Here is a 57671-nt window from a genome sequence, read left to right as displayed (position 1 = left end):
GCCGTCCCCGACCCCGAGCTGCCCGTCCTCAGCCTCGCCGAACTCGGCGTCGTACGCGGCGTCCACCTCCTCGGACCCGGCCGCGTCGAGGTCGAACTCACCCCCACCTACACCGGCTGCCCCGCCATCGAGGCGATGTCCTCCGACATCGAACACGCCCTCCAGGCCCACGGCATACCCGAGGTCAGCGTCGTCACCGTCCTCAGCCCCGCCTGGTCGACCGACGACATCACCGAGGAAGGCCGCCGCAAACTCACCGAGTTCGGCATCGCCCCGCCCCGCCCCCAGGGCCCCGCCGGCGGCCCCGTCGCCCTCACCCTCGCGATCCGCTGCCCGAACTGCGGCTCCACCGACACCGAACTCCTCAGCCGCTTCTCCTCCACCGCGTGCAAGGCACTCCGCCGCTGCACGGCCTGCCGCGAACCGTTCGACCACTTCAAGGAGTTGTAGATGCAGTCCTCAAAGACCGGACGGGCCGGATTCCACCCGCTCCGGGTCAGCGAGGTCGAGCAGCTCACGGACGACTCGGTGGCCGTCACCTTCGCCGTCCCGCCCGAGCTGCGCGAGACCTACCGCCACACCCCCGGCCAGCACCTCGCCCTGCGCCGCACCGGCGCCCACGGCGAAGAGATCCGCCGCACGTACTCCATCTGCGCCCCGGCCGCCCCCGAGGGCGAGACCCCCGTCCTGCGCGTCGGCATCCGCCTGGTCGACGGCGGCGAGTTCTCCACCTACGCCCTCAAGGAACTCGCCGCCGGCGACACCGTCGAGGTCATGGAACCCATGGGCCGCTTCGTCCTCGACCCGCGCCCCGGACACTTCGCGGCCGTCGTCGGCGGCAGCGGCATCACCCCGGTCCTGTCGATGGCCGCCACCCTGCTCGCCCGGCAGCCCGACGCCACCTTCTGCCTCGTGCGCAGCGACCGCACCGCGGCCTCCACGATGTTCCTCGACGAGGTCGCCGACCTCAAGGACCGCTTCCCCGACCGCTTCCAGCTGGTCACCGTGCTCTCCCGCGAGGAGCAGCAGGCCGGACTTCCCTCCGGTCGGCTCGACCACGAGCGGCTCACCACCCTGCTGCCCGCGCTGCTCCCGGTCGGCGACATCGACGGCTGGTTCCTGTGCGGCCCCTTCGGCCTGGTGCGGAACACCGAACGGGCCCTGCGCGACCTCGGCGTCGACCGCACCCGCGTCCACCAGGAGATCTTCCACGTCGACGACGGCTCCGCCCCCGCCCCGCCGCCCTCGGCGGACGCCCCCGCGGACGCCACCCTGACCGCCACCCTGCACGGCCGCTCCGGCAACTGGCCCGTCCAGCAGGGCGAGACGCTCCTGGAGACCGTGCTGCGCGCCCGCGCGGACGCCCCGTACGCCTGCAAGGGCGGCGTCTGCGGCACCTGCCGCGCCTTCCTCGTCTCCGGCGAGGTCCGCATGGACCGCAACTTCGCCCTGGAGCCCGAGGAGACCGACGCCGGTTACGTGCTTGCCTGCCAGTCCCACCCGGCGACCCCGGAGGTCGAGCTCGACTTCGACCGCTGACCGGCGGAGCCCGCCCATTCCCTTCCGGTAGAACCTGTTCTATCTTGACGATCCGTCAGATCGACAGGGCCGGAAGGGACAGGGCAGTGGACTTCACCTTCACCGAAGAACAGCACGCCGCCGTCGAGGCGGCCAAAGCCGTCTTCTCCGACGTCGCACCCGACGCCGTACCCAGCCCCGCCCTCACCCCCGGCGCGGTCGCCGACGACTACGACCGCCCCCTCTGGGCGCGCCTCGCCACCGCCGACCTCCTCGGCCTCCTCCTCGACCCCGCCCACGGCGGCGCCGGACTCGACCCCGTCGCCCTCTGCCTCGTACTGCGCGAATCCGCCCGCGTCCTCGCCCGCGTCCCGCTGCTCGAAACCACCGCGGTCGCCCTCACCATCCAGCGATACGCCCCCGCCGAAACCGCCGCAGCCCTCCTCCCCCAGGTCGCCCGAGGAGAACTCGTCCTCACCGCCGCCGCCCACGGCCGCACCGGCCACGACCCGGCCCCCCTCGCCGTCACCGCACACCGCGACACCGACGGCTGGACCCTCGACGGCCACACCAGCACCGTCCCCTGGGCCCACCAGGCCGACCGCATCGCCGTCCCCGCCCACACCCCCGACGGCCGCACCGTCCTCGCGCTACTGCCCCGCACCCACCAGGGCCTCACCCTCGCCGACCAGTACGCCACCCACGGCGAACTCCTCGCCGAACTCCACCTCGACGACGTCCACCTCGACACCGCCGACGTCATCGACACCGACGGCGCCTGGGAACGGCTCCGCGACCTCCTCGCCACCGGAACCTGCGCCCTCGCCCTCGGCCTCGGCGAACAAGTCCTCGCCATGACCAGCCAGTACACCGGCAAGCGGGAACAGTTCGGCCACCCCGTGGCCACCTTCCAGGCCGTCGCCGTCCAGGCCGCCGACCGCTACATCGACCTGCGCGCCATGGAAGTCACCCTCTGGCAGGCCGCCTGGCGCCTCACCACCGACGCCGGCGGACCACTGCCCGCCGGCGGGGACATCGCCGTCGCCAAAATCTGGGCCTCCGAAGGCGTACGCCGCGTCGTCCAGACCGCCCAGCACCTCCACGGCGGCTTCGGCGCCGACACCGACTACCCCCTGCACCGCTACCACGCCTGGGCCAAACACCTGGAACTCGCCCTCGGCCCGGCGGCGGCCCACGAAGAGGAACTGGGCGACCTCCTGGCCGCCCACCCCCTCACCTGAACCACGCGCGACGCGGACCTACAGCACGTACGCGGGGCTCCCGCCGTCCGTCACCATCGGGCGCCCCGCACCCTCCCAGGCCAGCATCCCGCCGTCCACGTTCACCGCGTCGATGCCCTGCTGGACCAGATACTGCGTGACCTGCGCCGAACGGCCACCCACCCGGCACATCACGAACGCCCGCCGCCCGTCCTCCACGGCCTGCGTCACCTCACCGAACCGCGCCACGAAGTCGCTCATCGGCACATGCAGCGCGCCCTCGACATGACCGGCCGCCCACTCGTCGTTCTCACGGACGTCCAGCACCAGGGCATCGGCCGGCACGGAGGCCACGTCCACCGACGGCAGCGAGGCGAAATTCATGGGACAGGCCTTCCTTCTCACACCTTGATGACGCCCCGCGAACGCGGACGCCGAACCATCGAAACCTACTGCACCGGCCGCACCAGCACGGCGAGCTCCGTCTCCCGCTCGGCGACCTGCGCCAGCAACTGCTCCGCGATCTCCTCGAGCAGCCGGTCGGGATCGTCCGGGGCCATCCGCAGCATCGCGCCGATGGCACTCTCCTCCAGCTCCCGGGCCACCCCCGACAGCATCTCCTTACGCTGCGACAGCCATTCGAGCCGCGCGTACAACTCCTCGCTCTCGCTGAGCCGCACCTCGGGCACCGGACCGGCCGCCCACTCCTCGGACAGCTCCCGCAGCAGCGCCTCGTCACCACGGGCGTAGGCCGCGTTCACCCGCGTGATGAACTCCTCACGCCGCCGCCGCTCGCCCTCTTCCCTGGCCAGATCCGGATGCGCCTGCCGCACCAGCTCCCGGTAGAGCTTCCGCACCTCGTCGGAGGGCCGCACCCGCTTCGGCGGCCGCACCGGCCGATCGGTCAGCATCGCCGCCGCCTCGGCCGACAGCCCGTCGGAGTCGATCCAGTCGTGGAACAGCTCGTCCACCCCGGGCATCGGCATGACCGCGGCCCGCGCCTCCTGGGCCCGCCGCAGATCCTCCGGATCCCCGGTCCGCGCCGCCCGAGCCTCCGCGATCCGCGCGTCCAGCTCGTCGAGACGCGCGTACATCGGACCGAGCCGCTGGTGATGCAACCGGGAGAAGTTCTCCACCTCGACCCGGAAGGTCTCCACCGCGATCTCGAACTCGATCAGCGCCTGCTCAGCCACCCCCACAGCCCGCTCAAGCCGAGCCTCGGGCCGCTCCCCCTGAGGCTGCACGTCATCGGGCCGCTCGCCCTGAGGCCGCTCACCCTCGGACCCGCCACCCACGCCCTGGTCCACGCTCACGTCCACGCCCGTCCACGTCCTCGTTCCGGCTCGACCCATCAAGCCTACGGTCCTCCCGGGGGGGGCCTCCCCCCCCTCCCTCCCCCTCCCCCCTCCACCCCCTCGCCCTCCCACCCCCTATGAACAAGCCCCAGCCCTCACACCCCCAGCTCCGCCGCCATCCGTCCCGTGCGGATCGCCGACAGCAGGTCCTCGTGGTCCGCGGTGGTGCGGTCCGCGTAGGTGATGGCGAAGGCCGCGACGGCCTCGTCGAGCTCCTCGTTCTTGCCGCAGTAGCCGGCTATCAGCCGCGGGTCGGCGCTGTGGGCGTGGGCGCGGGCCAGCAGGGCTCCGGTCATGCGGCCGTAGTCGTCGACCTGCTCGGCGGTCAGGGCGGCCGGGTCGACGCTGCCCTTGCGGTTGCGGAACTGGCGCACCTGGTACGGCCGCCCCTCGACCGTGGTCCAGCCGAGCAGGATGTCGCTGACGACCTGCATCCGCTTCTGCCCCAGCACCACCCGCCGTCCCTCGTGCCCCACGGACGGGACCGTGAAGCCGGCCGCCGGAAGGTACGGCAGCAGCGCCGAGGGGCGGGCCTCCTTGACCTGGAGGACCAGCGGCTCGCCCCGGTGGTCGAGGAGCAGCACCACGTAGGAACGGGTGCCGACGCTGCCGGTGCCGACGACGCGGAAGGCCACGTCGTGCACCGCGTACCGCGCGAGCAGCGGCAGCCGGTCCTCGGACACGGTCCCCAGGTACTCGCCGAGGGCGGCGGCGACGGCCGCGGCCTCCTCGTCGGGCACCCGGCGCAGGACGGGCGGCGCGTCGACGAAGCGTCTGCCGCCGCCCTCCTCGTCGGTGACGGCCTCGGTCGAGCGGGCGGCGAACCGGGCGCTGGTGTTGTTGCGGGCCTTCGCCGAGACCCGCTCCAGGGTGCCTATGAGGTCGCGGGCGTCGGTGTGGGAGACGAGCTCCTCGTCCGCGATGGCGTTCCAGGCGTCGAGTGCGGGCAGCTTGGCGAGCAGCCGCATGGTGCGGCGGTAGGCGCCGACGGTGTCGAAGGCGGCGGCCCGGCACATCTCCTCGTCGGCGCCGACCTCGCGCCCGGCGAGCACGAGGGAGGTGGCGAGCCGTTTGAGGTCCCACTCCCAGGGGCCCACGACGGTCTCGTCGAAGTCGTTGAGGTCGATGACGAGCCGGCCTCGGGCGTCCCCGTACAGGCCGAAGTTGGCGGCGTGCGCGTCGCCGCACAACTGGGCGGCGATGCCCGTGACGGGGGAGCCGACGAGGTCGTGGGCCATGAGCCCGGCGGAACCGCGCAGGAAGGCGAACGGGCTCGCCGCCATCCTGCCGACCCGTATCGGCGCGAGCGCGGCGACGCGGCCCCGACTCGACTCCTCCACGGCGGCCACGGCGTCGGGCCGCCCGGCGGCGAGGACGAGGGTGCTGTGCGACGCCCGGGGGACGCCGCGCCGCAGGTCCTTGCCGCGCTGCCTGGCGGAGCCGGCGGCCGAGGCCTCGGTTCCGCCCGCCGCGCGCCGGGCGAACCCGGGCACGTGCGGCATGCGCCCGTCCCCGTACGCGTGCTCACGCTGCCCCGGAACCACTGCCCTGGTCTCGTCCATGGGACGACCTCCCCCGACTCTCGCCTGCCTGGCTACCTGCCCGCCTGCCTGCCAACATCAACTTCGTCGACTGGACATGACGGTACCGCCGGGCTCCGCAGGCCGTCTCCCCCTGTGGATAACGCCCTGTGGACAACTCCTCCCGCCCCACGAACAGCCCGGTCAGACCCCGACGGCCTCCTCCATCTCTTCCTCCATCGCTTCCTTCGCCTCCCCCTCGACAGACCCCTCGACAGACCTCTCGACGGGCCTCTCGACAGACCCCTCGATCGCCGCTCCCGCCACGGCCGCCACAGCCGCTTGCCGGGCCTCGGTCCTCCCCGCCGCGACCGTAAGGGCGACCCCGGCGAGGAGCCAGAGGCTCAGCACGAGGACGTTGCGGCCGAGGCCGTCGCCGGAGAGGTAGACGTGGCCGCGGACGCCTTCGACGAAGCCGGCGCCGTTCCAGAAGGCGTGCAGCGAGCCGAAGAAGCCGGGCTGGAGCTCGGGGCGGTAGATGCCTCCGGAGCTGGTGAAGTTGAGCATCACGAACAGGACCATCACGCCGAGGGTGGTCCAGCGCTTGAGGAACGTGTGCAGTCCGACGCCGACCAGGAGGATGCCCGCGCAGTACAGCCAGGACAGCGCCCAGACGCCGCCGAGGCCCTGGTCGACGAGGTGGAAGAGCGGGCCGGCGAAGACGGTGCCGATCAGGCTGACCACGAGGGACATGGCGGCGGCGAGGAGCGCCCTGATCCGCATGGGCAGCACGGCACCGGCGCCGCCGATGACGGCGACGGAGGCGTACGAGCCGATGCTGAGGGCGACGAGCAGGAAGAAGACGCCCTGGCCGGTGGGGTCGCCGGAGGAGACGGGTGCGACGTCGGTGACCTTGAGGGGTTGGCCCTGGGTGGCGGCGACCTGGGTGAAGACCTTCTCGGCGGCCATGGCGCTGGTGTCGGAGGAGGCGGAGGCCACAAGGAGCTCGGGCCGCCCCGCGGACGCGCCATCCGCCTGCACTCCGCCCGCCCGCGACGCTGCCCCCGGCTGCCCACCCCCGGGTATGTACGCGCCGAAGCTGGACCGGTCGCGCAGGTGCGCGGTGGCGGTGGCGCGGTCGGGGACGGTGCGGACGTCGAGGGCGCCGTCGCCCTTGTCCTGGAGGGTCTGGGCGAGGACCTGGGCCCGGGGTCCGGAGCCGACGATGTCGACGCGGAGGTCGTGGGGCTGGGGGGCGTGGAAGGCGCCCAGGTAGGCGAGGCCCATGCCGACGCACATCAGCAGGGGGGTGAGCAGATGCCCGAGGACGTGGCGCAACGCTCCCTTGGTGGTCGGTCCTGCGGACACCGCAACCTCCATGGTTGGCTTTTACAACTAAATAACCGTTGTACTATACAACCGAAGCGAGGGATCGGACCACCGGGTCCTGCCACCGGGCCCTCGGCGACAAGGAGCGCACCATGAGCGACGGCGCGCGGGAGACATCCCTCGACACCATCGAACGGGAGCTGACCGCCTTCGCCCGCCGCGCGCGGGCCGCCGCGGCCCGGCTCCACCCGGAGCTGCCGCTGGTCTCGTACACGCTGCTCGCCCACATCGACGACCAGCAGGGCTGCCGGGCCACCGACCTCGCCGCCCACTACCTCCTGGACAAGTCGACGGTCAGCCGTCAGGTCGGTGCCCTGGAGAAGCTGGGTCTTGTCGAGCGGCGGCCCGACCCGGACGACCACCGGGTCCAGGTACTGCATCCCACCGAGAAGGGCACCCTGCTGCTCGCCTCCACCCAGGCCAGCCGGCAGGCGGCCTACGGGGAGCGCCTCAAGGACTGGTCGGCCGACGACCTCGCCCACTTCGCCGCCTATCTGCTCCGCTACAACGCGGCGGGCGGCGCCGGTCTCCCCGGCGGCAAGGGCTGAGTCAGAGGCGGGCGTCCCGCGCGAGGAGGGCCGCCTGAACCCGGTTCTCGCAGCCCAGCTTGGCGAGGATGCGGCTCACGTAGGTCTTCACCGTCGCCTCGCTCATGTGCAGCCGCCGGCCGGCGTCCGCGTTGGAGAGCCCCTCGCCCAGCAGCGCCAGCACCTCGCGCTCCCGCTCGCTGAGCGCCGCCACCCGGGTCCGCGCCTCCTCCGCCCGGGCGGCCTCCCGCCCGGAGGCCAGCTGCTCGACCACGTGCCGGGTGGCGGCGGGGGAGAGATACGCGTCACCCGCCGCCGCGGCCCGTACGGCGCGGATGAGTTCGGCCGGGGCGGTGTCCTTGAGCAGGAACCCGGCGCCACCGTGCTCCAGCGCCCGCAGTACGTTCTCCCGCTCGCCGAACGTCGTCAGCACGATCACCCGCGTCGAAGGCGCCGCCCGGCGCAGCTCCGGCAGGGCGGAGAGCCCGTCGAGGACGGGCATCTGGATGTCGAGCAGCAGGACGTCGGCGGCGTGGGCGCGGGCCAGGTCGACGGCCTCCCGGCCGTTCGCCGCCTCCGCGACGACCTCGATCTCCGGGTCCGAGGTGAGGATCATCCTGATCCCGGCCCTGATCAAGGGCTCGTCATCGGCGATCACGACCCTGATGTGCTGGCGCCCTGCCACAGCCACAGCCACTCCCCAACGGCTCACGATACGAACACGGGCTCGCGTCCGAGCCCCGCCGGCGCCCGTGCCCGCACCGGCGACTTCACCGGCGCCGCACCGGCACCGGCCGCGCCTAGCGCACGACCTCGTACGACTTCTTCTCGATCAGCTTGCCGTCCTTGAAGCAGAACCGGAAAACGGGCTCGCTCTCCATGCTCTCCTCCGGCTCCGAGCTCATCAGGACCAGGCACGAGGAACCCTCGGGCTCCTTGGGGCCCTTTCCGTGCAGGCCGGTGGTGGCGATGGTGTCACCCGAAGGAAGCCGGTCACGTACTTCCTTCTCGCTCTGCCCGACCTTGACGGCGTCGTACTCGCCCGGGCCGATCATCCCCTTCTGCATCGACCCCATGAGGAAGTAGAGGCCGAAGCCGCCCGCCACGAGCAGCAGCACCAGGGCCGCGAACGCGATCCCGCACCCGATCGCTATCCCACTGCCCGTGCTCCTGCCCCTGCCCGCGCGCATGGCCATCGTCCACTCCCGTTCGGTCACCGTCCAGTCGGCCTTTCCGACCGCGGCCCGAACACCGTCGCGCGAGCGGGGCCACCGCGACTGCTGCCGGAAGTCGTCGGCCGCATCGACGAAAGGATCGACGGGAGAGCCACCCTGAGCGGCGCCGGGCGGCGCGACGCCCAGCTCGATGCCGGCCGTGAACGCGTCCGGCTCCACGTACGGAGAGGCCTCCACCGCCCCGTACGGCAGGACGCCCGCGACCCGGAAGCCGCCGCCGTCCGCCGGGCCCGCGTGCACGATGCCGCCGACCAGGCGGGCCCGCTCATGCAGTCCGGTGAGGCCCTGTCCGCCGCTGACGACACCGGTCGGCTCGACCGCCACCGGCTCGTTGAGGACCTCCACGACGAAGGCGTCCGGCTCGTAGCGCACCTCGACCGCTATGGCGGCGCCCGGCGCGTACTTGTAGGCGTTCGTCAGGCCTTCCTGGACGATCCTGTACGCGGCGTGGTCGACGGCCGGGGCGAGCGGCCGGGCCTCGCCGTGGCGGGCGAGGTCGATGGTGGTCCCGGCGGACCGGGCGGCGGCCACCAGACCCTCGATGCCGGCGGTCCCCCGCGCCGCCCTCCCCGTCTCGTCCCCGGGCCGCACGACGGGCACGCCCCCGTCGTCGGGCGCCTCCACCCCGTCCCGCAGGATGCCGACGACCTCGCGCAGCTCGTGCATGGCGTCCACGGACGCGTTCCGCAGCACGCCGACGGCCTCGCGCTGACGGTCGGTCAGGTTCGGGTCCACTTCCAGGGCGCCCGTGTGCACCGAGATCAGCGCCAGTTGGTGACCGAGGCTGTCATGCATGTCCTGCGCGATCCGCTGCCGCTCGCGCAGCCTGGCCTGCCCCGCGATCATCGCCCGCTCCCTGATCAGCTGGGCGTTGCGCTGCTGCAGCGCGTGCAGCAGGGTCCTGCGCTGGGTCCAGTAGCGGTGGGCGAGACCGGGCGCGAGGGTGGTCGCCAGGAAGTACAGCGTGGTGATGAAGGAGAGCGTGAGCAGCATGCGCTGGTCCCAGGCCTCGGCCACCGTGCCCACGACGTTCAGCACGTACGCGGCGGTGAACGCGGCCAAAGCCCGCCCGGCGCCCGCGATGTAGCGGCCGGCGGACCACCCTATGAGGATCAGCAGCACCAGGAACCCCGGCACGAAGGGCGCGAGGAACGACGTGACGATGAGCACGGTCGCGGGGAGCCGGCGGCGCAGCAGCGACAGCACGGCGGAGCCCGCGGCGACGGCGGCGAGCGCCCAGCCGTCGCCGCCGAGCAGATCCTCGGTGCCCGCGGACAACAGCGCCATGACGACGGCGAGGACCAGCTCACCGGCGGTCCTGCGCCGGGACCACTGACCGGGCACGAGGAACCAGTGCCAGGCGGCACCGGGCCACGTCCTGAACTTCGTACGAGCTTCCACGTCCGCACGATAGGCGCCGCTCCCGCCGGCCGGCCGTCCTCTTTCGTCGCGACCCGCACCAACGAACGTCGCACCCACCGACGCCCAGCAACACCCCCTACACAACGCAGAAGCCCCGCAGATCTTTCGATCTACGGGGCTTCCGTCTGGTGCGCGAGGGGGGAGTTGAACCCCCACGCCCTTTCGGGCACTGGAACCTGAATCCAGCGCGTCTGCCTATTCCGCCACCCGCGCATTGAGTGGCCTCCGAGCTTCCGGGCTTTCGGCCCGTCTGCTTGGCGACATCTGAAGATTAGCACGTCGGAGACGGTGGATTCACATCCGTTGTTTCGCCCCCGCCTCCGCTGACAAGGAGAGGGAGGAGGGACGGACAGGACGGAGCGGGACGGAGGAGGAACGAGTGACGCACGGGGCCCTCCTGCTCCGCCGCCGGGTGCGGGACACTGTCCACAGGCCACCTCTACGATCCGTGGGGAAGGTCTGCCGAAAGGTCTGCGAAAGGTTCTGCGGAAGGTCTGTGAGAGGTGACACTCGTCCACAGGGCAGAGAAGGGGAACCAGCCGATTTCCCGACGCGTGGATACGATCAGTAAGCAGTACCAGGACGACAACGACGGAGGAGGTGCCCCATGGGAGTCCTGAAGCGGTTCGAGCAGCGACTCGAAGGTCTGGTCAACGGCACCTTCGCCAAGGTCTTCAAGTCCGAGGTCCAGCCCGTCGAGATCGCCGGCGCGCTCCAGCGCGAGTGCGACAACAACGCGACGATCTGGAACCGCGAGCGGACCGTCGTCCCCAACGACTTCATCGTGGAGCTGAGCGCGCCGGACTACGAGCGCCTCAGCCCCTACTCGGGTCAGCTCGGCGACGAGCTCGCCGGTCTGGTCCGGGACTACGCCAAGCAGCAGCGGTACACCTTCATGGGCCCGATCAAGGTCCACCTGGAGAAGGCCGACGACCTCGACACCGGTCTGTACCGGGTGCGCAGCCGTACGCTCGCGTCGAGTTCGTCACAGTCGCCGCAGCCCCAGCAGAACGCTCCGGGCGGCCACCCGCAGGGACCGCAGGGTCACCAGCAGCCGGCCCGCGGCGGCTACGGCTACCCGCCCGCCGGTCCGCCGGCCGGCGCCCCGCCGATGCCGGTGTCCCCGCCGCCGGGTGCTCCGGCGATGCCCGGTCACCGTCCGACGGCTCCGGCCGCGGCCCGCCCCGGCGGTCCTGCGGCGGCGCCCGCCTCGGGCGGCCAGGTGCGCCGTTGGATCGAGATCAACGGCACCCGTCATCAGATTTCCCGCCCGACTCTGGTCCTCGGCCGCAGCACCGACGCGGACGTGAGGATCGACGATCCCGGCGTCTCCCGCCGGCACTGCGAGATCCGGACCGGAACGCCCTCGACGATCCAGGATCTCGGGTCCACCAACGGCATCGTGGTGGACGGGCAGCACACCACCCGCGCTACGCTCCGCGACGGCTCGCGGATCGTCGTGGGCAGCACCACCATCGTTTACCGGCAAGCCGAAGGGTGAAGCGGGGGCAATGTCAGAGCTGACCCTGACGGTCATGCGGTTGGGTTTCCTGGCCGTTCTGTGGCTGTTCGTGATCGTGGCCGTCCAGGTCATCCGCAGTGACCTGTTCGGCACGCGGGTCACCCAGCGCGGTTCGCGCCGCCAGGAGGCGCGTCCGCAGCAGAACGCGCGCCAGGCGGCGCCGCCGCAGCAGCGCGGCCAGCAGCAGGGCGCGGCCGGCGGCGGTGGCGGGCGGCAGCGCCGTGGCGCCCCGACCAAGCTGGTCGTCTCCGAGGGCACCCTCACCGGCACGACGGTCGCCCTTCAGGGGCAGACCATCACGCTGGGCCGGGCCCACGACTCGACGATCGTGCTGGACGACGACTACGCCTCCAGCCGGCACGCCAGGATCTACCCGGACCGGGACGGCCAGTGGATCGTCGAGGATCTCGGGTCCACGAACGGCACGTATCTGGACCGGACCCGTCTCACCACCGCGACGCCGATTCCGCTGGGCGCGCCGATCCGTATCGGCAAGACCGTCATCGAGCTTCGGAAGTAGTGCTACATCATGAATGAGCGCGAGGGCGGGTACGGGCTCCCGACCGGAGGGTGGGCAGTGTGGCTCGAGACCGACGGCACCCCGAGGCGGCGCCGACAGGGCAGGTGGGCATGAGTCTGTCTCTGCGTTTCGCCGCGGGCTCGCACAAGGGCATGATCCGCGAGGGCAACGAGGACTCCGGCTATGCCGGTCCCCGGCTGCTCGCCATCGCCGACGGCATGGGCGGCCAGGCCGCCGGTGAGGTCGCCTCGTCCGAGGTGATCTCCACGCTGGTGACGCTCGACGACGACGTCCCCGGTTCCGACATCCTCACCTCGCTCGGTACGGCGGTGCAGCGCGCCAACGACCAGCTGCGGATGATGGTCGAGGAGGACCCGCAGCTGGAGGGCATGGGCACGACGCTCACCGCCCTGCTGTGGACGGGCCAGCGCCTCGGCCTGGTGCACGTCGGCGACTCGCGCGCGTATCTGCTGCGCGACGGGGTGCTGACGCAGATCACGCAGGACCACACCTGGGTGCAGCGGCTCGTCGACGAGGGCCGGATCACCGAGGAGGAGGCGACGACGCATCCGCAGCGTTCGCTGCTGATGCGGGCGCTGGGCAGCGGCGATCACGTCGAGCCCGATCTCTCCATCCGCGAGGTGCGGGCGGGCGACCGCTATCTGGTCTGCTCCGACGGTCTGTCGGGCGTGGTCTCGCACCAGACGCTGGAGGAGACCCTCGCCAGCTACCAGGGTCCGCAGGAGACCGTGCAGGAGCTGATCCAGCTCGCGCTGCGCGGCGGCGGCCCGGACAACATCACGGTGATCGTGGCCGACGTCCTGGACGTCGACGGCGGCGACACCCTCGCCGGTCACCTCAGCGACACCCCTGTGATCGTGGGCGCGGTCGCCGAGAACCAGGCGCAGCTGAACGACGGCGGTGCGATGCACACGCCCGCGGGCCGTGCCTCCGGGCTGGGCCGGCCGGCGCCGCACCAGCAGCCGCCGGCGGGCGGTTTCGGTCCGCCCGGCAGCGGTGACGACCACGGTTACGGCGGGATGCCCCCGCAGGGTTCCTTCGGCGCGTACGTGGACGCCGACTACGACGATTTCGACAAGCCGCGGTCCGCGGGCCGCCGGTGGCTGAAGCGTTCCTTCCTGCTCGTGCTGGCGCTCGCCGTGGTCGGCGGCGCGCTGTACGGCGGGTGGCGCTGGACGCAGACGCAGTACTACGTGGGCTCGAAGGACGAGCATGTGGCGCTGTACCGGGGCATCAGCCAGGACCTGGCGTGGGTGAAGCTCTCGGAGGTCGAGAAGGACCACCCCGAGATCGAACTCAAGTACCTGCCGGAGTACCAGCGCAAGCAGGTCGAGGACACCATCGCCGGTGGCAGCCTCGGCAAGGCGCAGACGAAGATCTCCGAGCTCGCGGTGCAGGCCTCGGCCTGCAAGAAGACGGAGGAGCGCCACAAGGCGGCCGCCGCAGCCGCGGACAAGGCGAGCACGCCGTCCGCCACGGAGGGCAACGCGTCGCCGAACCCCACCAAGCCCAATACAGCCGCACCGTCCCCGGGTCCGACCCTGTCGGCGGAGGAGCAGAAGCTGGCCTCGAACTGCGGCAAGCAGTAGGCAGACCCGTAGGGGGCCTTTCACCACCATGAGCGTTGTCACCAACACGACCACGATCGGCGCCATCGAGGCGCCGAGCCGCCGGAACACCGAGCTGGCGCTGCTGGCGTTCGCCGTCGCCATCCCGGTCTTCGCGTATCTGAACGTCGGTCTGGCGATCGACGGCAAGGTGCCGCCCGGCATGCTCGGTTACGGGGCGGGCCTGACGCTGCTCGCGGGCGTCGCGCACCTGGTGGTGCGCAAGTTCGCCCCGTACGCGGATCCGCTGCTGCTGCCGCTGGGCACGCTGCTCAACGGGCTCGGCCTGGTGCTGATCTGGCGTCTCGACCAGTCCCCGCGGCTGATCCAGCGGGCGACCAACCTGTACGGCTCGTTCAGTCCGGACGCGCCGAAGCAGATGCTGTACTCGGCGATCGGCATCGCCATGTTCGTGGGCGTGCTCCTGGTCCTGAAGGACCACCGGGTGCTCCAGCGCTACACGTACATCTCGATGGTGGCGGCCCTGGTGCTGCTGCTGCTGCCGCTGGTGCCGGGGCTCGGTTCGGATGTCTTCGGCGCCAAGATCTGGATCAACGTCGCCGGTTTCTCCATCCAGCCCGGTGAGTTCGCGAAGCTGGTCCTGGCCGTGTTCTTCTCCGGCTATCTGATGGTGAAGCGGGACGCGCTGGCGCTGGCGAGCCGCCGGTTCATGGGGCTGTATCTGCCGCGTGGGCGCGACCTGGGCCCGATCGTGACGATCTGGGCGGTCAGCCTGCTCATCCTGGTCTTCGAGAACGACCTCGGTACGTCGCTGCTGTTCTTCGGCATGTTCGTGATCATGCTGTACGTGGCGACGGAGCGGACCAGCTGGATCGTCATCGGTCTGCTGATGTCGGCGGGCGGCGCGGTGGTCGTCGGCTCGACCGCGAGCCATGTGCAGTCGCGTGTGGCGGCCTGGCTCGACCCATTCGAGTGCCTGAAGACGGCCCCCCCGAACGGCAACATGGCCAACGCCTGTGACCAGATGACGCAGGTGCTGATGTCCTTCGGCTCCGGCGGCATCCTGGGCACCGGTCTCGGCCAGGGCAACTCGGACCTGATCGGCTTCGCCGCGAACTCGGACTTCATCTTCGCCACGGTCGGCGAGGAGCTGGGCCTGGCCGGCGTCATGGTCTTCCTGCTGCTGTACGGCCTGATCATCGAGCGCGGTGTGCGCACCGCCCTCGCGGCCCGCGACCCGTTCGGCAAGCTGCTCGCGATGGGCCTGTCGGGCGCGTTCGCGCTGCAGGTCTTCGTCGTCGCGGGCGGTGTGATGGGGCTCATCCCGCTGACCGGTATGACGATGCCGTTCCTCGCCTACGGTGGTTCGTCCGTGATCGCCAACTGGGCGCTGATCGGCGTCCTGATCCGGATCAGCGACACCGCGCGCCGCCCGGCGCCCTCCCCCGCCCCGAACCCCGACGCCGAGATGACGCAGGTGGTCCGTCCGTGAACAAGCCCCTGCGCCGGGTCGCGATCTTCTGCGGCCTGCTGGTCCTCGCCCTGCTGCTGCGGGACAACTGGCTCCAGTACGTCCGTGCCGACGAGCTCAACGCGCACCCGAAGAACAAGCGGGTGCAGATCGAGCGCTACTCCAACGAACGCGGCAACATCATCGTCGACGGCAAGCCGATCACCGGCTCCGTCGACTCCGGTGACAACTTCTACGCGTACAAGCGGACGTACGTCGACGGCCAGATGTGGGCGCCGGTGACGGGCTACGCCTCGCAGGCGTTCGACGCCAACCAGATCGAGAAGATCGAGGACGGCATCCTCACCGGCAACGACGACCGGCTGTTCTTCGACCGCACGCTCTCCATGTTCACCGGGGAGAAGAAGAAGGGCGGCGACGTCGTCACCACCCTGAGCGGGGCGGCGCAGAAGGCGGCCTTCAAGGGCCTCGGCAGCAAGACGGGCGCGGTCGTCGCCATCGAGCCGTCGACGGGCAAGATCCTGGCGCTGGCCTCCACCCCGTCGTACGACCCGGGTTCCTTCGCCGGCTACCACGACAAGGACGCCAAGGCGTGGCAGGCGCTGGAGAAGGACAAGAACAAGCCGAAGCTGAACCGCGCGCTGCGTGAGATCTACCCGCCCGGCTCCGTCTTCAAGGTCGTCACGGCCGCGGCGGCGCTGGAGAGCGGCAAGGTCACGGACATCAACGCGGCGACGGACACCCCCGACGGCTGGAAGATCCCGCTGTCGACGGTGCCGATGAAGAACCACGCGAGCGGCTGCACCAACGCCAGCCTGAACGAGGCGCTGCGGGTCTCCTGCAACTCGGTCTTCGCGAAACTGGGTGACGACGTCGGCCGGGACAAGATGGTCGAGATGGCGGAGAAGTTCGGCTTCAACGCCGAGCAGTTCACGCCGGTGCGTTCGGCCGCGTCCGTGTACGACAAGAAGTCCGACCGCGGTGGCAACGCGCTGTCGTCGATCGGCCAGTTCAACACGGCGACCACGCCGCTGCAGATGGCGATGGTGACGGCGGCGATCGCCAACGACGGCAAGCTGATGAAGCCGTACATGATCGACCAGCTGCGCGCGCCGAACCTGGACATCATCAAGAAGACCGAGCCGGAGGAGCTGAGCCGTCCGGTCTCGCAGCGGACCGCGCAGCAGCTCCAGGCGATGATGGAGAACGTCGTCGAGAAGGGCACCGGCGGCAACGCGGCCCTGGACATGGACGGCGTGAAGGTCGGCGGCAAGACGGGTACGGCGCAGCACGGCGAGAAGAACGCCAAGCGGCCGTACGCGTGGTTCATCTCCTACGCCAAGACCGACCAGGGTTCGCCGGTCGCCGTGGCCGTCGTCGTGGAGGACTCGGCGGGCACGGACCGTGAGGACATCTCGGGTGGCGGCCTCGCGGCGCCGATCGCCAAGGCCGTGATGAAGGCGGTACTCAAGAGCAGGAGCTGAGCCGATCCCGGGGTCCGGGGCCGTGTACCGGTCGGGTATCAGGTGGCGGCCGACGGACGAAGCGCCGCCTCGCGGCCGGTAGCGTATGCGCGAACAGCACACACCGCCGGACCACACACGGGTGCGGTCGGGACAGACGGAGAGGGCTGGAGAAGCTATGGAAGAGCCGCGTCGCCTCGGCGGCCGGTACGAGCTGGGCTCGGTGCTCGGCCGTGGTGGCATGGCCGAGGTGTACCTCGCCCACGACACCCGGCTCGGCCGCACCGTCGCCGTGAAGACGCTGCGGGCGGACCTCGCCCGTGACCCGTCCTTCCAGGCCCGGTTCCGCCGGGAGGCCCAGTCCGCCGCCTCGCTCAACCACCCGGCGATCGTCGCGGTCTACGACACCGGCGAGGACTACGTCGACGGCGTCTCCATCCCGTACATCGTGATGGAGTACGTGGACGGCTCGACCCTGCGTGAGCTGCTGCACTCCGGGCGCAAGCTGCTGCCCGAGCGCACGCTGGAGATGACCGTCGGGATCCTCCAGGCGCTGGAGTACTCGCACCGCGCCGGGATCGTGCACCGGGACATCAAGCCGGCGAACGTGATGCTGACCCGTACCGGTCAGGTCAAGGTCATGGACTTCGGCATCGCGCGCGCCATGGGCGACTCGGGCATGACGATGACGCAGACGTCCGCGGTGATCGGCACGGCCCAGTACCTCTCCCCGGAGCAGGCCAAGGGCGAGCAGGTCGACGCCCGCTCCGACCTGTACTCCACCGGCTGCCTGCTGTACGAGCTGCTGACGGTCCGGCCGCCGTTCATCGGCGACTCGCCGGTCGCCGTCGCGTACCAGCACGTGCGGGAGGAGCCGCAGCCGCCGAGCGTCTTCGACCCCGAGATCACGCCCGAGATGGACGCCATCGTCCTGAAGGCGCTGGTCAAGGACCCCGACTACCGCTACCAGTCCGCCGACGAGATGCGGGCCGACATCGAGGCCTGCCTCGACGGCCAGCCGGTCGCGGCGACCGCCGCCATGGGCGCGGTCGGGTACGGCGGGGGCTACGGCGGCTATCCGCCGGAGGACCAGCCGACGACGGCCCTGCGCCAGGCGGACCCGGCGGGCCAGACGACGATGCTGCCGCCGATGAACCCGGACGACGGCTACGGCGGCTATGACGACCGCCCGGACCGGCGCCGCCAGAAGAAGTCCAACACCTCGACGATCCTGCTGATCCTGGCGGGCCTCCTGGTGCTGGTGGGCGCGATCTTCATCGGTGTCTCGGTCTTCGACAAGAAGGACGGCCCGCAGCAGGTGCCGGTCCCGCAGTTCGTCGGCAAGACGCTGAAGGAAGCGGAAGGCCTCGCACCGAACTCGCAGGTGAAGGTCGCGCAGACCGGCACCGAGCGCTGCGACCAGCCGAAGGGCGCGATCTGCAGCCAGACTCCGGCGTACACGCCCACCGCGAAGATGAACGTCAACGAGACGATCTCCGTCGTGGTCTCCGAGGGCGCGCCGAAGGTCGAGGTGCCGGACGTCGTCGAGAAGCAGCAGGCGAGCGCCGAGGAGGTGCTGCGCGGCAAGGGCTTCCAGGTCGTCACGCAGACCGAGGAGTCCGACGAGGAGCCGGGCAAGGTCCTGAAGCAGGACCCCGAGGGCGGCGCACAGGCGGAGAAGAACTCGAAGGTCACGATCACCGTGGCCAAGAAGCAGAAGTCGCAGCTTCCGGACGTGACGAGCCGCACGTACGACGTCGCGGTCCAGCAGCTCCAGGTGCTCGGCTTCACGAACGTCTCGCGCCAGGACGTGGACAACGACCAGCCCGCGGGCACGGTCGTCGACCAGAGCCCGAAGGGCAACACGGACCAGCCCAAGGACGTGCAGATCGTCCTGAAGGTGTCCAAGGGCCCGCAGCAGCAGACGCTGCCGATCCCGTCGGTCGTCGGCATGACGATCGACCAGGCCAGGGCCACGCTGACGGCGCTCGGCTACTCGCTGGGCAACGTCGACGGCCCGGCGAGCGGCGACGCCAAGATCAAGGAGCAGGACCCGCAGCCCGGCACGCAGGGCCAGCCGAACCAGGCGGTCAACGTGAAGACGGAGAAGGACGGCAACGGCGGCGGCGGCTGGTTCGGCTAGGACCCCGCACCGCATGAGTAAGCCCCGCCATCCTGGATGCCGGGGCTTACGTCGTTCTCCGCGCGGGAGCGGTTCAGCGCAGCTCCGCCGGCGGGGTGCGCTGCGCGTCGACCTTCTCGGTGCGCTCCAGCTCGCCCCAGACGATGTAGCGGTAGTCCGAGGTGTACATCGGGGTGCAGGTCGTCAGGGTGATGTAGCGGCCGGGGCGGGTCTTGCCGGACTCCTTGGGGATGGGCTGGAGGACGTCCACGTTGTACTTCGTGGTCTCCGGGAGCGTCTTGTAGACCTTGTAGACGTACCAGGTGTCCTTCGACTCGAAGACGATCGAGTCGCCGTTCTTCATCTTGTGGATGTTGTGGAACTTGGCCCCGTGCCCGTCGCGGTGCGCGGCGAGGGTGAAGTTGCCCTGCTTGTCCTGCGGCAGCGCCGACTTGATCGGGTCGGTGTAGTAGCCGGCGACGCCGTTGTTGAGGACCTCGGTGTCGGTGCCCTTCTTCACGAGGACCTCGCCGTTGCCCATGGCCGGGACGTGCAGGAAGCCGATGCCGTCCTTGGTGTCGAGGGCGCCGGGCCCGCTGTCGGCCCAGTGGTCGCGGACCTGGTCGCCGTCCTTGTCGGCGGCGCGGTCGGCGAGGACGTTGGTCCACCACAGCGAGTAGACGACGAAGAGACCGAGCACCAGGCCGGCGGTGATGAGGAGCTCACCGAAGACGCTGATGAAACCGGCGATCCGGTTGCGCGCACGTGCTGCCACTAGGTCGTCCCGTCGAGAAGTGGGTGGGTCTCCGTGGGGTTCAGCCTACGAGCGCGGCCGGCTTCCCCTTGCTGCGCGGGCGTTCGTCGACCAGCTTTCCCCACACGATCATGCGGTACGTGCTCGTGAACTCGGGCGTGCAGGTGGTCAGGGTGATGTAGCGGCCCGGCTTGGTGAATCCGGAGCCCTTCGGCACGGGGTCGATGACGGAGACGTTCGACGGCGAGGTCTGCGGGAGGATGCTCGCCATCGCATACGTGTAGTACGCGTCCTGCGTCTCGACGACGATCGGGTCGCCCGGCTTGAGCTGGTTGATGTAGCGGAACGGCTCGCCGTGGGTGTTGCGGTGTCCGGCGACGGCGAAGTTGCCCTGCTTGTCGGCGGGCATGGCGGTCTTCAGCTTGCCCTCGCCGTAGTGGCCGACCATGCCCTTGTCGAGGACCTTGGTCTTGCTGATGCCCTCGGCGATGGGGGCGACCACGTCCAGCTTGGGGATGTACATGATGGCGAAGCCCTGCCCCGGCTCGAAGGCCTCGGGCTGGCTCGCGCCCTGCGACCAGGAGTTCTCGATCTGCGCCTTGGCCTGGTCGGTCTCCTGACCGGCGCGGACGTTCGTCCACCACAGCTGGTAGGTGACGAAGAGCAGCATGACGACGCCGAAGGTGATGAAGAGTTCGCCGACGGCCCGGCTGAGGACGACGCCGACGCTGTCCTTGGCGGCGCGGGCCGCCCGCCGTGCCTCGACCCGGGAGAGCGGGGCGGCGGGCTGCGGCGCGGCGGCGGCGGGCTCGGGGGCGCGCCCCTTGCGCCGGGCGGCACGGCGCCGCTCGGCCCGGCCGGGCCCGGGCAGCGGTGCGGTGCCCTCCTCGACGGGGCGCGGGGGCGTCGGCTCGTCGTACGCAGGCTCGTCGTAAGCCGGCGCTTCGTCGTAGGCAGGTGCTTCGTCGTAGTCCGGCGCTTCGTAGGCCGGCGCGTTGTAGCCCGCCTCATAAGACCCCGCGTAAGCCGCCTCGTACGCCTCCTGAGGCGCTCTCTGAGGCGTCTGGGGCCCCTGGGTGGCCTCATAGGTCCCGGGGGCCGGTATCGCCGCGTAGACGGCCGTCTCGGCCTCGTACGCGGGCGGTACGGGTCCGGGTCCGTAGCCGGGCGGGGGTACGGGTCCGGGGGCGGGGGTCCGCTGGGGGTCCGGCTCGTCCTCCGGCCGGTTCGTCGCCCGGAACCACGGCGACCCGGTCGTCACGCGACGGCCTTGCCCACCACCGGCGCGAGGCCCGCCGACCGCGCGACGGCCCCCTTGTCGCCGCACTGCTCCAGCCAGTTGGCGAGCATCAGGTGGCCGTGCTCGGTGAGCACCGACTCCGGGTGGAACTGCACGCCCTCGACCGGCAGTTCGCGGTGCCGCAGCCCCATGATGATGCCGTCCTCGGTGCGCGCGGTGACCTCCAGCTCGGCCGGCAGGGCCGCGGGCTCGGCGGCCAGCGAGTGGTAGCGGGTCGCGGTGAACGGCGAGGGCAGCCCCTGGAAGACGCCCTTGCCCTCGTGGCTGACGGGCGAGGTCTTGCCGTGCAGCAGCTCGGGCGCGCGGTCCACGACCCCGCCGTAGGCGACGGCCATGGACTGCATGCCCAGGCAGACGCCGAAGACGGGCACCCCGGTAGCGGCGCAGTGGCGCACCATGTCGATGCAGACACCGGCCTGCTCGGGCGCGCCCGGCCCGGGCGACAGGAGCACGCCGTCGAAGCCGTCCTGGGCGTGACTCAGCTCGACCTCGTCGTTGCGGCGCACCTCGCACTCGGCACCGAGCTGGTAGAGGTACTGGACGAGGTTGAAGACGAAGCTGTCGTAGTTGTCGACGACGAGAATGCGCGCGCTCACTGGCCGTCCACCGTCACATCGTTGAACGGAAGCAGCGGCTCCGCCCAGGGGAACACGTACTGGAAGAGGGCGTAGACGACCCCGAGGACGAGCACGACCGAGATCAGTGCCCTGATCCAGGCGTTGCCCGGCAGATGCCGCCAGATCCATCCGTACATGACGTCCGCCGCCCCTTCCGTTCGTTACGGGGACCAGAGTACGGGGCGCGGGCCCGCTGGGGGGTCAGCTGTCCAAAGCCTGTGGACGGCCGTCGGTCACGGGCTGGGTGGCGTCGAGGTGGGCCCAGGCGATCAGGCGGTGGCTGCTGCCCCACTCGGGGTCGCAGGTGGTGAGGGTGAGGTAGCGGCCGGGGCCGTCGAAGCCGGACTTCCGGGGGACGGGGTCGATGACGCCGATGTCGGTGGGCACGGTCCGGTACGGCTCGCGGTCGATCCGGTACGTGTACCAGGTGGTGCCGTCGGTGAGGACGACGGCGTCGCCGGGGCGCAGCCGGGGGAAGTCCTTGAAGGGGTCGCCGTAGGTGCGCCGGTGTCCGGCGACGGCGAAGTTCCCGGTGCCGCCGAGGCGGGCGGTGCCGGTGTAGTGGCCGAGGCCCTTCTTGAGGGTGCCGGTCGAGGTGCCCTCCAGGACGGGCCACTCCCAGTCCTTGCCGAGCCTGGGGACGTACATGACGGCGAAGCCCTTGCCCGTGGTGTACGGCTTCGGGGGCGCCGCCGCGCGGGGGGCGCCTGCCGCCGCGACCGGGCGGTCGACCCACTCCCGCTGGAGGGTGTCGAGCTGGCCGGCGGTGGCGCTGCCGGCCTGCACCCCGGTCCAGTACAGGACGTAGACGACGAAGAGGACGATGAGCGCGCCGACGGTGACGCACAGCTCGCTGAGGCTCCGTACGGCCAGGTGCAGGGCCCGTCCCCCGGCCGGTCGTGCGGCAGGCCGCACCCTCGTTCCCGCCGTCACGGCACCCCGGCTCCCCCCGGTCTGCTGACCGGGTCAGTTCACCGGCTTCGCGTAGTGGAGGTCCACTGTGCCCGAGTAGCCGGGCAGAGTCACCGCCTTGTGCTCGTCGACTTTCCAGCCGAGCCCGTAGGCCTTCACGTACAGCTGGTAGTTCTGCAAGGCGGGGGAGTCAACGAGGGCCTTGTTCAGCGTGGAGCGGTCACCGACGGCGGTGATCTTGTAGGGCGGCGAGTAGACACGGCCCTGGAGGATCAGGGTGTTGCCGACGCAGCGGACGGCGCTGGTGGAGATCAGCCGCTGGTCCATGACCTTGATGCCCTTGGCGCCGCCCTGCCACAGCGCGTTGACGACGGCCTGGAGGTCCTGCTGGTGGATGACCAGGTCGTTGGCCTGCGGCTCCGGGTAGCCGGGGGCGGCCTGGGCGTTCGGCGGGGCGTCGTCGAGGGTGACCGTGACGCCGGCGCCGGACGTCGCCGCCGTGCCCGCACCGGCCTCCAGGGCGCGCAGCCGGGCGTCCTGCGCCTTGGTGGAGCCGTCGTCGCGGGCGGCGAGGGCGTCGACCTGCTGCCGCAGGGCGGCGGTGGTCTCGTCGAGGCCCGCGTTCTTGTGGCTGCGCTCCTCGATCAGGTCCGAGAGCCTGAGCAGGGAGGCGTCGGTGCGCAGATTGGTGCCCTTGGCGGTGTTGAAGCTGGTGACGAAGATCAGTCCGGCGAGGGCGAAAACGGCAGCGGTGAGCACCCGGACGGGGCGCCACCTCCTGGTTCGGCCCGGCCCTTCGGGAGTGTCGGCGGAATTGCTCAACGTACCCTGATCCCCTTCGGTGCCGCGGAACCACTACGCTAACGGACGCCCGGGGGACGCAGTGGTCCTCCTGCGTCACATCCCGGCGCCAGCCACAGTTCCCTGCGCGGTCACGCAGCGCATCGACAGGAGAGTCCCTCGTGCCGAAGTCACGGATCCGCAAGAAGGCCGACTACACGCCGCCGCCCGCCACCAAGCAGGCCGCCTCCATCAAGCTGACCAACCGCAGCTGGGTGGCGCCCGTGATGCTGGCGCTCTTCGCCATCGGTCTGGTGTGGATCGTGGTCTTCTACGTCACCGACGGCACGCTGCCGGTGAAGTCCATCAACAACTGGAACATCGTGGTCGGCTTCGGCTTCATCGCCGCGGGGTTCGGCGTCTCGACGCAGTGGAAGTAGCGGCTCGCCCGCCACTCGTCAAGCTCTGCCCTGAGGTTATCCACAGCGTTGTGCACAGCACTGGATAACTTACGAAGATCTGTGGATAACTCCCACGGTGTTGACGCCGGTACGACCGCGAGAACACCGGCCCGGGAACTCCTCGCCCCCCGCCTCCGAGCAAAAGCACCAGCTCAGAGGCGGGGGGCGTAGTCATGTCCAGACCAACGCGACGCGATGGCCACGGATTGTGGATAACTCTGGGGAAAGCTCGGTCCGAGCCCCGTCCCCCGCTCCTCCACAGGGTGCTCCGCTCAGGTGAGCGCAGCGGTCCGGTAGAGCACGAGCCCCAGGTCGATCAGCAGCACCAGGCCGCAGATCCCGTACTGCACCAGCTCCCGCCGGGCCCGCGGCGCGTGCACCATCGCGTACGTCACCAGCGCTCCGCCGACGAGACCGCCGACATGGGCCTCCCAGGAGATCCCCGGTCGGGTGAACGTCAGCAGCAGCGAGAGGGCCACGAAGAGGAAGACCGGCCGCATGTCGTAGCGCCGCCGGCGGGCGAGCACCACCCAGGAGCCGATCAGGCCGTAGACGATGCCCGAGGCGCCGAGCGAGGCCTGGTTCGGGGCGTCGACGAGATAGACCAGCACGGAGCCCGAGAGGCCCGAGAGCAGGCAGAGCAGCGTGTAGCGGAGGCGGCCGAGCTCCGGCTCCACGATCCCGCCGATGACCCACAGGCCGATCATGTTGAAGAGGAAGTGCGGGATCTCCTGGTGGAGGAAGGCCGAGGTCAGCAGCCGGTACCACTCGCCGTCCGCGACCCCGACGACCTCGCCGAGCAGCGGGTTGTAGGCGTAGCCGATCATCAGCAGCTGGTCCGTGAACCGGTCGCCGAGCACCTGGACCGCGATGAACAGCGCCAGGTTGATCGCGATCAGGATCTTGGTGACGAAGCGCCCGTCGGTCGCCACCCGGCCGCCGGCGAGCGTCCTGGGCCGGTTGGCGTCGGGGGCGTGACCGGTGCCGGAGCCGTTGCGCACACAGTCGGGGCACTGGAAACCGACCGACGCGGAGACCATGCACTGCGGGCAGATCGGCTTCTCGCAGCGGGTGCAGCGGATCCCGGTCTCGGTGTCCGGGTGGCGGTAGCAGCGCGGCAGACCGGACTGCGGGTCCATGAGGCGTCCTCCCGAGGACGAGGCGACTGGGGCTGAAGCGACGGGGCGAGAGCGGCGCGAGCGTCAACAGAGCGCCCCGCCCTCCTGACGGACGGGCGGGGCGCCAAGGTTCCCGTACGGGGTACGGGCAGATGTGCGGGCAGCTGTACGGGCAGCCGTACGAGCCGCGGTCAGCGCTTCTCGACGACGACCGTCTCGATGACGACGTCCTCGACCGGGCGCTCCGTGCGCGGGTTGGTCTCGGCGGTCGCGATGGCGTCCACGACCTGCTTGCTCGCCGCGCCGACGACCTCGCCGAAGATCGTGTGCTTGCGGTTGAGCCAGGTCGTCGCGCCGACCGTGATGAAGAACTGCGAGCCGTTGGTGCCCGGTCCCGCGTTGGCCATCGCCAGCAGGTAGGGCTTGTCGAAGAAGAGCTCGGGGTGGAACTCGTCGGCGAACTCGTAGCCCGGTCCGCCGGTGCCGTTCCCCAGCGGGTCGCCGCCCTGGATCATGAAGCCCTTGATCACCCGGTGGAAGACCGTGCCGTCGTAGAGCGGGGCCGTGGTGACCGCGCCGGTCGCCGGGTCCGTCCACTCGCGCTCGCCCTGGGCGAGTTCGACGAAGTTCCTGACCGTCTTCGGGGCGTGGAACGGCAGCAGCCGAATCTCGATGTCACCCTGGCTGGTCTTCAGAGTCGCGTACAGCTGCTCGGCCACGATCCGCCTTCCTCCACCTGTGCACCGGCGCGTCCGCGCCCGTGGGTCCGATCCTCGCATGCCCCGGATGCCCGCCCCGCATGCCGGACGGCGGTCGGACAGGCATGATTCCGAAAAGGATGGAAAGGTGAAAAACCGACATCGCCACCGAGGAGGAGGAATCCTGTGACCCGCATGGACAGCGTGCGCGCCGCGACAGATTCGGCGAAGGAGAGCGTGCTGCACGCCGCGGAAGTGGTGGCGCCGTACGCGGAGACGGCCAGAGACCAGGCCGTTCAGTACGCACAGGAGGCGCGCGACAAGCTGGGCCCGAAGGTCTCCAAGGCCGCGTCGCAGGCCCGCGCTCAGGCGCGTCAGCAGTACGCCTGCCATGTCGCACCGCATGTACCGCCGCGGGTCGACGAGGCCGCGCATCGTGCGGCGGCCGTGACCCGCAAGGCCGCCCGTCAGGCGACCGACTACACCGTGCCGCGTGTCGAGCACGCGGTCGCCGCGACCACTCCGGTCCTCGAGGAGGCCGGGTCGCGTTCGACTGCCGCCTGGGCCGCGCTGCGCGGTCAGGTGACGCCGAGGGACATCGAGAAGATCGTGAAGCAGCACGAGCGTCGGGCCAGGGCCGGACGCGTCGCCAAGGGACTCGCGGTCCTCGGCGTGCTGGCGGTGGGCGCGTTCTGCGCCTGGAGGTGGTGGGACAAGCAGGCCAACCCCGACTGGCTGGTCGAGCCGCCCGCTCCCACCGAGGTGGACGAGGAGACCGGGCTGTCGTCCGTCGACGACGGCGGTGCGTCACTCGATCCCGAGGTGGCGGCCAAGGAGGCCGACGCGGAGGCCACGGACCGCGACGAGGAGCGTCGCTGATCGCCGGCCTGTCGCCGTGCGGGACACGCACGGACGCGAGGGTGCGCGCGGGACATCCCGCCGCGCCCTACGCGGCCGGGACGGCCTGCGCGGCCTGCGCGGCGGCCTTCGTCTTGAGCGCCGCGCCGGTCAGGTCGGCGAGACCGTCGGCGCGGTCGGTGCGGTCGGTGCCGTAGCCGCCGTGGCGGCCCGCCGGGTCGGTGCCGGCCGTGGCGTCCGCGCGGAGGTGCCGGACGGCGGGCGAGGAACCGTGCGCCTCGGCGCCGATCCGCTGCTTGATGGTCGGCGGCAGCGCGTTGCCCCGCGCCGTACGCCACTGATGGCTCCGCTGTGCCGGTACGGAGACGGCGGGACGCGCGGCGGAGGCCGCGGCGGCGCCACCGGCGACGGCCGGCTCCTCGCCCTGCTGGAGGGCGGGCTGCTGGGCGGCGGTGGCGGGGCTCGCCAGGCCGAGGGAGGCGAGCAGGGCGAAGAGGACGGAGATGAAGGCGGTCCAGAACTGCTTGACCTTGGCAGTGGCCATGACCCCTCACTTTCGTGACGTTATGGGTGGTATCCGATTTCTCGGATGGTTCATTTCGGATTGCGCGCTTTTCGTACCTTCCTCATGATGTGTACGGGCGCCGGGATTCCCCGGAGCGACGCCGCGTCCGCGCAGTTCTTCCGATGAACACCACTCGTCCGGCTCAGCGGGCGCCGGCCGGCTCCGCCGCGCCCAGGAGCTCCGCGGCCGCCCGGGAGCGCTCCGCCCAGCGCACCGCCGGCTTCGTCGCCAGGCCCGCGACCAGGAAGATCCCGCCCAGGACCAGCCAGCCGGCCACGCCCCAGCCGATCAGGAGCGTGGTGACGAGCAGCGGCCCGAGCGTCCTGGCGACCGGCACGCCGGTGCCGTAGAAGCCCTGGTACTGCCCGATCCGGTCGGCCGGCGCGAGCCCGAGCCCGATCTGCCACGAGCCCGCGGAGTGGCGCATCTCGGCGATCACCTGGAGGACGGCGCCCAGCACGAGCACCGCGACCGTCGGCCAGGGCCCGAATCCGGCCGCCGTCACCGCGAACACCGCGCACGAGGCGAGCATCACCAGGCTGGAGCGCCCCACCGCCCGGGTGGCCTCGGGCAGTCCGGTCACCGAGCGCGCGGCGCGCACCTGGAAGAGCATGACCACGCCGGTGTTGAGCACGAAGAGCGCCGAGACCGTCCAGCCGGGCGCCGTCGTGCGCTCCACGATCCACAGCGGCAGGGCCAGGCTGAGCAGCGGCAGCCGGAGCAGCAGCAGCGCGTTGAGCAGGGTGAGCAGGGCGTACGGGCGGTCCCGCAGCACCACGAGACGCGCCGTTCCGCCGGACGCGGCCCCGGTGCCCGGCAGCGGCGGGAGGCCGCGCAGCACCAGGGCGCAGACGAGGAAGCCCACGGCGTCGAGGGCGAAGACGGCGAGGTACGCGCCGCGCGTGCCGGCGTGCAGGGCGAGACCGCCGAGCGCGGCGCCGACGGCGAGCCCGGCGTTGAGGGTGGCCTGGACCCTGGCGAGCATCCCGACCCGCTCGGCCGGCTCGACGAGCCCGGCGAGCAGCGCCTGGCGGGCGGCGGCGAGCCCGCTCTGGGCCGTGGCGTACACCGCGGCGGCGATCAGGAACGGCACCAGGGAGCGGATGAGCAGGAAGGAGGCGACGGCCCCCGAGGTCGCCAGGGCGAGCAGTACGGAGGTGCCGCGCGGCCCGCGCCGGTCGGCGAGGTGCCCGAGCGGCACCCCGGCGACCGAGCCGATGCCCCAGGCGAGCGCGAGCCCGGCGCCGATCTGGGCGGCGGAGAGGCCGACGACCAGGGAGAAGTAGAGCGCCGAGGTCACATAGAAGGCGCCGTCGCCGACGGAGTTGCTGAGCTGGGCGAGGAGCAGTGCCCGGTGGGTGCGCGCGGTGGTCCTGGGGGTCTTCGGCATGGACACGACGTTAGAACCTGGTGGCCCACGGTTCCTGGTCCATTCACCCTCGCCGTCACTGGGCCAATCGACCCTCGGATGGAGCCCATGAGAAAACCCCTCCCGGCCCACGTACACGCAGGTCAGAAGGGGTTTTCCAGAGGACTTCCGGAGTGGAGCCTAGGGGAGTCGAACCCCTGACATCTGCCATGCAAAGACAGCGCTCTACCAACTGAGCTAAGGCCCCGGAATGACAACAGAGTACCGGGTCACCCCCCGTATCCCGCAAAAGGATTGGGACTCCCCGTCGGCGACCACGCTCCGTAAGATGCTGATCGAGGTTCGCAGTGGCGAACCGCAGGGATGGGGAGAAGTAATGGATACAGCGCAGCAGGAAGCCACGGCCAGAGCCCGGGAGCTTCAGCGCAGTTGGTACGGGGAGCCGCTGGGGGCGCTCTTCCGTCGTCTGATCGACGATCTCGGGCTGAATCAGGCCAGGCTCGCGGCCGTGCTCGGTCTGTCGGCACCCATGCTCTCCCAACTGATGAGCGGCCAGCGGGCCAAGATCGGCAACCCCGCCGTCGTGCAGCGCGTCCAGGCCCTCCAGGAGCTCGCCGGCCAGGTCGCCGACGGCAGCGTCAGCGCCGCCGAGGCCACCGACCGGATGGACGAGATCAAGAAGTCCCAGGGCGGTTCCGTCCTGACCGCCGGCGGCCAGGCCACGACCGGCGCGGGGGCGCCGACCGTGCGCCGGGTGGTCCGCGAGATCCAGTCGCTGCTCCGCTCGGTCTCCGCGGCCGGCGACATCATCGACGCGGCGGACTCCCTCGCCCCGGCCCACCCCGAACTGGCAGAGTTCCTCCGGGTGTACGGCGCCGGGCGCACCGCGGACGCGGTCGCGCACTACGAGGCGCACCAGAACTGACGCCGGACGGCAGGGGGGCGGGCGCGGCGCGATGGGGGAGGTCTTCGCCGGCCGGTACGAGCTGATCGACCCGGTCGGACGCGGCGGGGTCGGCGCGGTCTGGCGCGCGTGGGACCACCGGCGGCGCCGTTACGTGGCGGCCAAGGTGCTCCAGCAGAGCGACGCCCACACCCTCCTGCGCTTCGTCCGCGAGCAGGCGCTCAGGATCGACCACCCGCACGTCCTCGCCCCGGCCAGCTGGGCCGCGGACGACGACAAGGTCCTCTTCACGATGGACCTCGTGGCGGGCGGCTCGCTGGCCCACGTCATAGGGGACTACGGCGCCCTGCCGCCCCGCTTCGTGTGCGTCCTGCTCGACCAGCTGCTGGCCGGGCTCGCGGCGGTGCACGCGGAGGGGGTCGTGCACCGTGACATCAAGCCCGCCAACATCCTGCTGGACGCCACCGGAGCCGGACGGCCGCACCTGCGGCTGTCCGACTTCGGCGTCTCGATGCGCAAGGGCGAACCCCGGCTCACCGGGACCGACTACGTGATGGGCACGCCGGGTTACTTCGCACCCGAGCAACTCCGGGGAGCCGAACCGGACTTCTCCGCCGATCTGTTCGCCGTCGGCCTGGTCGCGCTCTATCTGCTCCAGGGCCGCAAGCCGGACTCCCGGGCCCTCGTGGCGCACTTCCTGGCCCACGGCACGCCGGGCGCCCCCCAGGGCATCCCCGAGCCCCTGTGGCAGGTCCTGGCCGGACTGCTCCAGCCCGATCCCCAGGCCCGGTTCCGTACGGCCACGGGCGCGCGCAAGGCACTGCACGCGGCGATGGAACTGCTGCCCGCGCCCATGGGCGCGGACGAGCCCGTCGAGATCTTCGATCAGATAGGGCCGCTCCCCATCGGCTTCGGCCCGGACGGCCCCGAGACGACCCGCCTCCCTCTGCCGCCGCCTCCTCCCCCTGCGTACGCGCCCGCGCACGCCCGCCGTCCCGGCCCGCCCCCGAAGGTGGCCGTCCCGGTGCTGTTCGCGGCGCTGGTCTGCTTCGCCGTGGGGATCTGGGCGCTCATCCAGGCGTAGCCCCGGCGGCGCCCGCCGCGCGGCGGGCCAGCAGCCACCAGGCGGCCAGGCCGAGCAGCAGGACCGTCCCGGTGCCGATCCCGGCCAGGCCGACCAGCCGCAGGAGCTCGCCGCGGGCCGCCTCGGGCGCGCTCCGCCCGTCGGCGGCCGCGTCCCGGTCGGCGTCGGTCACCGTGAACGGCCCGGCGGGACCGGCGTACGCGGGCGCGGGAGCGGCCCGGCCGGTCACGTTCACGCGCAGGGTCAGCGGCAGCGGCCGGTCCCCGTACGCCTTGGCGATCTCCGGGTTGAGCGTGGCCGACAGGTAGTACCAGCCGGCGAAGCGCATGCCGCTCGTCCCGTCGTTCGAGGAGAAACGGTTCTCGTAGGCCACCGGCCGCTGCGGGCCGAGCGCGAGGGTGGCCGGGGCGCCGCCGTAGCTCAGCGCGTCGCGGTCGACGTGGCCGCGGGCGGGGTTCTCCAGGGAGAGCACGAGCGCGTTGCCTATGTACGCGTCCGAGGCCGGGCTGCTGCCCAGCTCGGCCGTGGCGAAGAGCTGCTGGCCCCAGTCGACGGGGACCCGGTAGAAGACCGTACGGCCCGGCCTGACGTCCGTACGCCACTCGCCCTGGCCCAGCGAGGCCGCGTCCTGGAACCCGGCCCCGCCCGCGCGCCGCCGCGGCCCTCCCCCGGGCGGCTGGGGTGTCGCCGAGGGCCGGCTCTCCGGCAGGGCCGTCGGGCCGGTCCCCCGTACGCCCGGTTCGGTCAGGAGGCGGATCTCAAGACCCCAGTCGCCGGGGTCGGAGCCGGCCGCCGAGTCCCGCTCGACGAGGACGTAGTACGCGCCCGCGTGCCGGCAGGCCGAGGAGCCGGGGGTGATCGTGCGGTGGGCGTAGGCGGTGAGCGGGCGGGCGAACTCGGCGGGTCCGAAGCGGATGTCCTGGTAGCCGCACCGGGTGTTGGTGCCGTCCTGCATGCTCACCGTGACCCCGTCGCCGTACGCGACGCTACCCGTGCCTCTGGGGACGGCCACCACCGAAACGTACGCGTTCTGTTCGGCGTCGAGGTCGACCCGGTAGTAGTGCTTCCCGTTCCTCCCGAGGGTGTCCCGGTAGCCCGTCCCGGGCTCCAACCGCGCGGCGTCCAGGGTGGATACGGCGCCCTTCACCGGCCGGGCGCCCTCGTCGAAGACGTACCCGCCGGCGTCGTCGGACGCCCACGCCCCGCCCGCCGGCGACACGACCGTCAGGCAGACCGCCGCGGCCAGCGCTCCCGCCGTACGCCCCGCACTTTGCGCCGTACGCCCCCCGCCCCGTCGCCTGTTCACGCGCGCCCCCTCGTCGTGTCCGTGCCGGCCCATCCTGCCCGTACGCCCGGCCACCACCCAAGGAGTTCGCGACAGCAAGCGATTCATTCACTGCCGCGAACAGCACGAGGCCCCGGCCGCTCAGAGCGGCCAGGGCCTCGCACACAGGGACTGTTGCGTCTCACACACCCGAACCTGCGGGCACGGAGTCGGTCGCCTCCGTCCACAGGTCCTGCTCGGCGCGATCCGCCTGGATCTGGCGGTACACGAGGAGCCCGCCGATGGCGGCCAGTGCGACCAGGAGCAGCTTCTTCACCGCGCGACCTCGTCTTTCGTTGACGTAGGAGACTTCTGACGCCCACTCTACACACCGACCGATACCGATCAGTGACCTAGGACGACAACGTGTCCGACAAAGCAATCGGCCCGGACGGGTGAACCGTCCGGGCCGATCTTCTGTGTGGGGCTAACAGGATTTGAACCTGTGGCCTCATCCTTATCAGGGATGCGCTCTAACCAACTGAGCTATAGCCCCGCCGCGCTCTGCGGTGTGTGTTCCGCCGCGCTGACTCCTGAAGATTAGCGCACGTGGGGGCCAGTCCCAAAATCGGTTCCCGACCGGCCCCCTCGCAGGTCACTCGTCCTCGGCGAGCGTGAGCTCCACACCGCCCACGAAACCGGCCGACAGGTTGTAGATGAACGCGCCCAGCGTCGCCAGCGCCGTCATCAGGACGACGTCGATCACGGCGATCACCGAGGTGAACATCAGCACCCGCGGCAGCGACAGGAAGGACTGCAGGTCGAAGCCGTTCGACTCGTTGGAGCCGGTGGCCTCGCTGATCGTGCCGCCGACGGTCGAGAAGACGCCCATGGCGTCCATGACCATCCACAGCACCGCGGCCGCCACGACCGTGCAGATGCCCAGCGCGATGGAGAGCAGGAAGCTCACCTTCATCACCGACCACGGGTCGGCCTTCGCCACCCGCAGCCGCGCCTTGCGCGTGCGCGGAGTGGTCCGCGCACCCGTCCGGGGCTTGCGCACGGCGGCCGTGTTCTGGCCGCCGGACGTGCCGCCCTGCGCCGCCGGGGCGCCGTAGGCCTGCGGCGGGTGGTACGGCCCGCCCTGCGGCGCCTGGCCCCCCGCGCGCTCGCCGGGCAGCGGCCCGTTGTACGTCTCGTACGAGGGACGCTGCCCTCGGGTGTCCGTCACCGTAATCCCCCTACCTTCGGCGGGGGTGCCCCCACCCTGGGAGTCCGTGGCGGAGCCACGGGCACCGCTCGATCCTGCGGACCGGCCGTCGGCCGAACCGGCGCCCGTGGCTCCACTCACGCTCTACTCCTCGTGCTCCCCGGTCGCGGGCTCCGTGCCCTCGACCGCCTCGACCGACTCGACCGCTTCGGCGCCCTCGACCGCGTCGGCGTCGACGTCCTCGTCCTCGCCGCCGGCCTCGGCGTTGCGCGCGATGCCCACGACGGCATCCCGCTTGCCCAGGTTGATCAGCTGGACGCCCATCGTGTCACGGCCGGTCTCCCTGACTTCATTGACTCGCGTACGAATCACACCGCCGGACAGCGTGATGGCGAGGATCTCGTCGGTCTCCTCGACCACCAGCGCGCCCACGAGCGACCCGCGGTCCTCCACGATCTTGGCGGCCTTGATGCCGAGGCCGCCACGACCCTGGACGCGGTACTCGTCGACCGGGGTGCGCTTGGCGTAGCCACCGTCGGTCGCGGTGAAGACGAACGTACCGGGCCGGACGACATTCATCGAGAGAAGCTCGTCGTCCTCGCGGAAACTCATCCCCTTGACACCCGAAGTCGCGCGTCCCATCGGGCGCAGCGCGTCGTCGGTGGCGGTGAAGCGGATCGACTGCGCCTTCTTGCTGACGAGCAGCAGATCGTCCTCGGACGAGACCAGCTCGGCGCCGATCAGCTCGTCGTCGCCGCCGTCCGCGGTCTCCCGGAGGTTGATCGCGATGACACCGCCGGAGCGCGGCGAGTCGTAGTCCTTCAGCGCGGTCTTCTTCACCAGGCCGGCCTTGGTGGCGAGCACCAGGTACGGCGCGGCCTCGTAGTCGCGGATCGCCAGGATCTGCGCGATCTGCTCGTCCGGCTGGAAGGCCAGCAGGTTGGCCACGTGCTGGCCGCGGGCGTCCCGGCCGGCGTCCGGCAGCTCGTACGCCTTGGCGCGGTAGACCCGGCCCTTGTTGGTGAAGAAGAGCAGCCAGTGGTGGGTGGTGGAGACGAAGAAGTGGTCGACGATGTCGTCCTGCTTCAGCTTCGTGCCCCGCACGCCCTTGCCGCCGCGCTTCTGCGACCGGTAGTCCTCGGTCTTGGTGCGCTTCACATAGCCGCCACGCGTGATGGTGACGACGATGTCCTCCTCGGCGATCAGGTCCTCGATGGACATGTCGCCGTCGAAGGGCACCAGCTTGGAGCGGCGGTCGTCGCCGAACTTGTCGACGAGCGCGGCCAGCTCCTCGCTGACGATCGCCCGCTGGCGCTCCGGGGAGGCCAGGATCGCGTTGTACTCGTCGATCTTCGCCTGGAGCTCGTCGTGCTCGGCGACGATCTTCTGGCGCTCCAGGGCGGCGAGCCGGCGGAGCTGCATCTCCAGGATGGCGTTGGCCTGGATGTCGTCGATCTGGAGCAGGCCCATCAGGCCCGTACGCGCGACCTCGACGGTGTCGCTGCGGCGGATCAGCGCGATGACCTCGTCGATCGCGTCGAGCGCCTTGAGGAGACCGCGCAGGATGTGGGCGCGCTCCTCGGCCTTGCGCAGCCGGAACTTCGTCCGGCGGACGATGACCTCGATCTGGTGCGTCACCCAGTGGCGGATGAACGCGTCCAGCGAGAGGGTGCGCGGCACGCCGTCGACGAGCGCCAGCATGTTGGCGCCGAAGTTCGTCTGGAGGTCGGTGTGCTTGTACAGGTTGTTGAGGACGACCTTGGCGACGGCGTCGCGCTTGAGCACGATGACCAGGCGCTGGCCGGTCCGGGACGAGGTCTCGTCGCGGACGTCGGCGATGCCGCCGATCTTGCCGTCCTTCACCAGGTCGGCGATCTTCTGCGCGAGGTTGTCCGGGTTGGTCTGGTAGGGCAGCTCCGTGACCACCAGGCACTGGCGGTTCTGGATCTCCTCGACCTCGACGACCGCGCGCATCGTGATGGAGCCGCGGCCGGTGCGGTACGCCTCCTCGATGCCCTTGCGGCCGACGACGAGCGCGCCGGTGGGGAAGTCGGGGCCCTTGATCCGCTCGATCAGCGCGTCGAGGAGCTCCTCGTGGCTGGCGTCGGGGTGCTCCAGCGCCCACTGGGCGCCGGACGCGACCTCGCGCAGGTTGTGCGGCGGGATGTTGGTGGCCATACCGACGGCGATACCGGCGGAGCCGTTGACCAGCAGGTTCGGGAACCGGGCCGGGAGGACCGTGGGCTCCTGGTTGCGGCCGTCGTAGTTGTCCGTGAAGTCGACGGTCTCCTCGTCGATGTCGCGGAGCATCTCCATCGACAGCGGCGCCATCTTGCACTCGGTGTAGCGCATGGCGGCGGCCGGGTCGTTGCCCGGGGAGCCGAAGTTGCCGTTGGAGTCGACCAGCGGCATCCGCATCGACCAGGGCTGGGCGAGGCGGACCAGCGCGTCGTAGATCGAGGAGTCGCCGTGCGGGTGGTACGTACCCATGACGTCGCCGACGACGCGGGCGCACTTGTAGAAGCCCTTCTCGGGCCGGTAGCCGCCGTCGTACATCGCGTACAGCACGCGCCGGTGCACGGGCTTGAGGCCGTCCCGTACGTCGGGCAGCGCGCGGGACACGATGACGGACATCGCGTAGTCGAGGTACGACCGCTGCATCTCGGTCTCGAGCCCGACGGGCTCGATGCGCATGACCGGCTCTTCTTCGGTGGTCCCGGTCGGGGTGTTTTCGTCGGCCATTGCTGGTCGTCAGTCCTTTCGTACGGTCAGCTGAGACCGACTCAGATGTCGAGGAAGCGAACGTCCTTGGCGTTGCGCTGGATGAACGAGCGCCGCGCCTCGACGTCCTCGCCCATCAGCACCGAGAACAGGTCGTCGGCCTGGGCGGCGTCGTCCAGGGTGACCTGGCCGAGTACGCGGTGCTCGACGTCCATGGTGGTGACGCGCAGCTCCTCGGCGTTCATCTCGCCGAGACCCTTGAAGCGCTGGATCGAGTCTTCCTTGATCCGCTTGCCGTTCTGCTTGCCCAGCTCGACCAGCGCGTCGCGCTCGCGGTCCGAGTACGCGTACTCGAAGTCGTCCCGGCCCCACTTGATCTTGTAGAGCGGCGGGCGGGAGAGGTAGACGTGGCCGGCCTCGACCAGCGGCCGCATGAAGCGGAAGAGGAAGGTCAGCAGCAGGGTGTTGATGTGCTGACCGTCGACGTCGGCGTCCGCCATCAGGATGATCTTGTGATAGCGGAGCTTCTCGATGTCGAAGTCCTCGTGCACACCGGTGCCGAAGGCGGAGATCAGCGCCTGGACCTCGGTGTTCTGCAGGATCTTGTCGATCCGGGCCTTCTCGACGTTCAGGATCTTGCCGCGGATCGGCAGGATGGCCTGGTACATCGGGTTACGGCCGGACTTGGCCGAGCCGCCGGCGGAGTCACCCTCGACGATGAAGATCTCGCACTTGGTGGGGTCGTTCGACTGGCAGTCGGACAGCTTGCCCGGCAGCGAGGCGGACTCCAGCAGACCCTTGCGGCGGGTCAGGTCACGCGCCTTGCGCGCGGCCACGCGCGCGGTGGCGGCCTGGATCGACTTGCGGATGATGTCCGCGGCCTCGATCGGGTTGCGGTCGAACCAGTCGGTGAGGTGCTCGTGGACCACCTTCTGGACGAAGGTCTTGGCCTCCGTGTTGCCCAGCTTGGTCTTGGTCTGGCCCTCGAACTGCGGCTCGCCCAGCTTGACCGAGATGATCGCGGTCAGACCCTCGCGGATGTCGTCGCCCGTGAGGTTGTCGTCCTTCTCGCGGAGCAGCTTCTTGTCGCGCGCGTACTTGTTGACGAGCGTCGTCAGCGCCGCGCGGAAGCCCTCCTCGTGCGTACCGCCCTCGTGGGTGTGGATCGTGTTCGCGAAGGAGTACACGCCCTCGGAGTACGAGGAGTTCCACTGCATCGCGATCTCGACCGAGAGCGTGCGCTCCTTGTCCTCGGCCTCGACGTCGATGACGGTGGGGTGGACCAGCTCGCCCTTGCGCGAGTTGAGGTACTTCACGAAGTCGACGATGCCGCCCTCGTAGTGGTACTTCACCGTGCGGGCGGCGGGCTCGGCGGCCGCCTCGGCGTCCGGGTCGTCGGCGCCGACCGTGGCCTTCGCGGACTCGCGCTCGTCGGTGAGCGTGATCGTCAGGCCCTTGTTGAGGAAGGCCATCTCCTGGAAGCGGCGCGAGAGCGTCTCGAAGGAGTACTCGACCGTCTCGAAGATGTCCGGGTCGGACCAGAACGTCACCGAGGTGCCGTGCTCGTCGGTCGCCTCGTGCTGCGCGAGGGGCGCGGTCGGGGCGCCCATCTTGTAGTCCTGCGTCCAGCGGTGGCCGTCGGTCTTGATCTCCACCGAGACCTTGGTGGAGAGGGCGTTGACGACGGAGACGCCGACGCCGTGCAGACCGCCGGAGACCGCGTAGCCGCCGCCGCCGAACTTGCCGCCCGCGTGGAGGACGGTCAGCACGACCTCGACGGCCGGCTTGCCCTCGGACTCGACGATGCCGACGGGGATACCGCGGCCGTTGTCGACGACGCGCACGCCGCCGTCGGGCAGGATCGTCACGTCGATGGTGTCCGCGTGACCGGCCAGGGCTTCGTCGACCGAGTTGTCGACGACCTCCTGCACCATGTGGTGCAGGCCGCGCTCTCCGGTCGAGCCGATGTACATGCCGGGGCGCTTGCGCACCGCATCCAGACCCTCGAGTACCTGGATGTTGCTGGCGGTGTACTGGTTGTTCTCGTTGGGGTTGCCGGAATCGGCCACGAAGCGCCCTTTCTGGCACAGCACAGGCCGTTCTCCGGGCATACGGGAGCGGCTGCGTCGTTCGACATGTTCCGCAGGGTGGCGGGATTGTCTCCCAGTCTACCGGTACCACTGACACTCATGGGGGTTTGCCGGTACCTGAATGCTCATGTGCCGCCCTCGCCGGGCACGAGACGACTCCCCATATCCGGGGAGGGACTCCAGAGGCCCCTGGCGGCCACCTAGCGCTTCGAGCGGTGACGCCGGGTGGCACCCCCGGCCGCCGCGTTGTGGCGCATCCCCGCCGCCGCGTTGTGGGCATGCGTTCCGCCCGGGGCGGAACGGGTGGGCACAACGCCCACGCGCACGGCGCCCTCTTCCCGGACCCGCGCTCCCTGGACCTGCTACCCGTACGTGTCGCCGGGCCCGGTGGACCCGGGCGCCCGCAACGGCCCGTACCCCCGCCGCGGCCCCCCAGGCCCAAGCACCTTGATCATCCGCACAGTCCCATGCCCAAGATCCTCATTGAGCCGAGCCACAAGCCGCGGCGCCAACAACCGCAACTGCGTAGCCCAAGCCGTCGAATCGCACTGCACAGTGAGCACCCGCACCTCCGGATCCTCGTCGTACTTCAGCGGCACGCAGTGCTTCGCCAGGTCCTCGCCCACGATCTGCGGCCACCGCCCCATCACCCCACCGACCGCCGCGGGCGTCTCCCACCCCCGCTCGGTGATCAGCCGATTGATCGCGGCCCCGAGCGCCATCGGATCCCGCCCGTCCGCCCGCGCACCGGACCGCAGCCCCCCACCCCGCCGCGCCTGCTTCTTCTGCTGCGCCGCCGCACCCCGCGCCTTCGCCTGCTCCTTGGCCGCCCGCAGCGCGACCCGCGCGAGATCGACGCCCGAAGGCTCCGGCGCCGCCGGCTTGTCCACAGGCTGGGGAGAGGATTCGCCACTCACACCGCTCACCCCGCTCACACCCGTTCCACGATCCCGCCGGACACCGCGTACCGCGTCCCCGCGAGCACACCCGGCACGTCGTCGTCGACGGCGGCCGTCACCAGGACCTGCTCGCCCGGCGCCACCAGCTCCGCGAGCCGCTCCCGCCGACGCGCGTCCAGCTCGGCGAAGACGTCGTCGAGGACGAGGACCGGCTCGTTGCCCTCCGCGCGCAGCAGGTCGTACGAGGCGAGCCGCAGCGCCAGGGCGTACGACCAGGACTCGCCATGGCTCGCGTACCCCTTGGCCGGCAGGTCGCCCAGCTTGAGGAGGAGCTCGTCGCGGTGCGGCCCGACCAGCGTCACGCCCCGCTCGATCTCCTGCTTGCGCACCTCGGCGAGCGCGGCGATCACCTGCTCGTACAGCTCCTCGCGGGTGTGCCCGGAGCCCGGCGCGGAGGGCTTGTACTCCAGCTGTACGGGTCCGCCGCCGGGCGCCAGCTGCTCGTACGCCTTGTCGGCGAGCGGCCGCAGCACCCCGATGAGGTCGAGCCGCTGGGCGAGCAGCTCGGCGCCCGCGCGGGCCAGGTGCTGGTCCCAGACGTCGAGCGTGGACAGGTCCATGGAGCGCCCGCCGTGCCTGCGGGCCATCGCGGCGGACTTCAGGAGCGTGTTGCGCTGCTTGAGCACCCGCTCGTAGTCCGAGCGCACGCCCGCCATGCGCGGCGCGCGCGCCGTGATCAGCTCGTCGAGGAAGCGCCGGCGCTCACCGGGATCGCCCTTGATCAGCGCCAGGTCCTCCGGCGCGAACAGCACGGTCCGGACGATCCCCAGCACATCACGGGGCCTGACCTGCGAGGACCTGTTGATACGGGCACGGTTCGCACGGCCCGGGTTGAGTTCGAGCTCGACCAGCTGGGAGCGCTCGCCCTTGGTGACGGCGGCCCGGATGACCGCCCGCTCCGCGCCCATCCGCACCAGCGGGGCGTCGGAGGCGACCCGGTGGCTGCCGAGGGTGGCGAGATAGCCGACCGCCTCGACGAGATTGGTCTTGCCCTGGCCGTTCGCCCCCACGAAAGCGGTGACGCCCGGGTCGAGCGGGACCTCGACCCGGGCGTACGAGCGGAAGTCGGCCAGCGACAGATGCGTGACGTGCATGGTGGGCGCCGACCTTCTTCCCCCGGCGGCTGTGCACCGCGGGGTGCACAGCCTGTGGATTACTTCTTCGTCTCGACCGCGTGGCCACCGAACTGGTTGCGCAGCGCGGCGATCATCTTCATCTGCGGGGAGTCGTCCTGACGCGAGGCGAACCGCGCGAAGAGCGACGCGGTGATCGCCGGCAGCGGCACGGCGTTGTCGATGGCGGCCTCGACGGTCCACCGGCCCTCGCCGGAGTCCGACGCGTAGCCGCGCAGCTTGTCCAGGTGCTCGTCCTCGTCGAGGGCGTTGACCGCGAGGTCCAGCAGCCAGGAACGGATGACCGTGCCCTCCTGCCAGGAGCGGAAGACCTCGCGCACGTCGGTGACGGAGTCGACCTTCTCCAGGAGCTCCCAGCCCTCGGCGTAGGCCTGCATCATCGCGTACTCGATGCCGTTGTGGACCATCTTCGCGAAGTGGCCGGCGCCGACCTTGCCGGCGTGCACGGAGCCGAACTCGCCCTCGGGCTTGAGCGCGTCGAAGATCGGCTGCACCCGGGCCACGTTCTCGGCGTCGCCGCCGTACATCAGCGCGTAGCCGTTCTCCAGGCCCCAGACGCCGCCGGAGACACCGCAGTCGACGAAGCCGATGCCCTTGGCCGCCAGCTCCTCGGCGTGCTTCTCGTCGTCGGTCCAGCGGGAGTTGCCGCCGTCCACGACGATGTCGCCGGGGGAGAGCAGCTGGGCGAGCTCGTCGATGGTGGACTGGGTCGCGGCACCCGCCGGGACCATGACCCACACGACGCGCGGACCCTTGAGCTTGCCCACAAGCTCTTCGAGGCTGTGGACATCGGCGAGGTCCGGGTTGCGGTCGTACCCGATGACGGTGTGGCCTGCGCGGCGGATGCGCTCGCGCATGTTGCCGCCCATCTTGCCGAGACCGACGAGACCGAGCTCCATCAGATGATTCCTTAAGCGTCGTGTGCGGTTCGTACCCGCGTCCGAGCCTACGCCCGGACGCGGGTGCACACCTGTGGGGTCAGCCGCTCAGGCGTACCGGCATGATCAGGTACTTGTAGGCCTCGTCCGCCTCCGCGTCGAGCGCCGGCTTGCCGCTCAGCAGCGCCGGCTTCGTGGAGGTCGTGAAGGAGAGCTGGGCGACCGGGGAGTCGATCGCGCTCAGGCCGTCCAGCAGGAAGGTCGGGTTGAAGGCGATCGAGATGTCGTCGCCGTCCAGCTGCGCGTCGACCCGCTCCACAGCCTGTGCGTCGTCGCTGGAGCCGGCCTCCAGGATGAGCACGCCCTGCTCGAAGCTGAGCCGGACCGGGGTGTTGCGCTCGGCCACCAGGGCCACGCGCTTGACGGCCTCGACGAAGGGGGCGGTCTCGATCACCGCGACCGAGTTGAACTCGGTGGGGAAGAGCGTCCGGTACTTCGGCAGGTCGCCTTCGAGCAGTCGGGTGGTGGTGCGGCGGCCCGCGCCCTCGAAGCCGATGAGGCCCTCGCCCTTGCCGGAGCCGGAGAGCGCCAGGGTGACCGTGTCGCCGCTGGTCAGGGCCTTGGCGGTGTCCAGCAGGGTCTTCGCGGGCACCAGGGCGACCGCGGAGGCGTCCGGGGACTCCGGCTTCCACAGGAACTCGCGGACGGCGAAGCGGTAGCGGTCGGTGGAGGCCAGGGTGACGGTGTCGCCCTCGATCTCGATGCGCACACCGGTGAGCACGGGCAGCGTGTCGTCGCGGCCGGCGGCGATGGCCACCTGGGCGGCGGCGGAGGCGAAGACCTCACCGGGGACGGTGCCGGTCGCGGTGGGCATCTCCGGCAGCGCCGGGTACTCCTCCACCGGCAGGGTGTGGAGGGTGAAGCGGGAGGAGCCGCAGACCACGGTCGCCCGTACACCGTCTGTGGAGATCTCCACCGGACGGTTGGGGAGGGCGCGGCAGATGTCGGCGAGCAGGCGGCCGGAGACCAGGACGGTGCCGTCCTCCTCGACCTCGGCCTCGACGGAGACCCGGGCCGAGACCTCGTAGTCGAAGCTGGAGAAGCTCAGCGCGCCGTCCTCGGCCTTCAGCAGAAGGCCCGCGAGGACGGGAGCCGGCGGGCGGGCCGGCAGGCTGCGGGCCACCCACGCCACCGCCTCCGCGAGTACATCGCGCTCCACCCGGATCTTCACCGGAACCGCCTCCTGCTTGTTGCTGGCTCTTCGTCGACTGCGGGAACCAGTCTGACGTACGCCGCCGACACTCGGTGCGGCTCGGGGTCAAGTCGCGACGAGAGCGAGTCGAGGCTCCGGGCTCGAGTTGTGCACAGGCCCCGCTTCGAAGCGGATTCCTAGCTAACTCTCAGTGGCAGTAGTAGTAGGGGCTGTGGAAACCGTGGATAACGCTGTTCGCGCAGGTCAGCGCCGGTTTTTTGTCCACCGACCCTGTGGGTGAAGCCCGTGGAAAACCGGGCTGTTCTGTGGACACGCGAAAGTTCTGCACACCTGATTCACAGGGCAGGGGTAGTTCTCCCCAGTGCTGTCCCCAGCTTTCCCCAGGTTCCCCACAGCCCAAACGTCTCCCTTGGTGTGACCGCTTTCACTCGGTGCGGTGAGCGGGGGTGTTTCGTTGCCGAACAGTGGACAGCGGTGTGGAGAAGCTGTGGGCAACCGCCCGGACCCTGTGGGTGGCCGGTGGACAACTCAGCGGGCCCCCTGTGGACGAAATTTTTATCCACAGGCTGTGGAGATCGTTTGCCAACAATTCCACAGGCGCCTGACCTGGTGTGATGAGCTGTCAGCCGTCCCTCCTGTGGATGCAGTGCGGATAACTTCGTAGTCCCCACCCTGTGGACGGAAGATCATCCCTCAATCTGTGGAGAACCCGCCACCGGAACGGAGTAATCGAACAGCGGGGGCCCGTACACAGGTGTGGACACCGACCGCGCGTAGCCCGCGCACCGGCCGGACAACGCCGAAGGGCGCCCCGGGAGGTGTCCCTGGGGCGCCCTTCGAAGGGTCCGCGGCGGCGTCTCAGCCGTTCTTGATGCGGTTGGTCAGCTCGGTGACCTGGTTGTAGATGGAGCGCCGCTCGGCCATCAGCGCCCGGATCTTGCGGTCGGCGTGCATGACCGTGGTGTGGTCACGGCCGCCGAACTGCGCACCGATCTTCGGCAGCGACAGGTCCGTGAGCTCCCGGCACAGGTACATGGCGATCTGCCGGGCCGTCACCAGCACGCGGCTGCGCGAGGAGCCGCACAGGTCCTCCACCGTCAGACCGAAGTAGTCCGCCGTCGCCGCCATGATCGCGCCCGCGGTGATCTCCGGCGCCGAGTCCTCGCCGCCGGGGATCAGGTCCTTGAGGACGATCTCGGTCAGCCCGAGGTCCACCGGCTGCCGGTTGAGGCTCGCGAAGGCCGTCACCCGGATCAGCGCGCCCTCCAGCTCACGGATGTTCCGCGAGATCCGGGAGGCGATGAACTCCAGCACCTCCGGCGGGGCGTTCAGCTGCTCCTGCACCGCCTTCTTGCGCAGGATCGCGATCCGCGTCTCCAGCTCCGGCGGCTGCACATCGGTGGTCAGACCCCACTCGAAGCGGTTGCGGAGCCGGTCCTCCAGGGTCACCAGCTGCTTGGGCGGCCGGTCCGAGGAGAGCACGATCTGCTTGTTGGCGTTGTGGAGCGTGTTGAAGGTGTGGAAGAACTCCTCCTGCGTCGACTCCTTGCTCGCGAGGAACTGGATGTCGTCGACCAGCAGGATGTCCACATCGCGGTAGCGCTTGCGGAAGGTGTCGCCCTTGCCGTCGCGGATCGAGTTGATGAACTCGTTGGTGAACTCCTCCGAGCTCACGTACCGCACCCGCGTGCCCGGGTAGAGGCTGCGGGCGTAGTGACCGATCGCGTGCAGCAGATGGGTCTTGCCGAGCCCCGACTCGCCGTAGATGAAGAGGGGGTTGTACGCCTTCGCCGGCGCCTCGGCCACCGCGACCGCGGCCGCGTGCGCGAAGCGGTTCGAGGAACCGATGACGAAGGTATCGAACAGGTACTTGGGGTTCAGCCGCGCGTGCTGCTCGCCCGGCGCGCCCTGCCCGGAGGAGGAGCCGCCCATGGCGGGACCGCCGGTGGGACCGGAGCCCATCGGCCCGGGGACGGGGCCGCCCGGGCGCGGACCGGGACCGCCGCCCGGCCGCTGCGGCTCGGGCAGCTCACCGCGGTCGGGCCGCTGCGGCTGCTCGTACGCCGGAGGCCGCTCGTCGTACCGCGGCTGCTGGGGCCGGGGCGAGGCGTAGGGGTCGCGCTCCTGGAAGCCGCCGAGCCGCTGCTGCTGCCAGGACACGTCCTCCTGGGCGCGCGGCCAGGACCCGGGCTCGGGGCGCTGCTGCTGGTACTCGGGGTAGGCGGGCCGGGCGGTCGGCAGACCGTCGTCCGGCAGCGGACGCCCGTACTCGTCGTACTTCTCGTACTTCTCGTACTTTCCGTACGGCTCCGCCGGCGGGCGCTCGTCGTAGCGCTGCGGCGGCTGGGGGTGCGGCGTCTGCCGGACCGGCGGCGCGGGCGGGGTCGGCTCGCCGACCGAGTCGTCGACGGTGATCGCGATCCGGATCGGGCGCCCGCAGGCGTGGCTGAGCGCCTCGCTGATGAGCGGGGCGAGCCGGCCCTCCAGGACCTGCTTGCCGTACTCGTTGGGGACCGCGAGCAGGGCGGTGTCGGCCACCAGGGCGAGCGGCTGGCACCGCTCGATCCACTGCTTGTCCTTGGTCTCGATGCCCTGCTGGCCTTCGCCGAGGAGCTGTTCCAGCACGCGCGGCCACACTGCGGCAAGATCGGCAGGTACGTCAGCCACGGGGCACGCTTCCTCGCAGGTCCCACGAATGTGTGGTTCTCGGGACGGTTGGTCGAAGTCCTGAAGGACAGGTAAGGACAGAACGGAAAAGACTACGGAGTCCAGCCACGGTAGTCGGGGCGGCTGACGTGGTTCAAGTTGTTGTCCACAGCCTGTGCACAATGGGGGTCGGTGACCGGCCGGTTTGACCGGATGGCGTAGTCGCGCGTACCGTAACCAGGTCGAGTTGTCGATGGCTGCTGCCGCCTGCCTCCGATGGGCGAAGATCACTTTACGTGGTCGCGAAGCGGTGCACTCGGGCGTATTGCGAGCTTCTCGTGGGCGCACGGTGACAGCCAGGCGATGTCCCGCCACCAACGAATCATTTCTGGAGCCCCCGAGTGAGCAAGCGCACCTTCCAGCCGAACAACCGTCGTCGCGCGAAGACCCACGGCTTCCGCCTGCGCATGCGCACCCGTGCCGGCCGCGCCATCCTGGCGAACCGCCGTGCCAAGGGTCGCGCTGAGCTGTCCGCCTGATCTGTCTAAACAGGTCATGACGTGCTGCCTACCGAGAATCGGCTGAGGCGGCGCGAGGACTTCGCGACCGCGGTACGCCGAGGGCGCCGGGCTGGACGCCCGTGCCTCGTCGTCCATCTACACAGCGGTGCAACGGACCCGCACGCGCCTGGGGAGAGCGCTCCCCCGACGCGTGCGGGTTTCGTCGTGAGCAAAGCCGTTGGTGGAGCGGTCGTCCGCAATCAGGTGAAGCGTCGTCTGCGCCATCTCGTGCGCGAACGACTCACCGAGCTGCCCCCCGGTAGCCTGGTGGTGGTACGGGCGTTGCCCGGAGCCGGCGACGCCGATCATGCACAGCTGGCCCGAGACCTGGACGCCGCCCTTCAGCGGCTGCTGGGAGGGGGCACGCGATGAAGTACCCGCTGCTGGCCCTCATCAAGCTGTACCAGTGGACGATCAGCCCGCTTCTGGGACCCGTCTGCCGGTACTACCCGTCGTGTTCCCACTACGGATTCACGGCCATCGACCGGCATGGCGCGATCAAGGGCACAGCCCTGACCGCCTGGCGCATCCTGCGGTGCAATCCGTGGTCGCCCGGCGGCGTGGACCATGTTCCTCCGCGCAAGCGGCCGCGCTGGCACGAGATGCTGCGCTCCGCCCTGCGCGGGGACAAGGGCGGGTTCTCCGCCGAGACGAGCCCGGTCGGAGAGACCTCGCCCAATGCTCAAGGAGCCTGATTAGTGGACACGATTGCCAGTCTGTTCAGCTTCATCACCACACCTGTCTCATGGGTGATCGTCCAGTTCCACAGCATGTACGGGGCGATCTTCGGCCCTGACACGGGCTGGGCCTGGGGTCTGTCCATCGTGTCCCTCGTGGTGCTGATCCGTATCTGCCTGATCCCGCTCTTCGTGAAGCAGATCAAGTCGACGCGGAACATGCAGGCGCTCCAGCCGAAGATGAAGGCGATCCAGGAGCGCTACAAGAGCGACAAGCAGCGTCAGTCCGAAGAGATGATGAAGCTGTACAAGGAGACGGGTACCAACCCGCTCTCCTCGTGCCTTCCCATCCTGGCCCAGTCGCCGTTCTTCTTCGCGCTGTACCACGTGCTCTCCGCGATCGCCTCGGGCAAGACGATCGGCGTCATCGACCAGCCGCTGCTCGAGAGCGCCCGGCAGGCCCACATCTTCGGTGCCCCGCTGGCCGCCAAGTTCACGGACAGCGCCGAGAAGGTCGCCGCCCTCAACGCCTCGCTGACCGATGTCCGCATCGTCACCGCGGTCATGATCATCCTGATGTCGGCCTCGCAGTTCTTCACCCAGCGCCAGCTGATGATGAAGAACGTCGACCTCTCGGTGAAGACCCCGTACATGCAGCAGCAGAAGATGCTCATGTACATCTTCCCGCTGATCTTCGCGGTCATGGGCATCAACTTCCCCGTCGGTGTCCTCGTCTACTGGCTGACCACCAACGTGTGGACCATGGGCCAGCAGATGTACGTGATCAACCAGAACCCGACGCCGGGCAGCAAGGCCCAGGACGCCTACCTGCAGCGACTGCTCAAGGGCGTCACGCACCACGGTGAGGTCCGCGGCCGCCGGCGGAAGAACATCGTCAAGGCGATCGTCGCCAAGGGCAGCGACCGCAACGAGAACGAGCGCCGCTTCTTCGCGGGCCTGGCCAAGGCCGGCTTCGCCGCCCAGACCGACGGCACCGTGCTCAAGAGCGACACCGCGGCCGCCGAGGCCGAGGGCGGTGCCGCCACCCGGCGCCAGCAGCCCAAGCGCCAGACCAAGGCCCAGCGCCAGTCCGGCGGCGGTCAGACCCCGGCGAAGGAGGCCGAGGACTCGGCCCCGGAGTCCGAGGAGTCCGACGACTCCGGTGCCGCCGACGAGAAGGCGGCTCCCTCGCTGGAGAAGAAGCCGCAGTCCGAGGCGAAGGGCAGCAAGGCCGGGACCCAGGACGCGGGCGACAAGCCGACGCGGCAGCGGGCCAACTCCGGCGGCTCCCGCAAGCCCAAGGGCCAGCAGCGGCCCAAGCACCCCTCCTCCAAGAAGTAAGCCTCCACGAAGCAGAAGGAGTCCATCCGTGACGGAAGGCACCACCTCCGCCGCCGAGGGTGGCGACACCCTGACCCGCCTGGAGCAGGAGGGTGAGATCGCGGCCGACTACCTCGAAGGCCTGCTCGACATCGCCGACCTCGACGGTGACATCGACATGGACGTCGAGGCGGACCGCGCCTCGGTCTCGATCATCAGTGACTCGAACGGCCGTGACCTGCAGAAGCTGGTCGGCCGTGACGGTGAGGTGCTGGAGGCCCTTCAGGAGCTCACCCGGCTGGCCGTGCACCGGGAGACCGGTGACCGCAGCCGTCTGATGCTCGACATCGCCGGTTTCCGGGCCCAGAAGCGCTCCGAGCTCGCGCAGATCGGTGCCAAGGCCGCCGACGAGGTCAAGTCCAGCGGCCAGCCGGTCAAGCTGGACCCGATGACGCCGTTCGAGCGCAAGGTCGTGCACGACGCGGTCGCCGCCGCCGGGCTGCGCAGCGAGTCCGAGGGCGAGGAGCCGCAGCGCTTCGTCGTCGTGCTCCCTGCCTGAACCCTCTCGTAGTGTCGGCCCCGTCTGTTCGCAGGCGGGGCCGAATTTTGTCAGCCTGATAGTCAGCCACACAGTGCGCTCGCACGTCATGCGTGCGGTACGGAAGGACGGTTCCCCGTGACGGAGGCAGCGGAGCTTCCCCAGGCGCCCGAGCAGGCGCGGACGGTCTTCGGCGAGTACTTCCCGGAGGCGGTGCGCTACGCGGAGCTCCTCGCGGACGCCGGAGTCAAGCGCGGCCTGATCGGCCCCCGTGAGGTTCCCCGGCTGTGGGAGCGCCACATCCTGAACTGCGCCGTGCTCTCCGAGGTCGTCCCCGAGGGCGTCACGGTGTGCGACGTCGGCTCCGGAGCCGGCCTGCCCGGCATCCCGCTGGCGCTGGTACGCCCGGATCTGAAGATCACGCTCCTTGAGCCGCTGCTGCGCCGGACGAACTTCCTCCAGGAGGTCGTCGAGCTGCTCGGCCTGGACCACGTGACGGTGGTCCGTGGCCGCGCCGAGGAGGTGCTGGGCAAGCTGGCACCGGTCCACGTGGTCACCGCCCGCGCCGTCGCGCCGCTCGACCGGCTGGCCGGCTGGGGCGTTCCGCTGCTGCGGCCCTACGGCGAGATGCTCGCGCTCAAGGGCGACACGGCGGAGGAGGAGATCAGCGGCGCCCGCGCCGCCCTGTCCAAGCTGGGCGTGGTGGGCACCTCGGTCCTGCACGTGGGCGAGGGAATCGTCGATCCGCTGTCCACGGTCGTGCGGGTCGAGGTCGGCGAGAGCCCGGGCGGTGTGAGGTTCGCGGCCAAGCGCGCCAAGGCGGCCAGGGCCAGTCGGCCCCGCCGCGGCGGCCGCTGACCCCTGCCTACTGATCCGTACAAGCTGCGATACATACAGATTTCGGAGTGTCGAGCGGCCCCTGCCCTGCGGCGCGTGCATCGTGTTTCACGTGAAACGTCGCTCACTGCTGCAGGGGATCATCAGCCGCGGCCGCGCGGCTGCCACGCCCTGGGACCGCACACCTCCGGCGAAACCACCCGTGAGGGTCAAGGGGTTGTCCACAGAGGTGGATTCCTCCACAGAACCACGGGCCTCGCTGGTTCACGACCCCGAAAGCATGGCAGGCTCTGTTCATCGCGAGCCTGAAGCCGAGGAGAGTGAATCCTTGCGGTCCGACGCCAACATCGCGGGACCGATGACCGATCCGGTCCCCGGTCCCCGAACCGAATCGGCGGGGGAGGATGTTTCACGTGAAACACCGCCCCCGATGGACGACACCCCCATTGGTCGTGCAGCCCAGCTGGCCGTAGAGGCTTTGGGCCGTGCGGGTGAGGGGCTTCCCCGGCCTGCCCAGACCCGTGTGATGGTGGTCGCCAACCAGAAGGGCGGAGTGGGCAAGACGACCACGACGGTCAACCTTGCCGCCTCTCTCGCCCTGCACGGTGCCCGTGTCCTGGTCATCGACCTCGACCCGCAGGGCAACGCCTCCACGGCGCTCGGCATCGACCATCACGCCGAGGTCCCCTCGATCTACGACGTCCTCGTGGAGAGCAGGCCGCTCTCCGAGGTCGTCCAGCCGGTCCAGGACGTCGAGGGGCTCTTCTGCGCCCCCGCCACCATCGATCTCGCCGGTGCCGAGATCGAGCTGGTGTCGCTGGTCGCGCGAGAGAGCCGACTGCAGCGGGCGATCCAGGCGTACGAGCAGCCGCTCGACTACATCCTGATCGACTGCCCGCCGTCGCTGGGCCTGCTCACGGTCAACGCCATGGTGGCCGGGGCCGAGGTGCTGATCCCCATCCAGTGCGAGTACTACGCGCTGGAGGGCCTGGGCCAGCTCCTGCGGAACGTCGAGCTGGTGCGCGGGCACCTCAACCCCGCGCTGCATGTCTCGACGATCCTGCTCACCATGTACGACGGCCGGACGAGGCTCGCCTCGCAGGTGGCCGACGAGGTGCGCACCCACTTCGGCAAGGAGGTGCTGCGGACCAGCATCCCGAGATCCGTGCGTATCTCGGAGGCGCCGAGCTACGGGCAGACCGTGCTCACCTACGACCCGGGCTCCAGCGGTGCCCTGTCGTACCTTGAGGCGGCCCGTGAGATCGCCCTGCGCGGTGTCGAGGTCCACTACGACGCCACGCACGCCCCTGCCGGCCAGCCGGTCATGGGCCACCAGAACAGTCAGCGAATGTCGGAGGGGATCCAGTGAGCGAGCGACGTAGGGGGCTGGGGCGCGGGCTCGGTGCGCTGATCCCCGCTGCTCCCCAGGAGCGACAGGTGCCAGTCGTGGCCGTGGCCGGAGGCCAGGGGGCGACGTCTCCCGGTGCCGTTCCGGCGCTCGGCTCGGAGCGGGGGGTGGCCGCGGCGAAGCTGGCGACCCTGCCGGCGAGCCCGCAGTCGCCCGACTCCGTGGTGCCCGTGCCCGAGCCGGAGGCCCTGCCGGAGTCCCCCGCCGGGGCGCACTTCGCGGAGCTGCCGTTGGACTTCATCACCCCCAACCCGCGCCAGCCGCGTGAGGTGTTCGACGAGGACGCCCTGGCCGAGCTGGTCACCTCCATCAAGGAGGTGGGTCTGCTCCAGCCCGTCGTCGTGCGCCAGGTGGGTGTCGAGCGCTACGAGCTCATCATGGGTGAGCGCCGCTGGCGTGCCTGCCGTGAGGCCGGCCTGGAGCGCATCCCGGCGATCGTGCGGGCCACCGAGGACGAGAAGCTGCTGCTCGACGCCCTCCTGGAGAACCTGCACCGGGCGCAGCTGAACCCGCTGGAAGAGGCCGCGGCCTACGACCAGCTCCTCAAGGACTTCCACTGCACCCACGACCAGCTGGCCGACCGGATCGGGCGCTCGCGTCCCCAGGTCTCCAACACGCTGCGTCTGCTGCGCCTCTCCCCGCCGGTGCAGCGCCGCGTCGCCGCGGGTGTGCTCTCCGCGGGCCACGCCCGTGCTCTGCTCTCCGTGGACGACCCCGAGACGCAGGACAAGCTGGCGTACCGGATCGTGGCCGAGGGGCTGTCGGTGCGGGCGGTCGAGGAGATCGTCACGCTGATGGGCTCGGAGCCCTCCTCGCCGGTCAAGCCCAAGGGCCCGCGGGCGGGCGGTCGGGTCTCCCCGGCGCTGAACCAGCTGGCGACCCGCCTTTCGGACCGCTTCGAGACCCGGGTGAAGGTCGACCTGGGCCAGAAGAAGGGCAAGATCGTCGTCGAGTTCGCCTCGATGGAGGATCTGGACCGGATCCTGTCGACGCTCGCCCCGGGCGAGGGGCGCGTCATGGACCAGGGCAACGCCGAGGACGAGCAGGACGGTCAGGGCTCCGAGGACTGACCTCTCTCCTCCTCGAAGGGCGGGGCGCGTGCCGGGATTCACCGGAACGCGCCCCGCCCTTTGCCTGTGCGCGGTATCGCCTCCAGCGCCCCCTCGTTACGATGCGGAGAGGCCTATCCGTACGGCGAGGGCCGAGGGAAACGAGGAGCAGCCGTGGGGCGTCGGCTCGTACCGCTCACCCTGGACAACCTTCCGGACCTTCCCAAGCGGTGCCGCTCCTGCGTCTTCTGGGAGCTCGATCCGGTGAGCGGAGAGGCCGCCGTGAAGGCCGGCCGCCCGGAGCTGGAGAAGGAGGCATGGATCTCCGCCGTGCTCCTCGAATGGGGTTCCTGCGGCCGGGTGGTCTATGTCGACGAGGTGCCGGTCGGCTTCGTGCTGTACGCGCCTCCGGCGTATGTGCCCCGCTCCACGGCCTTCCCCACGAGTCCGGTTGCGGCGGACGCCGCCCAGCTGATGACGGCCTGGATCATGCCGGGGTACCAGGGGCAGGGGCTCGGCCGGGCGATGGTGCAGACCGTGGCGAAGGATCTGCTGCGGCGGGGCTTCAAGGCGATCGAGGCGTTCGGAGACGCCCGCTGGAAGGAGCCGGCCTGTGTGCTCCCGGCCGACCACCTGCTGGCCGTGGGCTTCAAGACCGTGCGGCCGCATCACGCCTTCCCCCGGCTGCGGCTGGAGCTGAGGACGACGCTCTCCTGGAAGGAGGACGTCGAGCTGGCTCTCGACCGGCTGCTGGGGGCCGTACAGAAGGAGCCCGCGCTGCGGCCTCTGTGACGCTCCCGGCGGAAACGACGGCGGCCCGCCCCCTCGGAAGGGGGCGGGCCGCCGCTGTTTCACGTGAAACAGCGAGAGCGTCAGGCCTTGGCCTCGACGAAGCCGTCGAGGTCACGCAGGATCGCGGCCTTCGGCTTGGCACCGACGATCGTCTTCACGACCTCGCCGCCCTGGTACACGTTCAGGGTCGGGATGGACATGACGCCGTACTTGGCGGCCGTGGCCGGGTTCTCGTCGATGTTGAGCTTCACGACCTCGATCTCGCCGTGCTCGGCGGCGATGGCCTCCAGCGACGGGGCGATCTGGCGGCACGGCCCGCACCACGCGGCCCAGAAGTCCACCAGGACGGGCTTGTCGCTGTTGAGGACGACCTCGTCGAAGTCAGCGTCGGTCACGTTCTTCAGGGCGCCGGCCACGGCGACCTCCTTTATTCGCGGGGTGTGGGGTGAGGTGGCGTAGGGGTCAGACCGCGGGGGTCTCGGCCAGCTTCTCGCTGTCGGCGAGGGCGGCCAGGAAGCGCTCGGCGTCGAGCGCGGCCGAGCAGCCGGTGCCGGCGGCGGTGATCGCCTGGCGGTAGGTGTGGTCGACGACGTCGCCCGCACCGAAGACACCCGTCACGTTGGTGCGGGTGGACGGGGCCTCGACCTTCAGGTAGCCCTCGCCGTCCAGCTCCAGCTGGCCCTTGAAGAGCTCGGTGCGCGGGTCGTGGCCCACGGCGATGAAGAGGCCCGTCACCGGGAGCTCGCTGGTCTCGCCGGTCTTGGTGCTGCGCAGGGTCAGGCCGCTGAGCTTCTGCTCGCCGTGGATCTCGGCGACCTCGCTGTCCCAGGCGAACTTGATCTTCGGGTCGGCGAAGGCGCGCTCCTGCATCGCCTTGGAGGCGCGCAGGGTGTCACGGCGGTGGACGATGGTGACCGACTTGGCGAAGCGCGAGAGGAAGGTGGCCTCCTCGATCGCGGTGTCGCCACCGCCGACGACGGCGATGTCCTGGTCCTTGAAGAAGAAGCCGTCGCAGGTGGCGCACCAGGAGACACCGCGCCCGGAGAGCGCGTCCTCGTTCGGCAGGCCCAGCTTGCGGTGCTGGGAGCCGGTGGTGACGATGACGGCCTTGGCGCGGTGCACGGTGCCGGCAGTGTCGGTGACGGTCTTGATGTCACCGGTGAGGTCCACGGCGACGATGTCGTCCGGAACGAGCTCGGCGCCGAAGCGCTCCGCCTGGGCCCGCATGTTGTCCATCAGGTCGGGGCCCATGATGCCGTCACGGAAGCCCGGGAAGTTCTCCACGTCGGTCGTGTTCATCAGGGCGCCACCGGCGGTGACGGCACCTTCGAAGACGAGCGGGTTCAGCGACGCGCGGGCGGTGTAGAGCGCCGCGGTGTAACCCGCGGGCCCGGAGCCGATGATGATCACGTTACGGACGTCGCTCACGGGTTTCTTCCTCGTCTCTGCAGACTGCCTACTGCCTACGGGGGGCGATCGGATCGGTCACTCTCACCCCACCCAACCGATCCTACGGGGCAAGCATTCCCGAGACCGCCGCGTGGCACGGCGCAGAGCTCACGAGCGCGGCACGGATTCCTTCAGCAGTACATCGGCCGGGGCATTCCCGTTCCCCGTAGCGCATGAGGCGTCGAGCACGTAGAGCTCCACCCGGGTCTTGTCGGCGGTGTCGGGGAGGACGAGGAGGTAGGCGGTCCTTCCCTCGTAGTCGCCCTTCCGGAAGGCGAGGACGGCGTCCGAGCGGTGGGTGCCGGCCTGGACGCACGCGGGCAGGGGAGCGGCCAGGGACCGCTTCTGTCCGTCGCCGCCGCTCTGGGCGGAGAGCGACTCCGGGGTGCTGTTCTGGGGGGCCTTGAAGGTGGTGCCGTCCTGCTGGAGGAGACCTTGGGCGGCGGCCTCGACGGGCTGACCGTCGAAACGGGCGGCACTGGCAGCACTGACAGCGGCGTCGGACGCGGACTTGGTGCCGGCCTCACCGTTGACGTTCAGAGCACCGGACTGGAGGAAGAAGAGCCCCAGCCCCAGGGCCGCGGCGCCGAAGGCCGCACTCAGAGCAGCGACCCGGCGACGACGGCGCCCGTGGGGCCGCCCGGGTCCGGTGGCGGCGGAGGGGCGCCCGGCGGGCCGGTCGGCGGGCCGGGCGGCGGCCGGGGCCTCGGTGGGACGGCTGCGCGATGTTTCACGTGAAACATGCGCGCCGGTGTCCGGCGCTGTGGCGTTCAGAAGGGCTTCGGCGGCCAGGGCGGCGTCGATCCGTCCGGAGATCTCGGCCGGCATCCGGGGCGGCCCGGGAAGGGTGCCAAGGAGGCCCCGGATCTCCTCCAGGGAGGTCCGTACGTCGGCGCAGAGGGAACACGCGTCGAGGTGGAGGCGTACGACCGCGCTACGGGAAGGCGGGAGAAGGCCTTCGGTGAGGTCGGAGATCTCCGAGACGTCGGGGTGCTGGGTCGTGTCGGCCGTGGAAGTCACGCGCGCCCACCTCCGCCCTTCACGGCAGCTGGATTGCTCGGTCCGGTGTCCGTCGGTCCCGGCACCGGTGGGACGGATGTCCCCGGCGTCCGGTTCCTTCCCCTGTCGGGGCTCTCGTTACCCACCGTGTCGCCGCGCAGATGAGTGAGCATCGGCAGGAGTCTGGCCCGGCCGCGCGCACAGCGGCTCTTCACGGTGCCGGTGGGGACGTCGAGGATACGGGCGGCCTCGGCCACGGGGTATCCCTGCATGTCGACCAGGACGAGGGCGGCACGCTGCTCCGCCGGAAGTGTGGCCAGCGCGGCCAGGAGCTGCCGGTGCAGATCCTGGCGCTCGGCGGGGGCCTCGGCGGACTCGTGCGGTTCGAGGAGCTGCTCGAACCGTTCGTTGTCGTCGACGGGGGAGGTCCGGCGGGAGGCCGCCTTCCGTACCCGGTCGAGGCAGGCGTTCACGGTGATGCGGTGGAGCCAGGTCGTGACGGCCGACTGGCCCCGGAAGGTGTGGGCCGCCCGGAACGCCGACACGAGGGCGTCCTGGACGGCGTCAGCGGCCTCCTCGCGGTCGCCGAGCGTCCGCAGGGCGACCGCCCACAGCCGGTCCCGATGACGGCGCACGAGCTCACCGAAGGCATCCGGATCGCCGGCCACATGGCAGGCCAGGAGTTCCTGGTCGCTGCGCTCGTCGCGTATGGCGTCGTCCAACGGTGAGCCCCTCCCCCCGGCGCGGGTCAACTGGTGATCTTGATCTCCGAGATCTGGCCCTTGTAGCCGCCTCCACCGGCCGGCAGGTCGGTGAGCCAGACGAGCACATAGCGCGTCATGACCGGCTTGGCCGCGGAGAGCGACACCTGGGAACCGTGCCCCGAGGCCTGCGTGGTGAAGCCTCCGGCCCTGTCGGGCTGGGACGCGGCGTTCTCCGGCGCGGTCCGCAGTTCGACCGAGGTGCTGCCTTCGAAGGTCACGTCGACCTTGGCGACCTGCTGGACCTTGCCCAGGTCTAGGACGATGCCCACACCGCTCTTCAGGTTGCCGAACTTCGAATACCCGTCGTAGCGCATGGTCGGCCACGACGTCTTCGGGTCGCCGTCGTACGCGTTCTTTATCTGGTCCGAGTTCTCCGCGCCGTCGCCCTCCGGGTCGAAGTCGTGCGCTTCGACGATCGCGACGGGCTTGCCGTTCGGCTTGTCCTTCTCGTCCTCACCCGTCTGCGGCTGGGTGACCGGCGGGGTGTCGCTGCCCTTCGTCTGGTTCAGCAGCCGGTCCGCGATCTGCCAGCTGCCCAGACCCAGGGCGGCGATCAGCAGGGCGGAGACGGCCCACTTCAGCGCCTTGCCCGCACGGCTCTGCAGCGGGGGCGGCGGAACCACGACCGGCTGGGGGACCTGCGGGCGCGGCTGAGGGCGCCCGTACGTGCCCTGCTGGTACGTGGTGCGCTGGTACTCGGGCGGCGCCGGGAGCGGGAACGCTGGCTCCGGCGGGCGGATGCGCGGCATCGCCGCCACGGCCTTGGCGAGCTCGTCCGGGGTGGTGCAGGGCGGCTCCTGACGCGAGGCGGTGGCCCCGTCGTTGGCCAGGGCGCGCATGGCGATCTCGGAGAGCCCGCGGTGGACGCCCGCGCGGACCTGGTCGGGCGGGAGCAGCCCGACGCCCTTGGGGAGCCCGGAGAGGCCGTAGGCGTCGTTGTCGTACGGCCAGCGCTGGGTGAGCGCCGCGTAGAGCAGGGCGCCGATCGCCTCGGTGTCGGTGCGCTGCGGGCGGTCGGCGCTGATTCCGCGCAGGGCGGCGTTCACGGCGAGGCCGCGGATGCGGTACTGGCCGGTGGAGCTGCGCAGGACGGCGCTCGGCGTCAGCCGGAGGTGCGAGAGGCCCTCGCGGTGCGCCGCGGCCATGGCCTGGGAGACCTGGCTGACCAGCTGGTAGGCGTCGTGCGGCTCCATCGGCCCGGCGGCGAGGAGCGCCGTCAGCTCGGTGGAGTCGGGCAGCCACTCGTGCACGACGTACACGAGGTCGTTCTCCTCGACGGCGTCGAGGACCTGGACGAACCGGGGGTCGCCGAGCAGCGCGGAGGAACGGGCCGCGGCCAGCACCGAGCGTGCTCTCGGGTGGTCGGCGGGCAGGATGTGCACGCCGACGGCACGGCGCAGCTTCTCGTCCACGGCACGCCAACTGCTGAAGCCGTCCAGTCGGGTGACGCACTCCTCCAACCGGTAGCGTCGCGCCAACTTGTGGCCGCTGTGCAGCTCCGGTGCCGTGATGGTGGGCTGTTCGCCGCTCTGTGGTTCGCCCGCCTTGTTCTCCGTGGCCTCGGCGGTCGTGACCACCTTCTTCTGCGTTTCCGCCACCCCGTCGGTCGCGGCCTTGTCCGCCTTGGCGGTCAGCGGGTCGTCACCGCTGTTGTCGGCCACGTCGACGGCGGCCGTGCTACGTTCCGCCACCGTCGTTCCTGCCTCCCCATCCGTTGCGCCATATCCAACAGCCATGCCAATTGTGCCCACAGTCCGACGCTATGCACGACACGCGTCGGCAGGCGATGGTTGTGCGAACCCGTCCGTCAGCGTCCCAGACGCCCGCGGACCATGCCGACCATGGAGTTGAGCTCCGCGATCCGCATGCGCTTGGCGGCGACGAAGAAGACGCCGAGGAGGACCGCTCCGCCCACGAGCAGGGCCACCAGCGAGCCGAGGGCCCCCTCGCCCAGCACCTTCAGAAGGGCGAAGCCGACGCCTCCGGCGACGATCGCGGCGGGCAACGACGCGAGGCACAGGCGGGCGTAGGTACGCAGCACATGGGCGCCGTCGAGGTCGCCGCCCAGGCGGTTGCGCAGGCGGCGCCAGGCGACGCCGACGCCGACCGCGTAGGCCAGGCCGTAGGAGGCCGCCATGCCGACCACGGCCCACTGGGCCGGGAGCACGACGTAACAGACGGCGGAGGCGGCCGCGTTGACCGCGGCGACGATGACGGTGTTGTAGAAGGGCGTCCGGGTGTCCTCGTAGGCGTAGAAGCCGCGGAGCACGACGTACTGGACGGAGTAGGGGATCAGGCCGAGGCCGAAGGCCATCAGGATGAAGCCCATGCCCTGGGCGGCCTGCACGCCGCTGGAGGCGTAGAGCAAGGTGCACATCGGGACGCCGAGCGCCAAGAAGGCGAAGGAGACCGGGACGATCGCCACGGCCGAGTTCCGCAGGCCCTGCGAGATGTCGTCGCGGACGGCGCCCGGGTCGTCGTCGGAGGCGGCGCGGGAGATGCGGGGCAGCAGCGCGGCCATGACGGAGACGGTGATGATGGCCTGCGGCATGCCCCAGATGAGCTGAGCGTTGGAGTAGGCCAGGAAGCCGGCGCCGTTCTTGCCGGACTCCTCACCGGCGGCGGTGGCGAGCTGGGTGACGACCAGGACACCGGCCTGGTTGGCGAGCACGAAGAGCACGGTCCACTTGGCCAGCTTGACCGTCTTGCCGAGGCCGTGGCCCTTCCAGTCGAAGCGGGGACGGAAGCGGAAGCCGGTCTCGCGCAGGTACGGGATCATCGCAAGCGCCTGGACGGCCAGGCCGAGCAGGGTGCCGATGCCGAGCAGTCGGATGCCCTCGTCGGGGATGGTCGACACGCCCATGTGGGACT

At 70.5% G+C, this 57671-nt stretch carries 54 protein-coding genes, 3 tRNA genes and 1 pseudogene (2 of these 58 only partly in view); 23 read left to right on the top strand and 35 right to left on the bottom strand.

Annotated features, from left to right (window positions below):
- From paaD to ABTZ54_RS08045, 3 genes are all read left to right on the top strand, one after another.
- Positions 1-450, top strand: the 3' portion of a protein-coding gene (paaD, locus tag ABTZ54_RS08055) for a 1,2-phenylacetyl-CoA epoxidase subunit PaaD (RefSeq protein ID WP_351658501.1). Its footprint begins 54 nt before the window's first position; the window shows 450 of its 504 coding nt (coding positions 55-504); the start codon falls outside the window, past its left edge; its stop codon occupies positions 448-450.
- Positions 451-1539, top strand: a complete 1089-nt coding sequence (locus ABTZ54_RS08050; protein ID WP_351658499.1) for a 2Fe-2S iron-sulfur cluster-binding protein — start codon at positions 451-453, stop codon at positions 1537-1539.
- A gap of 86 nt (positions 1540-1625) precedes the next feature.
- Positions 1626-2759, top strand: a complete 1134-nt coding sequence (locus ABTZ54_RS08045) for an acyl-CoA dehydrogenase family protein (protein ID WP_351658497.1) — start codon at positions 1626-1628, stop codon at positions 2757-2759.
- An 18-nt stretch (positions 2760-2777) separates the two neighbouring features.
- Here ABTZ54_RS08045 and ABTZ54_RS08040 read toward each other — a convergent pair whose 3' ends face one another.
- From ABTZ54_RS08040 to ABTZ54_RS08025, 4 genes are all read right to left on the bottom strand, one after another.
- Complete coding sequence (locus ABTZ54_RS08040) at positions 2778-3122, bottom strand: rhodanese-like domain-containing protein (RefSeq protein WP_351658495.1); 345 nt, start codon at positions 3120-3122, stop codon at positions 2778-2780.
- A 65-nt stretch (positions 3123-3187) separates the two neighbouring features.
- Positions 3188-4090 carry a hypothetical protein gene (locus tag ABTZ54_RS08035; protein ID WP_351658492.1) on the bottom strand — a complete coding sequence of 301 codons (903 nt, stop codon included), beginning with the start codon at positions 4088-4090 and terminating at the stop codon, positions 3188-3190.
- A 98-nt stretch (positions 4091-4188) separates the two neighbouring features.
- On the bottom strand, positions 4189-5655 hold the full coding sequence (locus ABTZ54_RS08030) for a DUF2252 domain-containing protein (RefSeq protein WP_351658491.1): 1467 nt from the start codon (positions 5653-5655) through the stop codon (positions 4189-4191).
- A gap of 162 nt (positions 5656-5817) precedes the next feature.
- On the bottom strand, positions 5818-6981 hold the full coding sequence (locus tag ABTZ54_RS08025; protein WP_502997198.1) for an ABC-2 transporter permease: 1164 nt from the start codon (positions 6979-6981) through the stop codon (positions 5818-5820).
- 113 nt (positions 6982-7094) lie between these two features.
- On the opposite strand from ABTZ54_RS08025, the gene ABTZ54_RS08020 reads away from it, so the two are divergent.
- Entirely contained in the window at positions 7095-7550 is a 456-nt protein-coding gene (locus ABTZ54_RS08020; RefSeq protein ID WP_351658487.1) for a MarR family winged helix-turn-helix transcriptional regulator, read from the top strand.
- Between the two features lies 1 nt (position 7551).
- On the opposite strand, the gene ABTZ54_RS08015 is transcribed toward ABTZ54_RS08020, so the two are convergent.
- From ABTZ54_RS08015 to ABTZ54_RS08005, 3 genes are all read right to left on the bottom strand, one after another.
- The gene (locus ABTZ54_RS08015) at positions 7552-8214 is read right to left on the bottom strand and encodes a response regulator (RefSeq protein WP_351658587.1); all 663 of its coding nucleotides are present in this window, start codon (positions 8212-8214) and stop codon (positions 7552-7554) included.
- Positions 8215-8329: 115 nt separating this feature from the next.
- The gene (locus ABTZ54_RS08010) at positions 8330-10165 is read right to left on the bottom strand and encodes a sensor histidine kinase (protein WP_351658485.1); all 1836 of its coding nucleotides are present in this window, start codon (positions 10163-10165) and stop codon (positions 8330-8332) included.
- Positions 10166-10312: 147 nt separating this feature from the next.
- Positions 10313-10399: transfer RNA gene (locus tag ABTZ54_RS08005), tRNA-Leu, on the bottom strand.
- 394 nt (positions 10400-10793) lie between these two features.
- On the opposite strand from ABTZ54_RS08005, the gene ABTZ54_RS08000 reads away from it, so the two are divergent.
- From ABTZ54_RS08000 to pknB, 6 genes are all read left to right on the top strand, one after another.
- A complete protein-coding gene (locus ABTZ54_RS08000) occupies positions 10794-11687 on the top strand; it encodes an FHA domain-containing protein (protein ID WP_351658483.1) in 894 nt (297 codons plus the stop codon).
- 10 nt (positions 11688-11697) lie between these two features.
- Positions 11698-12228 carry an FHA domain-containing protein FhaB/FipA gene (locus tag ABTZ54_RS07995; RefSeq protein WP_351658481.1) on the top strand — a complete coding sequence of 177 codons (531 nt, stop codon included), beginning with the start codon at positions 11698-11700 and terminating at the stop codon, positions 12226-12228.
- 110 nt (positions 12229-12338) lie between these two features.
- Complete coding sequence (locus ABTZ54_RS07990; RefSeq protein ID WP_351658479.1) at positions 12339-13838, top strand: Stp1/IreP family PP2C-type Ser/Thr phosphatase; 1500 nt, start codon at positions 12339-12341, stop codon at positions 13836-13838.
- A gap of 28 nt (positions 13839-13866) precedes the next feature.
- Positions 13867-15309: an FtsW/RodA/SpoVE family cell cycle protein gene (locus ABTZ54_RS07985; RefSeq protein ID WP_351658477.1), complete on the top strand. Its 1443-nt coding sequence runs from the start codon at positions 13867-13869 to the stop codon at positions 15307-15309.
- A complete protein-coding gene (locus ABTZ54_RS07980; RefSeq protein ID WP_351658475.1) occupies positions 15306-16772 on the top strand; it encodes a peptidoglycan D,D-transpeptidase FtsI family protein in 1467 nt (488 codons plus the stop codon). The genes ABTZ54_RS07985 and ABTZ54_RS07980 overlap by 4 nt, the downstream gene beginning before the upstream one ends.
- Positions 16773-16929: 157 nt before the next feature.
- Complete coding sequence (gene pknB, locus ABTZ54_RS07975; RefSeq protein WP_351658473.1) at positions 16930-18894, top strand: Stk1 family PASTA domain-containing Ser/Thr kinase; 1965 nt, start codon at positions 16930-16932, stop codon at positions 18892-18894.
- Positions 18895-18967: 73 nt separating this feature from the next.
- Here the strand turns inward: pknB and ABTZ54_RS07970 are convergent, their stop codons facing one another.
- From ABTZ54_RS07970 to ABTZ54_RS07945, 6 genes are all read right to left on the bottom strand, one after another.
- Positions 18968-19648, bottom strand: coding sequence for a class E sortase (locus ABTZ54_RS07970; protein ID WP_351658471.1), 681 nt, complete (start codon positions 19646-19648; stop codon positions 18968-18970).
- 40 nt (positions 19649-19688) lie between these two features.
- Entirely contained in the window at positions 19689-20888 is a 1200-nt protein-coding gene (locus ABTZ54_RS07965; RefSeq protein ID WP_351658469.1) for a class E sortase, read from the bottom strand.
- Positions 20885-21523, bottom strand: coding sequence for an aminodeoxychorismate/anthranilate synthase component II (locus tag ABTZ54_RS07960; RefSeq protein WP_351658467.1), 639 nt, complete (start codon positions 21521-21523; stop codon positions 20885-20887). Before ABTZ54_RS07960 ends, ABTZ54_RS07965 begins: the two co-directional genes overlap by 4 nt.
- On the bottom strand, positions 21520-21681 hold the full coding sequence (locus ABTZ54_RS07955) for a hypothetical protein (RefSeq protein ID WP_351658465.1): 162 nt from the start codon (positions 21679-21681) through the stop codon (positions 21520-21522). The genes ABTZ54_RS07960 and ABTZ54_RS07955 overlap by 4 nt, the downstream gene beginning before the upstream one ends.
- A 64-nt stretch (positions 21682-21745) precedes the next feature.
- Positions 21746-22459: a class E sortase gene (locus ABTZ54_RS07950; RefSeq protein ID WP_351658463.1), complete on the bottom strand. Its 714-nt coding sequence runs from the start codon at positions 22457-22459 to the stop codon at positions 21746-21748.
- Positions 22460-22510: 51 nt separating this feature from the next.
- Positions 22511-23278, bottom strand: a complete 768-nt coding sequence (locus tag ABTZ54_RS07945) for a DUF881 domain-containing protein (RefSeq protein WP_351658461.1) — start codon at positions 23276-23278, stop codon at positions 22511-22513.
- A gap of 140 nt (positions 23279-23418) precedes the next feature.
- Here ABTZ54_RS07945 and crgA point away from each other — a divergent pair, with 140 nt between their 5' ends.
- Entirely contained in the window at positions 23419-23676 is a 258-nt protein-coding gene (gene crgA, locus ABTZ54_RS07940; protein WP_046908700.1) for a cell division protein CrgA, read from the top strand.
- Positions 23677-23969: 293 nt separating this feature from the next.
- Here crgA and ABTZ54_RS07935 read toward each other — a convergent pair whose 3' ends face one another.
- A complete protein-coding gene (locus tag ABTZ54_RS07935) occupies positions 23970-24836 on the bottom strand; it encodes a rhomboid family intramembrane serine protease (protein ID WP_351658459.1) in 867 nt (288 codons plus the stop codon).
- 170 nt (positions 24837-25006) lie between these two features.
- Entirely contained in the window at positions 25007-25534 is a 528-nt protein-coding gene (locus ABTZ54_RS07930; protein WP_351658457.1) for a peptidylprolyl isomerase, read from the bottom strand.
- 165 nt (positions 25535-25699) lie between these two features.
- On the opposite strand from ABTZ54_RS07930, the gene ABTZ54_RS07925 reads away from it, so the two are divergent.
- Positions 25700-26392: a DUF5324 family protein gene (locus ABTZ54_RS07925; protein WP_351658455.1), complete on the top strand. Its 693-nt coding sequence runs from the start codon at positions 25700-25702 to the stop codon at positions 26390-26392.
- A 67-nt stretch (positions 26393-26459) separates the two neighbouring features.
- Here the strand turns inward: ABTZ54_RS07925 and ABTZ54_RS07920 are convergent, their stop codons facing one another.
- The 3 genes from ABTZ54_RS07920 to ABTZ54_RS07910 form a co-directional block, all read right to left on the bottom strand.
- On the bottom strand, positions 26460-26915 hold the full coding sequence (locus ABTZ54_RS07920) for a DUF6344 domain-containing protein (protein WP_351658454.1): 456 nt from the start codon (positions 26913-26915) through the stop codon (positions 26460-26462).
- Between the two features lie 163 nt (positions 26916-27078).
- Positions 27079-28326 (bottom strand): MFS transporter, encoded by a 1248-nt coding sequence (locus tag ABTZ54_RS07915; protein WP_351658452.1) that lies wholly within the window; start codon positions 28324-28326, stop codon positions 27079-27081.
- Between the two features lie 153 nt (positions 28327-28479).
- Positions 28480-28552, bottom strand: a tRNA-Ala gene (locus tag ABTZ54_RS07910).
- 129 nt (positions 28553-28681) lie between these two features.
- Here ABTZ54_RS07910 and ABTZ54_RS07905 point away from each other — a divergent pair.
- Both ABTZ54_RS07905 and ABTZ54_RS07900 read left to right on the top strand, forming a co-directional pair.
- A complete protein-coding gene (locus tag ABTZ54_RS07905) occupies positions 28682-29230 on the top strand; it encodes a helix-turn-helix domain-containing protein (protein ID WP_351658450.1) in 549 nt (182 codons plus the stop codon).
- Positions 29231-29261: 31 nt separating this feature from the next.
- Positions 29262-30227, top strand: a pseudogene (locus ABTZ54_RS07900) (serine/threonine-protein kinase); the annotation flags it as partial.
- A 52-nt stretch (positions 30228-30279) separates the two neighbouring features.
- Here the strand turns inward: ABTZ54_RS07900 and ABTZ54_RS07895 are convergent.
- From ABTZ54_RS07895 to dnaA, 11 genes are all read right to left on the bottom strand, one after another.
- Complete coding sequence (locus ABTZ54_RS07895; protein WP_351658446.1) at positions 30280-31512, bottom strand: hypothetical protein; 1233 nt, start codon at positions 31510-31512, stop codon at positions 30280-30282.
- 247 nt (positions 31513-31759) lie between these two features.
- Positions 31760-31894 (bottom strand): DLW-39 family protein, encoded by a 135-nt coding sequence (locus ABTZ54_RS07890; RefSeq protein WP_003958712.1) that lies wholly within the window; start codon positions 31892-31894, stop codon positions 31760-31762.
- A gap of 145 nt (positions 31895-32039) precedes the next feature.
- Positions 32040-32113 (bottom strand) — tRNA-Ile (locus tag ABTZ54_RS07885).
- A 99-nt stretch (positions 32114-32212) separates the two neighbouring features.
- Positions 32213-32908: a DUF3566 domain-containing protein gene (locus ABTZ54_RS07880; protein ID WP_351658444.1), complete on the bottom strand. Its 696-nt coding sequence runs from the start codon at positions 32906-32908 to the stop codon at positions 32213-32215.
- Positions 32909-32911: 3 nt separating this feature from the next.
- Positions 32912-35509, bottom strand: coding sequence for a DNA gyrase subunit A (gyrA, locus tag ABTZ54_RS07875; protein WP_351658442.1), 2598 nt, complete (start codon positions 35507-35509; stop codon positions 32912-32914).
- Positions 35510-35550: 41 nt separating this feature from the next.
- A complete protein-coding gene (gene gyrB, locus ABTZ54_RS07870; protein WP_351658440.1) occupies positions 35551-37581 on the bottom strand; it encodes a DNA topoisomerase (ATP-hydrolyzing) subunit B in 2031 nt (676 codons plus the stop codon).
- Between the two features lie 359 nt (positions 37582-37940).
- Entirely contained in the window at positions 37941-38495 is a 555-nt protein-coding gene (locus ABTZ54_RS07865) for a DciA family protein (RefSeq protein WP_351658438.1), read from the bottom strand.
- Between the two features lie 14 nt (positions 38496-38509).
- Entirely contained in the window at positions 38510-39631 is a 1122-nt protein-coding gene (gene recF, locus ABTZ54_RS07860; protein WP_351658436.1) for a DNA replication/repair protein RecF, read from the bottom strand.
- 59 nt (positions 39632-39690) lie between these two features.
- The gene (gnd, locus tag ABTZ54_RS07855; RefSeq protein ID WP_502997204.1) at positions 39691-40572 is read right to left on the bottom strand and encodes a phosphogluconate dehydrogenase (NAD(+)-dependent, decarboxylating); all 882 of its coding nucleotides are present in this window, start codon (positions 40570-40572) and stop codon (positions 39691-39693) included.
- 76 nt (positions 40573-40648) lie between these two features.
- On the bottom strand, positions 40649-41779 hold the full coding sequence (dnaN, locus tag ABTZ54_RS07850) for a DNA polymerase III subunit beta (RefSeq protein WP_041130169.1): 1131 nt from the start codon (positions 41777-41779) through the stop codon (positions 40649-40651).
- A gap of 840 nt (positions 41780-42619) precedes the next feature.
- Entirely contained in the window at positions 42620-44428 is a 1809-nt protein-coding gene (gene dnaA / locus ABTZ54_RS07845) for a chromosomal replication initiator protein DnaA (RefSeq protein WP_351658431.1), read from the bottom strand.
- Positions 44429-44808: 380 nt separating this feature from the next.
- Here dnaA and rpmH point away from each other — a divergent pair, with 380 nt between their 5' ends.
- The 9 genes from rpmH (at position 44809) to ABTZ54_RS07800 (ending at position 51588) form a co-directional block, all read left to right on the top strand.
- Positions 44809-44946 carry a 50S ribosomal protein L34 gene (rpmH, locus tag ABTZ54_RS07840; RefSeq protein ID WP_046908686.1) on the top strand — a complete coding sequence of 46 codons (138 nt, stop codon included), beginning with the start codon at positions 44809-44811 and terminating at the stop codon, positions 44944-44946.
- Between the two features lie 21 nt (positions 44947-44967).
- Positions 44968-45339 (top strand): ribonuclease P protein component, encoded by a 372-nt coding sequence (gene rnpA, locus ABTZ54_RS07835; protein WP_329422186.1) that lies wholly within the window; start codon positions 44968-44970, stop codon positions 45337-45339.
- The gene (yidD, locus tag ABTZ54_RS07830) at positions 45336-45662 is read left to right on the top strand and encodes a membrane protein insertion efficiency factor YidD (RefSeq protein WP_351658428.1); all 327 of its coding nucleotides are present in this window, start codon (positions 45336-45338) and stop codon (positions 45660-45662) included. The genes rnpA and yidD overlap by 4 nt, the downstream gene beginning before the upstream one ends.
- A 3-nt stretch (positions 45663-45665) precedes the next feature.
- Positions 45666-46985, top strand: a complete 1320-nt coding sequence (yidC, locus tag ABTZ54_RS07825; protein ID WP_351658426.1) for a membrane protein insertase YidC — start codon at positions 45666-45668, stop codon at positions 46983-46985.
- A 28-nt stretch (positions 46986-47013) separates the two neighbouring features.
- A complete protein-coding gene (locus tag ABTZ54_RS07820; RefSeq protein WP_351658425.1) occupies positions 47014-47523 on the top strand; it encodes a Jag family protein in 510 nt (169 codons plus the stop codon).
- Positions 47524-47640: 117 nt separating this feature from the next.
- Positions 47641-48360, top strand: coding sequence for a 16S rRNA (guanine(527)-N(7))-methyltransferase RsmG (gene rsmG / locus ABTZ54_RS07815; RefSeq protein ID WP_351658423.1), 720 nt, complete (start codon positions 47641-47643; stop codon positions 48358-48360).
- A gap of 259 nt (positions 48361-48619) precedes the next feature.
- Positions 48620-49708, top strand: a complete 1089-nt coding sequence (locus ABTZ54_RS07810) for a ParA family protein (protein ID WP_351658421.1) — start codon at positions 48620-48622, stop codon at positions 49706-49708.
- Positions 49705-50817: a ParB/RepB/Spo0J family partition protein gene (locus ABTZ54_RS07805; protein ID WP_351658419.1), complete on the top strand. Its 1113-nt coding sequence runs from the start codon at positions 49705-49707 to the stop codon at positions 50815-50817. Before ABTZ54_RS07810 ends, ABTZ54_RS07805 begins: the two co-directional genes overlap by 4 nt.
- A gap of 153 nt (positions 50818-50970) precedes the next feature.
- Positions 50971-51588 (top strand): GNAT family N-acetyltransferase, encoded by a 618-nt coding sequence (locus tag ABTZ54_RS07800; protein ID WP_351658417.1) that lies wholly within the window; start codon positions 50971-50973, stop codon positions 51586-51588.
- A gap of 80 nt (positions 51589-51668) precedes the next feature.
- Here ABTZ54_RS07800 and trxA read toward each other — a convergent pair whose 3' ends face one another.
- The 6 genes from trxA to murJ form a co-directional block, all read right to left on the bottom strand.
- Positions 51669-52004 carry a thioredoxin gene (trxA, locus tag ABTZ54_RS07795; protein WP_351658414.1) on the bottom strand — a complete coding sequence of 112 codons (336 nt, stop codon included), beginning with the start codon at positions 52002-52004 and terminating at the stop codon, positions 51669-51671.
- Positions 52005-52050: 46 nt separating this feature from the next.
- Positions 52051-53016 carry a thioredoxin-disulfide reductase gene (gene trxB, locus ABTZ54_RS07790; RefSeq protein ID WP_351658411.1) on the bottom strand — a complete coding sequence of 322 codons (966 nt, stop codon included), beginning with the start codon at positions 53014-53016 and terminating at the stop codon, positions 52051-52053.
- 129 nt (positions 53017-53145) lie between these two features.
- Positions 53146-54057: an RsmA family anti-sigma factor gene (locus tag ABTZ54_RS07785; protein ID WP_351658408.1), complete on the bottom strand. Its 912-nt coding sequence runs from the start codon at positions 54055-54057 to the stop codon at positions 53146-53148.
- The gene (gene sigM, locus ABTZ54_RS07780) at positions 54054-54758 is read right to left on the bottom strand and encodes an RNA polymerase sigma factor SigM (protein WP_351658405.1); all 705 of its coding nucleotides are present in this window, start codon (positions 54756-54758) and stop codon (positions 54054-54056) included. Before sigM ends, ABTZ54_RS07785 begins: the two co-directional genes overlap by 4 nt.
- A gap of 26 nt (positions 54759-54784) precedes the next feature.
- Entirely contained in the window at positions 54785-56491 is a 1707-nt protein-coding gene (locus tag ABTZ54_RS07775) for a protein kinase family protein (protein WP_351658403.1), read from the bottom strand.
- Between the two features lie 116 nt (positions 56492-56607).
- Positions 56608-57671: the 3' end of a murein biosynthesis integral membrane protein MurJ gene (murJ, locus tag ABTZ54_RS07770; protein ID WP_351658400.1), read on the bottom strand. It continues 1150 nt past the right edge of the window; the window shows 1064 of its 2214 coding nt (coding positions 1151-2214); its start codon lies off the right edge, out of view; the stop codon is at positions 56608-56610.

The organism is Streptomyces sp. NPDC094032 (assembly GCF_040303965.1).
GTDB lineage: Bacteria > Actinomycetota > Actinomycetes > Streptomycetales > Streptomycetaceae > Streptomyces.
This window is presented reverse-complemented; position numbering and strand designations above follow the sequence as displayed.

Coding starts and splice junctions, on each gene's coding strand:
- ABTZ54_RS08040 (WP_351658495.1), bottom strand. CDS start 3,122: ATGAATTTCGCCTCGCTGCCGTCGGTGGACGTGGCCTCCGTGCCGGCC.
- recF (WP_351658436.1), bottom strand. CDS start 39,631: ATGCACGTCACGCATCTGTCGCTGGCCGACTTCCGCTCGTACGCCCGG.
- ABTZ54_RS07995 (WP_351658481.1), top strand. CDS start 11,698: ATGTCAGAGCTGACCCTGACGGTCATGCGGTTGGGTTTCCTGGCCGTT.
- ABTZ54_RS08035 (WP_351658492.1), bottom strand. CDS start 4,090: ATGGGTCGAGCCGGAACGAGGACGTGGACGGGCGTGGACGTGAGCGTG.
- ABTZ54_RS07920 (WP_351658454.1), bottom strand. CDS start 26,915: ATGGCCACTGCCAAGGTCAAGCAGTTCTGGACCGCCTTCATCTCCGTC.
- ABTZ54_RS07915 (WP_351658452.1), bottom strand. CDS start 28,326: ATGCCGAAGACCCCCAGGACCACCGCGCGCACCCACCGGGCACTGCTC.
- ABTZ54_RS07905 (WP_351658450.1), top strand. CDS start 28,682: ATGGATACAGCGCAGCAGGAAGCCACGGCCAGAGCCCGGGAGCTTCAG.
- ABTZ54_RS08020 (WP_351658487.1), top strand. CDS start 7,095: ATGAGCGACGGCGCGCGGGAGACATCCCTCGACACCATCGAACGGGAG.
- ABTZ54_RS07990 (WP_351658479.1), top strand. CDS start 12,339: ATGAGTCTGTCTCTGCGTTTCGCCGCGGGCTCGCACAAGGGCATGATC.
- ABTZ54_RS07985 (WP_351658477.1), top strand. CDS start 13,867: ATGAGCGTTGTCACCAACACGACCACGATCGGCGCCATCGAGGCGCCG.
- ABTZ54_RS07810 (WP_351658421.1), top strand. CDS start 48,620: ATGGCAGGCTCTGTTCATCGCGAGCCTGAAGCCGAGGAGAGTGAATCC.
- ABTZ54_RS08050 (WP_351658499.1), top strand. CDS start 451: ATGCAGTCCTCAAAGACCGGACGGGCCGGATTCCACCCGCTCCGGGTC.
- gyrA (WP_351658442.1), bottom strand. CDS start 35,509: ATGGCCGACGAAAACACCCCGACCGGGACCACCGAAGAAGAGCCGGTC.
- yidD (WP_351658428.1), top strand. CDS start 45,336: ATGAAGTACCCGCTGCTGGCCCTCATCAAGCTGTACCAGTGGACGATC.
- pknB (WP_351658473.1), top strand. CDS start 16,930: ATGGAAGAGCCGCGTCGCCTCGGCGGCCGGTACGAGCTGGGCTCGGTG.
- ABTZ54_RS07935 (WP_351658459.1), bottom strand. CDS start 24,836: ATGGACCCGCAGTCCGGTCTGCCGCGCTGCTACCGCCACCCGGACACC.
- ABTZ54_RS08000 (WP_351658483.1), top strand. CDS start 10,794: ATGGGAGTCCTGAAGCGGTTCGAGCAGCGACTCGAAGGTCTGGTCAAC.
- ABTZ54_RS08030 (WP_351658491.1), bottom strand. CDS start 5,655: ATGGACGAGACCAGGGCAGTGGTTCCGGGGCAGCGTGAGCACGCGTAC.
- ABTZ54_RS07955 (WP_351658465.1), bottom strand. CDS start 21,681: ATGTACGGATGGATCTGGCGGCATCTGCCGGGCAACGCCTGGATCAGG.